Here is a 57,671-nt window from a genome sequence, read left to right as displayed (position 1 = left end):
GAGCAACATGCGTCCACGCGACTACTACGATCTGCACACGCTCTGGACCGTGCGGCAAACCGAAGTGGAGCCCGACGTCCTCAGGGAGGCTCTTGGGGCAACCGCCGGAAAGCGCGGCACGATAGCCGATATGGGCAAGTATCATGAGGTCATGGAGCGCGTTTCGGGGGATGGTGAAATGCTCGCCCGATGGTCCGCATATGCGCGCAGGTACCCCTATGTTGGCGATCTGATGCTGCAGAAAACATGTGAGACGGTGACGGGCATCATGGCTTATATCGGCTGGAAATCCAATTCTCAATAATGCCTAAGTGTTGAATCTTCCGCATGGATGCGGCTGATGGCTGGCCTTATATCATCTTTAACTCTTTACTCACCTGCATCTAGCGGCGCAGTTAAGCAAGATCATTGCTTGATAGAATGTAAATAACGACTTGAAGCTTCCATGGTTAGGGCAACTAGCTGAATGACCAACAGAACACCGAAATACGCGCTGATTGACGGAAGGGAAGTCGCGCTCGTCGAGTCCATTTCCCATGCCTTCTCAAACGAAACGGTATGCGTCTTCGAAGATGGCGCCAGCAACCGCAGATACGTTTCCGAAGCGGAATGGATTACGGGTGCAGAGGAGTTTGCGCGCTATGCTGCGGAAAGACGGCTGGTCACATCCGAAAGCCCAGGGAGGGACAAGATCGCGCTCTTCAAGTCGCTGTTCAGGGGTCGAGAAGACGTATACGCTCACGGCTTCGCCAAGAAGGACGGCGGGATGGGCTACTCCCCGGCATGCGCCAACGAGAGGACGAGGCGCTGCCCGCGCTGGACGAGGGCGAGCCGCGGCATCAAGTGCGCCGATTGCCCGGCGAGGAAGTTCATCCCGGTCAACGACCGGGCGATTATCGAGCATATCAGGGGCGAGCAGGACGGCTTCCGCGACGTGATGGGCCTTTACGTGCTCCTGCCAGACTGCACGACATGGGTGCTCGTCGCCGATTTCGACAAAGAGGGCTGGCAGCGCGAGACGGCGCTGTACCGCGACGCGTGCAGGAACTTCGGCCTATGCCCAGCCGTGGAGCGGTCCCGCTCCGGGAACGGGGCGCACGTCTGGCTTTTCTTCGAGGAGCCAGTCGAAGCAGAGCTCGCGAGAAACCTCGGGTGCGCGCTCATCACGCACGCGATGTCCCGGGCATCGGGGATGGGCTTCGAGGCGTACGACCGCCTCTTCCCGACGCAGTCGACCATCCCCGAGGGCGGCTTCGGCAACCTGATCGCGCTACCGTTTCAGGGGCGGGCGCAGAGGCAGTCGAGCTCCGTGTTCGTTGATGACGGCTTCGCGGAGCATCTCGACCAATGGCGCTTCCTGTCGACCGTCTCCAGGGTTTCGGCACAGCAGGCCCGGGAGATAGTTGACTCCGCTGTCGGCGGCCCGCTGGGACAGCTCGCCTTCTCGGGGTATTCCGCCCATAGGACGACCGATCCAGCAAGCCTCTTTCCCGCAGCCTTTCCTGGCCAGACGGCAGGCGACACTCCAGACGGCTTCCCGGAGACTATCAGCGTGACCAAGGCGAATATGCTCTACGTGAGCAAGCAGGGCATCCCTCAGAAGGCGCAGAACCAGATCAGGCGCTTGGCCGCGTTCGGTAACCCGGAGTTCTACCGCGCGCAGGCGATGCATCAGTCGGTCTACGGAAAAAGCAGGATCGTCTGGTGCGGCGAGGAGGATGAGCGGTACATCATGCTCCCAAGGGGATGCGAGCAGAAGCTCGTGAGCCTCGCTGGCGAGCATGGCTGCACATGCCTCTTCGACGATCGGCGCAACCAGGGCGAACCGCTCAGGGTCGAGTTCAAGGGCGAGTTGCGCGAGAGGCAGCGGAAAGCGGCAGATGCGCTGCTTCGCCACGAGAACGGCGTTCTGTCGGCACCGACAGGCTTCGGCAAGACCGTCATCGGCGCGTACCTGATCGGGAAACTGAAAACGCGCACGCTCGTCATCGTCCCGAAGACAAACCTCGTCGACCAGTGGAAGGCGAGGCTCGCGCATTTCCTCGACATCGAGGATGACCGACCTCCACTGCTCACGAAATCGGGAAAACCGAGCAAGCGGAAGCGCACAGTCATCGGCCAGATCGGGGGCGGCAAGAACTCGCCGAGCGGAATCGTCGACATCGCCACATTCCAATCCCTCACGGCCAAGGACGACCTTGGCATCCCGCGCGCCAAGCCTGTCGTTTCAGATTACGATCTCGTCATCTGCGACGAGTGCCATTACGGCGCGGCGCCGAACCTCGAGCTCGTCATGAAGAGCGCGAACGCCAGGCGCGTCTACGGACTTTCCGCCACTCCCAAGCGCTCCGACGGACTCGAGGGCGTCATCTACATGCAGTGCGGCCCGATTCGCCACAAGGTCGACCCGAAGGAGCAGGCCGCTGAGCAGGGATTCAGGAGGATCCTGCAGCCACGCTTCACGCGGATAAGGCTGGCGGACTTGGAGCAAGGGGCATCGTACAACCAGGTAGTCGACCGGCTCTGCGAGCACGGCGCCCGAAACGCCCTCATCGTCGAGGATGCTTCAAATGCGGTGAAGTCGGGAAGGACGCCGCTCGTGATCACGAAGCGCAAGGAGCACGCAGCCGAGCTCGCGAAGCGCCTGCAGGAAGCGAGCGTCGAGACTTTCATGCTCACGGGTGAGGGCACGGCGCGCGAGAAGCGCGAGAGGGTCGAGCGGGTGCGCGGCGCGACCGGCGTCCGCTACGCGATCGTCGCAACTGGCAGCTACATCGGCGAGGGATTCGACCTGCCGCAGCTCGACACGCTGCTTCTCGCCTCGCCGTATTCCTGGGAAGGCGTCATCACGCAGTACTCGGGACGCCTACACCGCGAGATCGAGGGCAAGGACGACGTGATCGTCTATGATTACGTGGACATAAGCGTGCCCATGCTCGAGCGCATGTACAAGAGGCGCCTGAAGACGTACGCGAAGCTCGGATACGAAATCGCCGAGGCGTCCGACGCCCAGGGACCGGGCGCTTGCGTAGTCGCTGCCGACGCATGGCGCGCCGAGCTCGCAGCGGACCTCTCCCGTGCGGGCAAGCGCGTCACCGTGTCTGCGCCGTACGCCAGCCCGAAGCTTGTCGAGTCGCTGATGCTCGACATTGCTGCTGTCATCGCCCGGGGAATAGTGGTTCAAATCGTCCTGAGGAAGCCTAAGGGCGAGAAGTCGCTCACGTTGCAATCCAGCATCGCGGAGATGCTCTCAAGTGTGGGCTGTGAGGTCATGATTAGCGACACCCCGCTGACCGGGATAGCCGTCTTCGACGGCAAGGTCGCCTGGTACGGAACTCTGCCGCTGCTCGCGTTCGCCAAAGCCGATGACTGCAGCCTGAGGGTCGAGGGCGCTGAGATTGCCGCTGACCTGGAGAAGGCGCTGGAGGCGTCCCTGTAAAACTGCAGAGTTTATCACATAGGAACACGTGCATCTCTGCCGCCCCGGTGGGGCTATTCCCCAACAATTTGCACGTAGAAGCGACGATGGCGCGGGCCATCGAATTCGCAGAAGTAGATGCCCTGCCAGGTGCCGAGCGTAAGCTTTCCGTTCGAGATGGGGATGGTCTCCGAAGCCCCGATGACGCTCGATTTCAGATGCGCGTGGCTATTGCCTTCGGCGTGGAAGAACTCGGCTCGATCGCGTCGGCCGAAAATGTCCCCGAGCGCGAGCTTCAAATCATGCTGAACGTCGGGATCAGCGTTCTCGTTTATCGTGATAGCCGCGGTCGTGTGAGGGCAGTACACCGTGCAGAGCCCTTCGCGCACGTTGCTATTGCGGACGTCCTGTTGTACCTGCGCCGTGATGTCGTGAAATCCAAATTCGCAAGTGCTCAAGTCATGCGTCTTCATGAATCCTCTTTCCGCGTTGCTTTCATTGCCCGTTATGCTGCCTTGTGGTTCTTAGCGGTGTAGCGACGTGCGCACGAGGGCGGTCACGCTATTTCGTTGGTCTCATGTGGTCGTTTTTCACGGGAACGATGCGATCAACCATGTTCTTGCCTTCGCATTTGAGCACGCCTACGGTATCGCCATCGCTGGTGGACTCAACGAGTACGAAGGTGGCCGTGTTCTCGGGGTCGTTGCCATTCGAGTCGACCCATGTTCCGCTGTTGGCGAAAATCTTGGGTCGATCGTAGCCCGGGAATTCCTTGTATCCCGCCACGTGCGTATGGCCAAGCACGACTACGTCCGCGCTGGGGTCAACGTCGAAGAATTCGAGCGCTGGAAGAACCTCGATGTCCTCTTCGTCGCTGGTGGGGTGCTCGATGGAGTGCTGGGCTGAAATGGGCGTGGGTACGAGATTGCGACGTTGCATCTCGTCCCAGGTTGGTATCAGTTCCTGGAAGAGTGGGCTAGCGGAGTCTTCCCCAGGTAGTGTAACCGGCAGCAAATCCCTCAGCGAAAACGTTTCTGCCAGGCCATCGACGGCTACCTCGATGAACTTGTCGTCGAGCTCCTCTTCAACGGGGAACCAATTGCTCACGATATCGGCCCAGAGCTTCCAGTACGCGTATTCCGCGCAAGCTTGCTTGTCTTTGGGGTTGGGTTCGGGAAGTGCGGGCGGAACCTTCCTGCGTGCCGCATTGCGCGCAGGGTTCGCATAGAGCCCCTCGGCGATGGAGCGTTCCCTGAGGCGAATGAAGAAGTAGCCAGGTGGGAGTAGGGGATGGCCGTATTCCATGATGTTGGCGTTCGCGATGGTGTTGGGGGCGCACAGTATTTCGTAGCGATGCCCATGTTCGATGACTACTTCGCCGCGCACGCCCGTGCGATAGCGCCCCAAGCCAGGCATGTCGCGCGCTTGGATGATGCCGGGAATGATTTCCTCTAGCGCTTCAGAAGTGAGCGTCATATCGTGATTGCCAGGTACGTAGACTACGGGCATACCCGAACGCACCAGGTCTTTGATGGCCTCAATTACCTCTGCGTTGTTTGTGGCGCACGCTTTGTAGAACTCACGGGACGTGCGCGGCGCGTTTGCGGTTGCGGGGTAGAGCCAGTGATCTAGGAAGTCGCCATTGATAACCAGTTCGTCAGCTAAATGCTCTCGCCCGATCATCTCGATGAAAGCCGCGAGCTTTGGGCGGTTTTTCACGGTTTCCGACAGGCTGTCGTCTAGGCCTAGATGCAAGTCGCTGATGACGATGGTCTTCACGAGGCATCCTCTCTGCGCGTGTCCATGGGCCCGAATTGCGCCCGTGCTTTAGTGTACTCGCTGATGGGGGCAAACGCGTTCTTGCGGCGAAACTGATACGCGGCCGAGTCGATTTTCGTATGGTTGCTTTGCAGCGCTAGGAAAGCGTCGTCATGCGCACACTCATATCGAGAGGCCTGGCGGTGTAGAGGCATGTTGTTGCCAGGCCGTCGACGCCCGTTGATGCGTAGTCGGCGGCGTTGGCCGGATTGATGCCGCCTGCGGCAATAAGGGTGAGGCGCGGGTCGATTGCGCGAAGCTCCGGAACGAGTGTTTTCAGGGTGCTTGCCGGTACCTTGTCGAGCTGGATGCCGTCTACGCCGGCGTGTGCCAGGGTAAGCGCCTGTTCGGGCGTAGCTTCCACGAAGAGCTTCTTTTCGACGCAGCGGCTGCGGAAGTCGGGAAGGTGTTCCACGAAGGCCTCGAAGCCACCAAGGAAGGTCATGTGGTGTTCGAATACCAGAACAGTCTCGGATAGTCCTAGGCGGTGGGGGAAGGCTCCGCCCGCCATGATGGCCTCGATGAGTAGGTCCTTGCATCCGGGCATGCTCTTGCGCGTGGTAAGGACCTCGCAAAGGGGGTTGGCCTTATGTACGGAATCTACCATGGCACGCGTTTTGGTGGCTACGGCGGAAAGGTGGTCGAGTACGTTCAAACCCGCCTTCCAGACCTGGTGCAATGCCCCAACGTTGCCCTTTACGGTTACGATGGTCTCGTCGGGTTGGGCGGTAGACCCCGTGGGGTGCATTACGCTTGCCTGGCAACCTGCGTTTTCTGCCATGCGTGCTACGATTTCGGCGCCGGCAACCGTGCATGCCTCGCGGGTGAAGTACTGCATTTCGCCCTGTTTCTCGGAAATGCCCAGTACCGTGCTCGTGAGATCGATATAGGGGACGTCCTCTTCCATCAGGTAATCGATGCGGCTTTGCGATAGGCGGACCATGGGCTCTTCTTCCGATTGGTGTGATGATTGCGTTGCCGCACATCATACCGCTTTTATTCCCGTTTGAGTCCAATTAGTTCGCCAGAGGACCCCCTTTTCAATGGGATGTTGGCTAGAGCTGGCTGATGAGATTGTCGGTCTCGCGTGCGATGCGCATCTCTTCGTCGGTGGTGACGACGCAGATCTTGATGGGGCTGTCGTCGATGCTAATCACGCGGTTCATTCCAATCTGCCCCGTGACGTCGTTGCGTTCCTTGTCCAAGATCATGCCCATGTGCGCGAGTCCTGCGAAAATGCGTTCGCGCAGGTCGGCAGAGTTTTCTCCGATGCCAGCCGTCATGACCACCGCGTCGGTGCGAGTCATGGCGGCGTAGTACGAGCCGATAGCCTTCTGCACGCGGTAGACGTACATATCGATGGCCAGGTTTGCTCGCTCGTCGCCTTTCGAGGCGGCGTCGAGCACGTCGCGCATGTCGGATGACATTCCGCTGATGCCCAGTACGCCGCTCTTTCGGTTCAGGATGGCGTCCATCTCGTCGAACGTTTTACCCTCTTCGCGCATGATGTAGGTGATGATGGCGGGGTCGATGGAGCCCGAACGCGTGCCCATCATGAGTCCTTCCAGGGGAGTGAAGCCCATGGTGGTGTCGATGGAGCGACCATGGTTGACGGCCGTGATGGAGCCTCCGTTGCCCAGATGGCAGGTTATGAGGCCCAGGTCGCGCAGCGGCCGCCCCAGCAGGTTTGCTGCTTGTTGGGCGGCGTAACGATGGCTCGTGCCGTGTGCTCCGTACCGGCGAATATGGTACTTCTCGTAGTACTCCATGGGCAGCGGGTACATGTATGCCTTCTTGGGCATGGTGGCGTGAAAGGCCGTATCGAATACGGCAACCTGCGGAGTGTTGGGAAGCAGTTCGCGCAGCATGTCGATGCAGGTGTCTGCGGGAGGGTTGTGCAGCGGTGCGAGCTCCTCGCATTTCGTGAGATTCTCGCGCGCCTCTGCGTCGATGAGCGTGGCCTTCGTGAAGTATTCGCCGCCAGCTACGATGCGGTTCCCGATGGCGTCTATCTGGTCGAGTCCGGAAATGGGGGAGTCGGGTTCTTCCTCCATGATGTCCAGTAGCTTGCGCAGGCACTGCGACACGCTTAGGTTGGCTACGGAATAGACCGCCTTCTTGAAGTCGGGGGCGAAGGAGATGGCCATGCTCGCATTGGCGGAGCCTAGCTTTTCGGCCAGGCACTTCATGCGCGTGATCTTGCCTTCAGTTTCGATGAGCTGGCTTTTCAGCGACGAGCTGCCGGCGTTTACGACGAGTACGAGCATGGCTTTCCTTTCGCTTGGGCGTGCGCCCGGAATTGGTTGCGATGCTGCTATGCGATGACTGCTTCGGGGTTGTCCTTCGTGATGATTTCTTTGGCGACGACTTCTGCGTTGAGGTACTTGGTCATGAGCTCGGCGAGTTCGTCCATAGCGGCGCGCAGGTCGTCGATTCGTTCGGGTTCGATGCATTCCATGGCGACGAATTCTTCGGTCGTTGCATCGTTTACTTCGGTGCGCTGGCCGTCGCGCCAGTTCCAGCAGCGGCAGATGGCGCCCACGGTGTCGTAGTAGGCGATTTCGCCGGGCAGGGGCGGCTCTTGCTTGTCCGAGCCGATGGGCAGGAAATCCTCGCCGCCCTGCATGGCGCCCAGACGCAGGTCGCCTTCGACGGCGCCCAGGTTCTCAACGCCAATGGGGAAGGCGTATTTCAGCGAGATGGCATTGGTGATATCGACCGAAGGGGCGATGGTTCCCACGGGGTTGCCCTTCAGAACGCGCTTGAGCAGGTTCTCAATGGAGCAGCGCGCACCCTTTTTGGTGGGGAACTTCTGGTATGCCGCGCGCCATGCTGCGGGTACGGCATTTTGGGAAATCGTGTTGCTCGTGAGGTACTTATTAGCCTCTTCGTTTGCCGCGGCAAGGAGCTGGCGCACTTCAATGGCCTCTTGCTCGGAGAGCTCCTTCGTTTCCTGCACTCCCTTGAAGGAGAGGACGGCAATGGCTGCGTCGGGGAAGAGCTCCCACAGCGATTCGTCGGCAATGAATTTCTGCATATGCGCCTCCTAGATATTACTGTTTTGGTATATCGAGTATACCAGATGCCGCACGCTCTCTTTTTGGCCTCTCGTTGGAAGTTGCAGGTAGATGGAGGGTTTTGAAGGTGTGAGAGCATCGAAAAGATGCTCGCGGCTATTCTTTCTCGCTGCTAACCCATGTGACTGCGTTAGAATAGCCCCAAAACAGGATGTCGGGCGCGTATGAGCGTCCGGGAATGCTAGGAGCCTATATGATCGAATCAAATGATATGCAGGGCATTATCGAAGGCATTTCGGCGAACTACGAAAATGAGGAAGTGTGCCTCAGTTGCGTAGACCGTCATTTTCCCAGTCGTGGGGCCATTATCGAAATTATCAAGGAAGTGCGTCGCGTTCTCTTCCCGCGCTACTTTAGCGACGACGTAGCCACGCTCCATCGTTCCGATTACTTCATTGGCGAAGCGCTCAGCCGTATCGAGCATCAGCTTTCCGCGCAGGTGCGCGAAGCGTTCCTATTCGAGGATCCCGATATCAACCCCGATGAGCTCGAAGAGCGCGTCGATGGCGTCGTTCAGGCGTTTCTGCGTCGCCTGCCCGAGGTGCAGCGTATCCTGCTTACCGATGTGCAGGCCGCGTTCGACGGCGACCCCGCTGCGGGCAGCAAGGAAGAGATCATCTTTAGCTATCCCGGCCTGTTCGCCATCTTCGTGCATCGCATTGCCCACGAGTTGTACGTGCAGAACGTGCCCCTCATCCCGCGTATCATGAGCGAATATGCGCATGATCATTCTGGTGTGGATATCAATGCGGGCGCCACCATCGACGAGTACTTCTTCATCGACCATGCAACGGGCGTCGTCATTGGCGAGACCACCATCATCGGCAAGCACGTGAAGATCTACCAGGGCGTTACGCTGGGCGCTCTCTCCACGCGCGCTGGTCAGGGTCTGAAGGGCGTGAAGCGTCATCCCACCATCGAGGACAACGTTACGATTTACTCGAACGCCAGCGTCCTGGGTGGCGAAACCATCGTGGGCGCGGGTTCGGTCATCGGCGGCAGCGCCTTCGTTACCAGCAGCGTTCCCAGGAATGCACGCGTGAGCCTGAAGGCCGAAGTCAATGTGCGTCAGAGCAAGCCGCGCGATCCTCAGGCGTTCGAAACCGTCTAGGTTGGAATAAGCCACATTCGAAAAGGGTCCGCAGCTCGTGGAGTTGCGGACCCTTTTTGCGTGCTTGCTAGTACAGGGGAAGGTGATAGAGGCGCTCGTAGAGCTCGCGTTGCCCTTCGCCCTCTATGCTGCTGCGGAAGACGACGCGGCCCTTCTGGTCGGCGGGCGCTTCGATGCCGTGCTCTTGCAGCTTGCGTTTCGTGTGGCGCGCCGTTCCCTCGCCGCCGTCGAAGAACGCGATTTCGCCCATAACGTATGCGATTTGGCGTTTGATGAAGGGGTAGTGTGTGCAGCCCAGCACAATGGCGTCCACTTTTCCGCGGTAGGGGCCGAGCTTTTCCTCCAGATAGGTGCGCATGGCCCTGGAGTCCAGGTCGCCCGTCTCGATGAGGTCGACAAGCCCCGGGCAGGGAAGCGTGTGGATTTCGGAATTGCTTCCCCAATGCACCGCTAGTTCGTGGAACTTTTCGAGCTTGAGCGTGGCGGCTGTTGCCATGACCAGAATGCGGCCGTGCACGAATGCGCGGGCAGCGGGCTTCAGTGCGGGCTCGATGCCGATGATGGGTGTGTTAGGCCAGGTGGTGCGCAGTTGTTCTGCCGCCGCGCTGGTGGCCGTGTTGCAAGCGATGACGATCGCCTTGCAACCCGAGTCGATCATATGGGTTGCGATATCGCTCGAAAGGCGCGCGATGGTCTGCGGGTCCTTGTCTCCGTAGGGCGCGTGGGCAGAATCGCCGTAGAACAGGAAATGCTCGTTCGGCATTGCCTGCACCAGCTCCTTCAGCACGCTGATGCCGCCTACGCCCGAGTCGAACACGCCAATGTAGTTATCGAATTCTTTCATGGTTCAGTATCCTACCGCACCTCCTGCGCAAGCGTTTGGGTTGCGTTGCTCTGACACGAAAATTGCGTCTTGCGCAGGGCGTACGGTTGCAGTTTGTTGTCGTTGGCCCTGATGTTTGGCCATTGCACTATAATACGTACCAGCTTGATGAAGCGTTTGTTCCCAAGAAAAAGGGGGTTTGCCATGGCAAATGTGAGTGAGGGTTTCAAGAACGTTTTTCTGGCTGGCATTGGCGCAATGGCCATTACGGGCGAAAAGGCCAAGGAAATGGTCGACGTCATGATCGCCAAGGGGGAAATTACCGTCGAACAGGGTAAGGACATCAATTCCGAACTGAAGCGCAAGGCCGTCAATGGTGCGGCTCAGGCACGTGATGCCGCGCTCGAAGCGCGCATGTCGTTCATGAGCGAAGAAGAGCGCGCTGCGTTCGTGGCCAAGGCCGCCGAGGTTGCCGAAAAGCTCAACGCCAAAGACGCTCAGGGTCAGGCGAATGAAGCCGTCGAGGTCGAAGTAGAGGCAAGCGAAGACAAGGCCGAAGGCGCCGAATAGCCTTTCTGCTGGTAAGGTACTCCGGTGCCCGACAATACGGTTCTCAAATACATCTTCAAATCGGGGTCCGAAATGGACCCCGAGCATAAGTTCGACCTTTCCCGCAAGGCGCGTACGAAGCGCCTTCGCGAGATATATAGCTTGGTGCGCAAGCATCGTTTCTTTTCGGGGATTACGCCCGAAGAATTTCGCGCCATGCTCGAGGACCTGGGTCCGAGCTTCGTGAAGATTGGCCAGACCCTCTCCACGCGCTCCGAGATCCTTCCCAAGGTCTATTGCGAAGAGCTGGAAAAGCTGCAGGCTGAATGCGACCCGCTATCGTATGAGCAAGTGCGCCAGGCGCTCGAAGACGAATTCGGTGCCGAGCGCATGAACGAGTTGTTCGATGCCATCGACCCCGAGCCCTTGGGGTCGGCTTCGCTTGCCCAGGTTCACAAGGCCCGCCTTGTCAGCGGGGAAGTGGTGGCGGTAAAGATCCAGCGTCCGGGCGTGCGCGTGAAGATGGCGCAGGATATCGCCATTATGCGTACGCTTGCCCGCAGGGCCACGCGCATGGTGAAGGGCGACCAGATGCTCGATCTGAACGATGTTGTCGAAGAGCTGTGGTCTACGTTTCTGGAGGAAACCGACTTTCTCATTGAAGCGGACAATCTGGAGGAATTCGCACGCTTGAACAAGGACGTGCGCTTCATTACGTGCCCGAAGGTCTATCGCGAGCTCTGCAGCGAATCGGTGCTGGTCATGGAATACATCGAGGGCATTTCCATAGCCAATGTGTCCGAGCTGGAAAAGCAGGGCTACGAGTTGCAGGAAATTGGCGAGAAGCTGCTCGACAACTATGCTACGCAGATTCTGGATCATGGGTTCTTCCATGCCGACCCGCATCCTGGCAACATTCTTGTTCGAGATGGGCAAATCGTCTACATCGACCTGGGCATCATGGGCCGTCTTTCGCCACGCGATCGAAAAGGCTTCGGCAATATCATCCATGCCGTAGGCGTGCAGAGCTCTTCCGAGCTGAAGGACGCATTGCTATCCTTTGCCGTCCAGCGCGACAATTCCGCGATAGACCATGCGCGTTTTCTAGCCGACCTCGACATCATGCTTTCCGATTACGGTTCCACGGAAGTGGCCGACTTGGATATTGGCTTGTTCTTGAGCGATGTCTTTGCGCTCACGCGCTCATCCAAGGTTACGTTGCCTGCGTCCATCACCAGCGTTTCCCGCGGCATCGTTACCATGGAGGGAACCATTTCCCCGTTCATTCAGAGCGGTAACATCATCGCCATCATCAACAATCACCTGAAGAACGCCCAGGATCCGCTTGCCACTGCCCGTGATGCGCTTGAGGATGCCGCGCTCGACATGCGTCGTGCGGCGAAGGGGCTTTCGGGTGCGGCCGCCTATTCGGGCGAAGCGCTGCGCATGCTCACGCGTGGGCAGCTGAAGGTGAACATGGAGGTGCTTGGCTCCGAAGCGCCCATGACGCACCTTTCGAAGATCATCAATCGTCTGAGCTTGGCAATTATCGTGGCGGGCCTGTTCATCGGCTCGAGCCTCATGGTGTTCGTCGGCACGTCCGTGACCATCATAGGTGTGCCTGCGCTGTCGTTTTTTGGCTATCTGGGAGCCTTCGTGCTGTCCGCGTTCGTAGTTGTTGATATCATCAGGCGCGGATAAAACACGTTCTTAGGGGCGCTCATGAAAATCGGTATTATCGGCGCGATGGAAATCGAAGTCGAAACGCTTATCGGCCAGCTTTCCTCGTGCACGCGTACGCAGCATGCGGGCATGGAATTTTGCGAGGGCGTGCTGGAAGGAGTGGCATGCGTCATCGTTCGCAGTGGCGTTGGCAAGGTGAATGCCGCATTGTGTGCGCAGCTGCTCGTCAGCGTTTATGGCGTTACGCACGTCATCAACACCGGTGCCGCCGGCTCTCTTGATGCGAGCATCAACATTGGCGACATCGTGGTTTCCACCGATTGCGTGCAGCACGACGTCGATGCGACGATATTCGGCTACGAGCTTGGCCAGGTGCCTGGCATGCCCGTATCGTACGAGTCGAGCGAGCCCATGGCCGAGCATATCGTTGCCTCGGCGCATCATGTCGCAACCGATATTGGCGTTCATCGCGGTCGCATTGCCTCGGGCGATCAGTTTGTGGGCAATTCGGATGCGAAGGAACGCATCATTCGCGATTTCGAGGCGCGGTGCTGCGACATGGAAGGCGCTTCCATTGCCCAGGCTTGCGCGCTCAACGGCGTTCCCTTCGTGGTTGTTCGCTCTATTTCCGACAAGGCCGATGGCAGCGATTTTGTGTCGTATGACCAGTTCGAACGTAAGGCGGCGCAGGATAGCGCGCATATCGTACGTGAGGCTCTTGCGGCCCTGTCTCGCGAGGCCTAGCGATTCTCTAACGGACTAACGCCCCTTCGCCTGTATGTAGCGAAGGGGCGCTTTGCGTTGCGCTATAGCGTTTTCCGTTGGTATAGTCCGTTGTCGGCGAATCCCCGCTTGCGATAATACTCGCGTGTTCCGATGGCGCTGATTACGTTAATGCGATCGTAGCCTTCGGCCGCTGCGATGCGGCATGCTTCCTCGATGAGCTTCTTTCCCAAGCCCAGGTGCTGCGCCGTGCCGTCGTGCCCGCTAATGTGCGCGGCGTTTCCGTATACGTGCACTTCCCTGATCATGGCTTCGTTGGGATGCGTGGGCAGGTCGTCGTTGCAGTACGTTTCGAACGCGCTCGCGCGGGGGAGCGAGAGGCGCAGAAAGCCGGCGATGCGCCCATCGGGGAGCGTCCATTGCAGGAAGCGCTCGCTCGTAGCGTTCGTTTCGTATCGGTATTCGCCCAGCTCGAGCCTCTTCGGGTCTATGTCGCTTCCCGCGATTTCCCGATAGCGGATTTCGCGGACTTTGGCGTGCCGGTCATTCAGCTCGTTTTCTACCATCTGCCGCAGGTTAGTCTTCTTGTTGCCCGCCATGATGTCGTTCGAAGAAAAATCGCGAATCATGCGCGATATGCGTACGAAGGGCGGCGTGCTCACCACGTCCTGCGCCAAGACGTTTACGAGCGTCTTTTCATCGTAGGGCTGCCAGGTGCCGTCTACATAGAGTTGCTCTAACCTGGCTCCGGCAATGAGAGCGGTGGGGTAGAGCTTCACTTCGTCGGGTTGGTAAGCCGTGTCCGAAACGAACGATCGATAGTCGTCGATGTCGCCTTCGGGCGTGGCCCCTACGAGGTTCACCATGAAGTGAGCGTGGATCTTGAAGCCAAAGAGGCGTAGCAGGTCGAACGCGCGCGCAATCGCTTCGGGCGTGAGGTTGCGATTGTTCGTTTTGAGTATGCCGGGCTGCAGGCTCTGCACGCCAATCTGCACTTTGGTGCACCCGTATGCGCGGAGCTTGCGCAAAGAGTCTGCCGTAATGGCGTCGGGGCGCGTCTCTACTACCAGGCCCACCACGCGGTGCTTGGCGGTTTCGTTGCGCACGTGCTCGCGTTCGAGCTCCTGGTAGGTTGCCGTTTGCCAGCTTGCGACGCTTTGCCAGTTGGCGCCTTTCTTGTATAGCTGCGTGGCGGCTTCGTTGAAGCTCGTCTGCCGTGCGTTGATGCTGGCTTGCGTCTCTTGCGTCTGGGCGGCAAGCTCGTCGTCGTCCCGGGCGATTCCCGCGTTTTGGTAGGCGCTACGACGGCTTTCCCATGCCTCGATTTCGATAGCGTGCTCGTTGAGCGCCCTAAACGCTTCCTTGATGAACCAGGTTTGGTATTCGCTTGGGTAGTCGGTAAACGTGCCTCCCAACACGATGAGCTCTACCTTATCGGTGGCGTGGCCCATTTGCACGAGGGCCCGCAGGCGTGCACCTACCTGCAGATATGGGTCGAAATAGGCGCGTTCGGCGCGTTGGCATGCGGGTTCGGCATGCAGGTAACTCTTCGGCATTCGAATGTCGTTTGGACAGTAGATGCAATCGGAGCCGCACGTCCAGGGCTTTGTGATTACCGTGATGGTTGCCACGCCCGAAGCGCTTCGGCGCGGCTTCATGCGCAGCGCGGCGAAGAGCGCCGTTTCCTCCTGCGGAGTAACATGCCAGGACTCCCAGAGCGCGGGCTGCGTGTTCTTTACGCCAAGGTAGTACGGGAGGATTTTCTTCTTTGCATAGGTGCGTGATTGTTCGTGCGTACGTGCGTTGAAGCTGCGTAGGAGGGTATCGAGCTGTTTTTGCTCCAGGCTTCCCGTTGTGCGCAGCAGGGCGAGTATTTCCGTAAAGAGTTCTTCCATGCGTCGAGTATATGCGCTAATGATGTTGGGGCGTCATGACATGCCGTCAAACCAAAGAATGTATTGACTTGGGCATGCACTCATTCTATTCTGATGTCATAACGTATGAACAGATGTGCATATGTAGTAAGGATGAACATGGAAAACGATACCGTAAACGAATGCCCTCTGGCCGAAGGTGAAGTTCCCAGCGAGGAAATGCTCTACGACCTTGCGGACCTTTTCAAGGTTTTCGCCGACACCACGCGCATTCGCATTCTCTACGTCCTCATGGAGCGTGAGCGTTGCGTTGCCGACATCGCCGAAGCGGTTGGCGTGTCGCAAAGCGCCGTTTCTCATCAGCTGCGCATTCTGAAGCAATCCCATCTGGTGCGTTTCCGCAAGGAAGGGAAGCAGATCATCTACGCGCTTTCCGATGACCATGTGTACACCATGCTGTCTCAGGGTATGTCTCATATTTGCGAATAGCGAAAGGAATAAGCATGCGTAAGGTAATCAAGCTCGACGGGGAACTTTGCTCGCATTGCGCGGGGAAGATCCAGAACCGCATCGAAAAGATCGACGGGGTGTCGAAGGCTAGCGTGAACGCCATGACCCTGAAGTTCACCCTCGATGCAGACGACGCCAAGTTCCAGGAGATTCTTGGTCAATCTGTCAAGATTTTCAATGATATTGAGCCCGATTGCGAAGTGCTAGTCTAGGCTCGGGATACTGTACATGGCAAAGAATCTGACCAAGAAACAATCGAAGCTTCTAAAGCGTATCATTGTTGCATTTTCCCTTTTCGTGGTGCTCGAGGTGCTATCCGTTGGGTTCCACGTGTTCGACGCTCTGCCATATGGACTGTGGATCCAGTTTGCGTTGTTCCTCGTGCCGTATCTCATTGCCGGTTACGACGTGCTTGCGGGGGCGTGGCATGGTATCACCCATGGTCAGCCGCTCGACGAGAACCTGCTCATGGTCATTGCCACTATAGGCGCCTTTGCGCTCGTGTTCTTCCCCGATGCGGAGCCCCATATGGCCGAAGGCGCGGCCGTCATGCTGTTCTTCCAGGTAGGCGAGCTGTTCGAAAGCTATGCCGTGGGCAAGACGCGTCGTTCCATTGCCGACATGATGGATATCGCGCCCGAATCTGCCAATCTAAAGAAAGATGGTCAGATCGTTGAGGTTGACCCCGATACTGTCGAGGTTGGATCCCTTATCGTGGTTAAACCGGGCGAGCGCGTACCCTTGGATGGCGTTGTGGAAGAGGGTTCCTCGCAACTGGATACCAGTGCGCTTACCGGTGAGAGCGTGCCGCGCGTAGTCCAGGCGGGATCTGCCGTCATTAGTGGCTGCGTGAATATGACGGGGCTCATCACCGTGCGCACCACCAGCGTGTATGGCGAAAGCACCGTGCAGCGCATCCTGGAGCTCGTCGAGAATGCCAGCGAGAAGAAGGCACGCACCGAGAACTTCATCACTCGATTCGCCCGTTACTACACCCCCATCGTCGTTGGCCTTGCAGTCGTGATTGCGTTCGCCGGCCCGCTCCTCTTCGGCGAAAGCTGGAGCGCGAGCGTGCGGAGCGCGTTGGTCTTTCTGGTCGTAAGCTGCCCGTGCGCTCTCGTTATCAGCGTCCCGCTCTCGTTCTTCGGGGGCATTGGCGCAGCGTCGCGTAACGGCGTGCTCGTGAAGGGCTCTAGCTACCTCGAGGCGCTTGGAAATGTGGGCACCGTCGCATTCGACAAGACGGGCACGCTTACCAACGGCACGTTTGGCGTGGTTGCCGTGCATACGCCCGAGGGTATCGACCCGGAATATGTTCTTTCGTATGCCGCGCATGCCGAGGCCAACTCGAATCATCCCATTGCCATTTCGCTGCGCGAGAGCTATGCGGGCGTGGTGGACGAGAGCTGCATCGAGCATGTGGAAGAGCATGGCGGCAAGGGCGTCTATGCGCTCGTTTCCGCTCATAAGGTGCTCGTGGGCAACGACCGCCTTATGGACGAGGCGCGCATCGAGTACCCGAATTGCGAGCTCGTTGGCACGATTCTCCACGTGGCCATCGACGGCGAATACGTGGGTCACATCGTTATCGCCGATGTGGTGAAGGAAGATGCGAAGGAGGCCATCGCGGCGCTGCATGCCTCGGGCGCGAAGCGCACCGTTATGCTCACGGGCGATCGCGAGGAGGTTGCGGCCGCCGTTGCCGATGAGCTGGGCGTTGCCGAATATCGTGCGCAGCTGCTTCCGCAAGACAAGGTTGCCATTATCGAAGAGCTCCTTGCACAGGTGGATGGCAAGGACAAGGTCGCCTTCGTGGGCGATGGCGTAAACGATGCTCCCGTCCTCATGCGCGCCGACATCGGCATTGCCATGGGCGCCATGGGCAGCGATGCCGCCATCGAGGCGGCCGACATCGTGCTCATGGACGACCGTCCCACGAAGATCTCCTACGCCATACGCGTTGCGCGTAAGACGATGGGCATCGTGCGCCAGAACATCGTGTTCGCCATTGGCGTGAAGGTCCTCATCATGATTCTTGCACTGCCGTTCATTGGCATTGCGAATATGTGGCTTGCCGTGTTTGGCGATGTGGGCGTAAGCGTGCTCGCCATCCTCAACGCCATGAGGACGCTGCGCATGAAGCAGTAGCGCAGCTGCTTTTCGCACGTGAAACGCGGGGTGTGCCTTTGCATGCCCCGCGTTTTTGTTTTTCGGTCTGCATAAGGTCACATATTGGTGTCAATCAGCGGCCATGCCGCGCGTGTGTCTTCTTGCCCTCTAGTATCTTCATGCTAATTAGTCTCAACGAAAGCGTTTGTGTGCGTTCCCTTAAGTATTTAAAACCCTATCTTGGCATTGCCGTCCTCATCGTCGTCCTTCTGGGCGTCCAGGCGGCGTGCGACCTTGCCATTCCAAACTTCACGTCGCTCATCGTCGACGTGGGCATTCAGCAATCGGGCATCGAGGCGTCGTCTCCCCAAGAGGCGGCCGAGCTGCTTGCGGAATACCAGGCGCAGGGCGTCGATACGCTCGCAATGCAACAGGGCTACATTATTCGCATTGGCCTCCAGATGCTCGGCGTTACCCTCTTGGGCATTGCCGCTGCCGTGGGCATCTCCTTTTTGGCCGGCAGGGCTTCCGCCTCGGTGGGGCGCGATTTGCGCGAGCGTCTCTTTGCCAAGGTCGTTGGCTTTTCCAATGCCGAGGTTCAGTCGTTTTCCGTGGCGTCGCTCATCACGCGTGCCACGAATGACATTCAGCGCATTCAAATGGTCAGCTACATGCTGCTTCGTATCGTTATTTACGCGCCCATCCTGGCCGTGGGCGGCATCGTCATGGTGCTGCAGACGAATGCTTCCATGACGTGGATCATCGGGCTGGGCGTGCTTGTGGTCGTCGTGGTTATCGGCGTGCTCATGGTGGCTACGATGCCGCGTTTCCGTCTCATGCAGAAACTCATCGACAAGGTGAACCTCATTTCCCGGGAAATGCTCACGGGCATTCCCGTCATTCGTGCCTTCAATCGCCAGGGCCGTGAGGAGGAGCGCTTTTCCCAGGCAAGCGGAGACTTGCGCGATACGCAGCTGTTCGTCAATCGCGCCATGTCGTTCATGCGCCCGGGAATGATGCTCGTCATGAATGCAATGTCCGTACTCATCGTGTGGGTTGGCGCGGGCGCCATCGACGTGGGCAACATGCAAACAGGTGACGTCATGGCGTTCGTCACGTATTCCATGGCCATTGTCTCGAGCTTCATGATGCTTTCGATGCTCGCCATTCTCCTGCCACGTGCCGAGGTGTCTGCCAAGCGCATCGACGAGGTGCTCGAAGCGGATATTGCCATTTCGGACCCTGCTCGACCGCGCGATGACGAGCGCTCTTTGCGGCCAGGCGCTGAAATCGAGTTCCGCGACGTGACGTTCGCCTACGAGGGGAGCGACGAGCCCGTGCTCTCCCATGTGAGCTTTACCGTTTCCGCGGGCGGCTACGTGGCGCTCGTTGGCCCGACGGGTTCGGGCAAATCGACGGTCTTCAAGCTCCTCATGCGGGATTGCGATCCCCAATCGGGGTCCATTCTCGTGGATGGGGTAGAGGCGCGCTTGCTTTCGCTTGCCGCCCTGCGCGGTACGTTTGGCTATGTTCCGCAAACGTCGTTCCTGTTCAGCGGCTCTATCGGCTCCAATATCTCGTATGGCTTGGAAGAGGCGGACGAAGCGGCGAATCTGTGGGCTGCTTCTATCGCTCAGGCCGATTCGTTCGTTCGGTCGCTGCCCGAGGGGTACGATTCCAGCGTATCCCAAGGCGGAACGAACCTTTCGGGTGGCCAGCGCCAGCGCTTGGCCATTGCGCGCGCCCTTGCGATCAAGCCGCGCTGCTTCCTTTTCGATGACAGCATGAGCGCTCTCGATTACGCCACCGAGCTTGAGCTTCGAAGGTCCCTTCAGCGCGAGATGGGCTCGGCCACGCGTATCGTGGTTTCTTCCCGTGTTGCCACCGTTTCCGATGCCGATTGCATCGTCGTGTTTGACGAGGGCAGGGTTGTGGGAACGGGAACGCACGATGAGCTTCTTGCCTCCTGCGCTACGTATGCCGACATCGCCCGTTCCCAGCTTGCGCCGCAGAGCGAGGCATCCTCTGCGCCTGCTTCCTCTTCCCTGGAAGGGGGTGAGTAGCATGGCCTCTCGCGGTGAAGACCTGAAGCGTAGCGCCGAGCGTCGGCGCATGCCGCGCGGCCCGCGTGGCATGAACGTCGAGAAGCCTCGCAATGCTCGCGTTGCGTTCTCCCACGTCTTAGGGCTGCTTGCTCCCTATAAGCTGCGCCTGGCGTTCGTGTTCGTTGCCGCCATCGCCTCGACGGCGTTTGCCGTGGCGGGTCCCAAGGTGCTTTCCCAGGCCACCACATTGCTCTACGAGGGTTCGGTTGCGCGCGTTGCCGGAACGGGTTCGATCGACTTCGCGGGCATAGCCGCAGTGCTCTTGGCGGCCCTCGCGCTCTACCTCTTTTCGGCGTTCGCCTCGTTCCTGCAGGGCTGGATCATGTCCTACGTAACGCAGGATGCGTGCTTCCGTCTGCGTGAGCGCATCAGCGAAAAGATCAATCGCATTCCCATGGGGTATTTCGAAAGCGCTTCCACGGGCGATGTGCTCTCGCGCATTACCAACGACGTCGATACGCTTGCCCAGAGCCTCAACTCCAGCCTTACCACGCTCGTTACGTCGGTGGTCACCATCGTGGGCGTGGTTGGCGTCATGCTCTGGATCTCGCCCCTCATGGCCCTGGCGGTCTTTCTTACCCTGCCCGTATCGGCCCTGCTCCTTAGCGTGGTCATGAAGCGTGGGCAAAAGTACTTCCGCCAGCAGCAGAACGCTCTTGGCGAGATAAACGGCCTGGTAGAAGAAACGTTTTCGGGGCATGAGGTCGTGAAGGCCTTCGGGCGTGAGCGCATGGTCGGGGCTTCGTTTGCCGCTGCGAATGAGCGGCTGTACGAGGCGGGCTGGAAGTCGCGCTTCGTGAGCGGTCTCATGATGCCCGTGATGAGCGTCGTTACCAACCTGGGGTATATCGTCGTTGCCGTTCTGGGCGCCTATCTGGTTGTCGCCTCCGCCATTGCCGTGGGCGATATCCAGGCATTTATTGTGTACGTGAAGGACTTCACGCAGCCCGTTCAGCAGATTACCCAGGTTGCCAACGAATTGCAGTCCATGGCAGCGGCTGCGGAGCGCATTTTCGAGTTTCTGGACGCAGACGAGGAAGTCGAAACGGGTTCCGTGGAGTTGTCGCAGGTTGCGGGCGACGTCGTCTTTGACCACGTGCGTTTTGGCTACGACGAAAACGTGCCCGTGATTCGCGATTTCTCCGCGCACGTACGAGCGGGGCAGACCGTTGCCTTGGTTGGCGCCACGGGGGCGGGGAAGACCACGCTCGTGAAGTTGCTGATGCGCTTCTATGACGTGAATGAGGGGTCCATCTCCATCGATGGCACGCCCATCACCTCTATCGATCGGGGTAGCCTTCGCGCGCACATTGCCATGGTGCTGCAGGAGACGTGGCTGTTCAATGGCACGATTTGCGAGAATATCCGCTACGGAAACCTTGCGGCCACCGACGAAGAGGTCGAGCAGGCGGCGAAAGCGGCCTATGCTCATCATTTCATCATGTCCCAGCCTGGAGGCTATGACATGGTAATCACCGAAGACGCTTCTAATATCAGTGCGGGGCAGCGCCAGCTCATCACCATCGCGCGAGCCATACTCGCAAATCGCTCGATGCTCATTCTGGACGAAGCGACCAGTTCGGTGGATACGCGCACGGAAGGACAGATTCAGCTGGCAATGGAAAACCTCATGCACGGGCGCACGAGTTTCGTCATCGCGCATAGGCTTTCCACCATTCGCAATGCCGACCTCATTCTGTGCATCGACAAGGGCGACATTGTGGAACAGGGTACTCACGAGGAGCTTTTGCGTCTCGATGGCTACTATGCACGGCTTTACAACGCTCAGTTCGCGAATATGGAGTAGGTCTGCCTTGCACCGTATTCCGCGAACGCTATAATACTTCATTCGAGTATTAAACGACTATCGTGGAAGTTGGAGCATGGAAGACACGGCAACGGTTTCGCCTACGCCAGTTGAGCTGGTGCTTTATGATTTCGACGGAACCTGCATCCGCGGTAATTCCCCGGTGCTCCTGGTGCGCTACTTGCTGTTGCATCGCAAGCTCAACTTCTTCAGGGCGTTGGGCATCGGTCTGTGGGCCGTTGCGTACAAGCTGCGCCTGCCACAGAACGAGAGCTGGGTGCGCTCTCAGGTCTTCACGGCGTTCGTGGGGCAAAAGGCCAGTGAGGTCGATGACTACCTCATGAGCTTTTACGACGAAGTGATTGCCGAGCGCGTACGCGAAAGCGCTATCGCCAGCATGGAGGAGCACCGTGCGGCAGGTCGCGTCGTCGTCATCGTTTCCGCGACGTGGGAGGCCATTGTGCGCCGGGCCATGGATTTCCTGCCCATCGATCACGCGGTGTGCACCTGCATGGAAATCGACGATGCCCAGTGCTACACCCGTATTGTGAAGGGTTTGCCTGTTGAAGGTGCCGAAAAGGTGTCAGCCTTGCGGCGATATGCCGATGATGCTTTTGGAAAGGGTACTTGGATGGTATCGTATGCCTATGGCGATCATCATTCCGATGTTCCTATGCTCGAAATGGCGCAGCATCCTGTAGCGGTGACACCAGATTCCACGCTCACCCGGGAGGCTCGCCGCAACGAGTGGCAGATTGCCCACTGGCAAGACTAAGGAGATGGTGGTGTGTTTGGTAGAACCCCCAGCTCGGGAAATACATCAGGTCAAGATAACGAAACGAGCAGTGCGCAGGATCTTCTGCGCATGGCTGGTCGCGCCTACGACGACGACCGCCTTTCGCAGGCTGCTCATCTGTACATAGCTGCGTTCGATTCGGCAAACCAGGTTTCCGGCGATGTCGAGCCTCAGTATGTTGAGGGCTTGCGCCGTGCGTGGAACGTTGCGTGCAAGCTGAAGGAACGCGCTCTCGCCGAGTACGTCTTCGAGAAGCTCGAGCCCTATGCCACGGGCGAGGAAACGGCGCGCAATGCCGAGGCCTTGCAGAGCATGGCGCTCGAAAAGCTCGAGGAGTTCGGCTTTTCGCACGATGAGGTGCAGGATATGTCGGAGCTGCTGGGCGTCGAGCCCTCGTCCGACGATGATTCCCATGCTTCCGAAGCCGAATCGTTCACGTACGCCGATCTTATTGGCTACGACAAGACAATCAAGAAGATGCGCGAGCGTGGAATTGGCATGGGCGAGGACGGTGAGTTCGCCGAGTTCATGGAAATGCTGCACAAGCGCCATGGCCTCGAGTCCATTCCGTCGGTTGAGACGATCCTCTTCCGCTCCAAGGCACGCGAAGACGCCAATCGCTTCATGGTTGCCACGGCTGGCGAGCTTGGCTTGCCCGTGGTGCGCATGTTCATGGACGAAAGCCCCCAGGGCTATCCGGTTCTCTGCATCATGACGTCGCGCGAATTCCGTGGCAAGGCGCGCTTTTCGCGCCTTGGGTTCCAGGGTCCCGCCGTGCTCATGCTCGAGAACATCGATTTGTGGGGCGCGCCAGTTTCCGTGGACTCCGAAGACGGCGAAGCATCGTTCACTCAGCAGCTTACGCGCGGTGCTCGCGAGGCCGTGAACTTCATCCGCGCTTCGGTGGAACACCCCGATGTGTGGGTTCTTGCTTCATGTAGCGAAGAAAAGGACCTAGAAGCCTTTTTCTATGATATTCTCGACCCCGTTGATATCGTTCAGATCGATACTCCGGGAAAGCGCGAGCGTGCCGCGATATGGCAACATGCATGTGCGCTGTTCCCCTCGCTCCGTTTCCTGGATCGAGATGAGCTCATATCTTATTCGAAGCACATGACGCGGTTCGATATGTATACGGCCGCGCGCCATGCCGTCGAGCAGGCGTACAACGAGAGCATTCGCAAGCGCGTGTACGTTCCGGTTACGCGCGAGAACCTGTACGAGAAGATTGCGTCGTATCAGCCGCTCGATTCCAAGGAATATCGTGCCTTGGAAGACACGCTGGTCGATGCGCTTCGGGTAGAACTAGACAAGAATGAATCCGACTTTTTGGGTAAGGGTGGAAAATAATGGAGTTAACACGTCGTTGCGATTATGCGTGCCGGATTCTTCGCGCTGCGTATAACCACAGAGACCAGTATGTTTCCATTGCCGAGATTGCTGAAGAGGAAGACATTCCCTACGCTTTCGCACGTACCATTCAGCATGATTTGGCAAAGGCTGGCTATGTGCATACGACGCGCGGCTCGCGTGGCGGCTTGAAGCTCGCCCTCGACCCGAACAAGGTCACCATTCTCGATGTCCTCTGTGCTCTGCAGGGCCCGGTAACCATTTCCAATTGCGCTGCCGACCCCGAAACGTGCACTCGTAGCGGTCGCTGTGCCTTCAATAAGGTGTGGCAGGCAGCCGACGAGGTGCTGAACGCCCTGTTCGCTTCTATCACGCTGCAGCAGGTGTTCGATGGTGGCACGAAGGACGATTTCCTTCGTTACGTGCATGCGAACGTCGCCAATGCCGTTGGCCTCGACTTGAAGGCCCTTTCGGATGCTGGCGTCAAACAGCCCGAGGATTTCATGGGCGTTCGCAGCCTTGCCGAAGGCCAGTTGGCCCATCCCGGCAAGTACAGCAGCAACTAGCATTCCTCATTTCGTTGCTCTCTATAGCCGAATTCCAGGATCGCGTATACGAAGCGGGTCGTCTCTACGAACGCGAGGGCTTGCCGTGGCGTTACATAGACGATCCCTATGCGGTGTATCTTTCCGAGGTCATGCTCCAGCAAACGCAGGTCAAGCGCGTGCTGGAGTATTGGCCTCGCTTTTTGGACGCGTTTCCCACGTTGGATGCCCTTGCCGCGGCCGAACCTTCCGCCGTTTTGGGGCTCTGGCAGGGGCTTGGATACAACCGCCGAGCGCTTTCGCTTCTGAAATGCGCAAAGGAGTGCGTCGAGCGCTTCGATGGCATGTTGCCCACGCAGGAGCGCGATTTGATTTCCCTTCCGGGCATTGGCCCGTCCACGGCTGCGGGCATTATCTCGTTTGCTCACAATAGGTCCTCCGTCTACATAGAGACGAATGTGCGCACGGTATTCATCGACCAGTTTTTCCCCGAAGAAGACGAGGTGCACGACAAGCAGATCGAGCCCCTGGTGCGCGAATCGTGTCCGCAAGACGATGCTCGCAGGTGGTATTATGCGCTGCTCGACTGGGGTGCGCATATCAAGCAGACGAAGGGCAACGCTTCCCGTCGTTCCAAGTCGTATACGCGCCAGAGCAAGTTCGAGGGCTCCCGAAGGCAGAAGCGCGCCTTCGTGGTGCGTGAGCTCCTATCTCATCAGGGCATTCCCGTCGAGCATATGAAGCGCTCCCTTGATGCCTTCGAAGTTTCCGCAGGTAGGGAAGCTACGACGCAGGAGCTCTTCGATGGCATCGTTGGCGACTTGCAGCGCGAGGGTTTCCTGCGCGTGGAGGATGGAAGGCTCTTTTCCTAGGCTACGGGGTAGCAGCCGAGCACCTTCACCTCGCGTAGCTTCAGGCGCAGGCAAGAAAGGGCCGTTTGCACGTCGGGCTCATAGATCGAGCCATCGATGTTCACGAAGAACATGTAGTCGCCCAGGCCCTGCTTGGTGGGGCGTGACTGAATCATGGAAAGGTCGATGCCCGCGTAGGCGAACTCCGAGAGGATCATATGCAGCGTGCCTGCCTTGTTCGCATTGAGGAACAGGGCGAGCGACGTCTTGAACTTCGTTCCCTGGAATACCGGTTGCGTTCCGCGTCGGCCGATGAGCGCGAAGCACGTCTGATTGCCATAATGGTCTTCGATTTCCCGTTCCAGAATCTCGGCGCCATGCAGCTCGGCTGCGAATTCGTTTCCAATGCCAGCTACGCCCTCCGTGCTTGCCGCCACCCTGGCGCTTTCGGCGGTGGATGACGTCGCGATGGTCTGGCAGTTGGGGAGATGCGCATTCAGGTAGCGGCGGCATTGTGCGAGCCCCTGGGGATGCGAGTAGACCGTTTTGATGTCGGCCATGGTGGTGCCGGGCGCTGCGAGCAGGCAGTGGTGGATCGAGAGCACTTCCTCGCCTAGGATGACACAGTCGCTGTTGAAGGCGAAGTTGTCGAGCGTGCTGGTGACCGAGCCCTCGAGCGAGTTTTCGGTGGGCACTACGCCGTAATCGCATTTACCCTGGTCAACGTACTCGAAAACCGTATTGAAGGAGGGGAGTGCCACGAATTCCGCTTCGACTCCCAGTCGCTTTGCAAATGCATGGGCCGCCTCGTCGGAATAGGTTCCGGCGGGTCCGAGAAACGCGATGGTTACAGATTGGGACATCGGTGACGCTCCTTGTTCGCTTGCACTATGCTGCATATTACTATAAGGGCAGGTGGGTGCACGTAAGAGAAGGGAATGCACATGGAATTGAAGGGGTCTCAGACCGAAAAGAACCTCATGACCGCCTTTGCCGGCGAATCGCAGGCTCACACCAAGTATCAGTATTACGCCAGCCAGGCGAAGAAGGACGGCTACGTCCAGATTCAGAACATCTTCCTCGAGACGTCCAAGAACGAGAAGGAGCACGCCAAGCTCTGGTTTAAGGCGCTTCACGATGGCGGCGTGCCCGATACGCTCACCAACCTGGCTGACGCTGCCGATGGCGAAAACTACGAGTGGACCGACATGTACGCCGAATTCGCCGAGACGGCCCGAGCCGAGGGCTTCGATTCCCTGGCCGAGCTTTTCGACGGCGTGGGCGCTATCGAAAAGGAACACGAAGAGCGCTATCGCAAGCTCATCGAGCGCATCAACGCCGGCGAGGTCTTCGAGCGTGATGGCCTCTATGCGTGGAAGTGCAACAACTGTGGACATATCCACATTGGCAAGAATCCGCCCGATGTTTGCCCCGTTTGCAATCACCCGAAGGCGTACTTCGAGCTTCGTTCCATGAACTACTAGAATCCTGCTTTAGCGATTCGGGGCCAGCCCAGTAGGGCTGGCCCTTTTGCCGTCTATCTGTTTTCTCCTTCGCAGGTTCTTCGCGCGTCGTAGAATACCCCTCGTGCGCTTATTCGAATGTGCGTGCGGTGTTCTGCGCCCGCATGCTTCGGTAGCTTCGAATATTCTGCTGTTTCAGATGCAATCCCTCCATATCCGTAGCAATTGTTACGGCGAATTCATTTGTTAACATATTTGTGCCTTTTATTCCTTATTAAGCGCATTTGGTATATCAATATGAGAGATATCCGTTATTTGGTGACAAAATATGCACGGTTTGTGCAGACGAATAGTTATTGCAAGGAGGTGTGCACATGGAGAAAGAGGCCACATACTCGGAGTTGGAGAAGATGCTAGAGGCGCGTGGGGTTACGCGTCGTAGCTTTATGAAACTCTGCGGTGCAGTGGCGGCCGCCGCGGGCGTATCTTCGCTTACGGTAGCGCAAGTCGCTTCGGCTCTCGAACAGTCCGTGATTGGCGCAAAGGAAGGTAACCTCTATCCGGTTATCTGGATCGAAGGCGCTTCGTGCACGGGTTGTACCGAGGCTTTCGCTCAGATTGACGAGCCCGATCCCGCTACGGTAGTGCTCGAGCTCATTTCGCTGAACTACAGCGAAACGCTTTCGGCTGCTGCTGGTTACTCCATGGAAGAAGCCAAGGAACAGACCATCGAGGCCGGCAACTACATTCTCGTTTACGAGGGTGCCGTGCTCGAAGGCTGGGACGGCCAGGCCCTGCGCGTGGCTGACAAGCCTGGTACCGAGCATCTGGTCGAGGCAGCCAAGAACGCCAATGCCGTTGTCGCCCTGGGTTCCTGCGCCACGAATGGTGGCTGGATGGCGGCTCATTCCGCGGTGAGCGCCGAGGTTGGCGCCACGGGCGTCCAGAAGTACCTGAAGGAAGTTGGCATCGACACGCCCGTCATCAACGTGCCCGGTTGCCCGCCGAATCCCGAATGGCTCGTCGCCATCCTGGTCGACGTTGTCCTTCTGAAGGTTCTTCCCGAGCTGAATGCGGAAAACAAGCCTGCGGTTATCTTCAACCAGACCATTCATGACAATTGCCAGCGTCGTGGCCACTTCGAGAACGGTGAATTCGTTTACCAGTTCGGCAGCGAAGAGGAGAAGAAGGGCTACTGCCTGTACGCCGTGGGTTGCCGCGGTCCCCAGACGAAGTCCAATTGCGGCGTTGTTCGCTACAATCATCGTCGTAGCTGGTGCGTGGAAGCAGGCGCTCCCTGCATCGGTTGCTGCGAGGCGAACCCGAACGATCCGGGCGATAACTGGGTCGAGGTCAACACGCCGTTTTTCAAGCGTCATCGCGATCTGCGCATTGGCGACTGGATGGTGCAGCCTGAAACCATTGCGGTTGGCCTTACCGCCATCGTTGCCGCCGGCATTGCCGTCCATGGCTTCGGCATCAAGGCTTCCGGCCGCATGAAGGGCAAGGTCAAGTTCGAGGCCAAGCGCGCTGTCGACGCAAAGCGTCCCGGCACGTCGGGCGCCGACTACGACCAGGACAAGACCATCCTCAACGCCGATGGCACCACCACCACGCTTTCCGCCGAGGAATTCCAGCAGAAGATGGAATCCGATTACCAGGCGAAAGTTGAAGAGCTCAAGAATAGGAAAGGGGGCAACTAAAACATGGCACGTACAGTAATCGACCCGATTACCCGTATCGAGGGTCACCTGCGTGTGGAAATGGAAGTCGAAGACGGCGTCGTTACCGACGCATGGGTCTCCGGCGGCTGCTTCCGCGGCATGGAGCTGGTTGTGCGCGACCGCGCTCCCGAAGATGCTGCAATGATCGTGCAGCGCATCTGCGGCGTTTGCCCTGTCTCTCATGCGCATGCTTCCACGCTTGCCGCCGAGAAGGCATATGGCATCACCATTTCGAATAACGCCCGCATCATCCGCAACCTCGTCGAAGGTGCCCAGTTCCTGCATAGCCACATCCTGTGGTTCTACAACCTGGCTGCCCTCGACTACGTGAACCCGCTGCACGCTCTGGAAGCCAACCCGGCCGACGCCTGGGATCTGGCCACTGCTGCCGGCACTTCCACGAACACCGACTTCAAGGCCCTGCAAGAGCGCCTTACCACGTTCGCGGAAAACAAGCAGCTGTCCATCTTCAGCGGCAACTGGTTCGATTCCGAGAACTCGCAGGGCTACAAGCTGCCCGCCGAGCTCGACCTCATTTGCACCGCGCATTACCTCGAAGCCCTCACCATGCAGTCGAAGGCTTCCGAGATTGCCGCGCTGCTGGGCGGCAAGATGCCGCACATCATGACGAGCACGCCTGGTGGCACGATGTTCTATCCCACCGAGGAAAAGCTCGACGACCTGTGGTCGCTCGTTAACGAGGTGTACGACTGGGTCAAGGCAACCATGATCCCCGACACGCTGGCCATCGCTCCCTATTACGCCGACGCATTCAACTTCGGCAAGGGCTGCGGTCGCTACGTGGCATGGGGCGTTTTCGAAGACGCAAGCTTCGAAATGAACAAGCGCTACCTGCCTGCTGGCGTTCTGGGCGACGGTCTGAAGCTTTCCGACGTCGATGAGTCCAAGATCAAGGAATATGTTGGCCATTCCTGGTACAAGGGCGATTCCGACCTCAACCCGCTTGAGGGCGTTACCGAACCCGAGTTCACGGAATACAACACCGATGATCGTTACACCTGGTGCAAGGCTCCTTCGTACGATGGTCAGTGCATGGAAGCCGGTTCGTTCTCCCGTCTGCTCGTTGCCTACAAGCGCAATGTCAGCTTCATCGTCGACCAGATCGACGGCCTGCTGGAAACGCTGGGCGTTCCGGGCCAGCTCGAGATCCTGCAGTCCACGCTTGGCCGTACGGCTGCTCGCCAGATTGAGACGCTCTACATCGCTGGTCTCATGAAGGAATGGGTCCAGGAGCTCATCGAGGCCGTGAAGGGTGGCGACTCGGAGTACTTCCGCAAGCCTTCCACCACGACGGGCCAGGGCACGGGCTTCTGGGAGGCTCCGCGTGGCGCTCTCTACCACACGGAAAAGGTCTCCAACGGCAAGATCACCGATTACCAGATCATCATTCCCACTACGTGGAACATCGCTCCGCACAATGCCGACGGCGTTCCCGGCCCCATGGAGCAGGCCTGCATCGGCGTTCCCGTGGGCGACATGGAAAAGCCCATCAACGTGCTGCGTACCGTTCACAGCTTCGACCCCTGCACCGCTTGCGCAGTGCACATCACGGAGCCCAAGACGGGCAAGACCTTCAAGACGGTTACGAGCCCTTGGGGGGTGAAGTAAGATGGCCGAACTCGCACACTACAAGGACGCGCATCCGCTGCCGTTCGTCATCACGCACTACGTGAATCTCATTTCGATGATTCTGCTCATCCTCAGCGGCTTCATCATCCACTTCCCGTATCTGCCCGCCATCATGGGCATTTGCCGCGGCGTGCATATCTTCTGTGGCATTGTGCTGGTCGTGAACTGCATCGTGCGCGTTATCCTGGCATTCGTGCTGGATTCCGCACCCGTTGGCGGTACGCGTCAGAAGGTTAAGGACATCAAGTCCTTCCTGCCGCAGGCCGACAACAAGGGTCAGCTCATCCCGTGGATCAAGTTCTACCTGTTCATTCAGAAGGACCATCCGTTCTCGGGCAAGTTTAACCCGCTGCAGAAGATGGCCTACGACCTCATTCCGCTGCTCATCCTGTTCATGGGCTACACGGGCTTCTGCCTGTGGTCGGTTACGGCCGACATGCCCATCTTCGCTGCTGGCACTGCAGCCATGGGTGGCCTTATGAGCGTTCGCATCGTTCACTACTTCATGATGTTCGTCTTCATCATCTTCATGATCATCCATGTGTACATGGCCGTCATCGAAGGTGGCAAGCCCCTCATGAAGCTCATGTTCGCTCGCAAGGAGCATGGTGGCCTTACCTACGATATCAACGTTCACGATATCTCGGGCGAGGATCACACCGTCTAGGATTTTCTCCTGGATGCTTTCTTGAAGGGAGCCTTCGGGCTCCCTTCTTTTTCCTGGCGGCTGATATGCTGCCTGCCGAGAAATAGCGCGTAGATAGGGGGTTTGTCATGAGCGAATACGAGGGCCTTACCGACGAGCAAGTGGAGCGCGAACGCGCTCTGCTCAAGGGCGTGCCCGTTTTGAATCTGGGGGCGTTGTTCCTGCCGCCCATTTGGGGTCCGGCCCATGGCATGTGGTGGACGATCGTGTTCTATCCCATCTGGGCGCTTGCCGACTCGTTGTTCTATTACGCCTACGCATCCGTTTCGGGCGTGGGGGAGAGCAGCCCGCTTGCCGTTGTGGCGGCGGTTATCGTGCTTTTGCTGTTGACTGCTTTCACGTTCGCGTTTGCGCGCTTGGCTCAGCCTGCGGCCCTGCATCGTGCGCTGGAACATAAGGGCATGCGCAAGAGCGAGTACCTCCGTCGCGAACGCATCTGGGCCGTTGCCTCGGTGATTGCGGGGTGCGTTTTGCTTGCGCTGGCTACGTACTATAACGTCGTTGTGAAAGTTTCCCTGTAAGGTCTACGCTATGAAGATTGCCGTATTTTGCGTTGGTAACAAGCTCATGCTTGATGATGGCATTGGGCCTGCCGTGTACGACGAATTGTCCGCGTACGAGTTCTCTTCCGATGTGGAGTTGTTTGACGTTGGCTGCATGAGCATGGACTATCTGAATGCCGTGCAGGCGTTCGACCTGATCATTACCGTTGACGCCCTTGATGGAACAGGCGGCGAACCGGGTACCATCTTCCGCTTCGAGCCCGATGATATGGCTCCGCGTCCGTTTGGGGCGCAGTCTCTTCACGACCTGAAGCTATCCGATCTGTTCGAGACGGCCAAGCTGTTGGGCTACCAGGCCCAGGGCGTGTGCCTGGGCATGCAGGTCGATAACGCCGAACCTGCCGAGCTAACCGTCGGCCTTACTCCGCGCGTGTCGGAAAAGCTCGATGACCTGGTTGATTGCGTCCTCGCCGAACTCGTTCGCGCGGGGCAAGTCGTTCGCTTCGGCGAAACGGGCCAGCAGGTTACCCCTGGTTGGCATCACGCGAGCGTTTCCGCGTAGCGCTTACGCCTCGCAGCTGGGGCAGAGGTCCCGCACGGGGCAATCCTCGCAGAGCGGGTTGCGCGCACGGCAGTACTCCCTGCCAAAATGCACCCACTGATGGTTGATGAACAGCCAATCGGGTTGGTCGTACACGCGCATGAGCGCGCGTTCGGTCTTTTCGGGCGTATCGGCCGAAGGTCCTGCCAGCTTCAATCGGTGAGCGATTCTGTAGACGTGCGTGTCAACGGCTATGCCCTGGGGGTTGCGAAACGCCTCGCACATGACCACGTTGGCCGTTTTTCGTCCGACGCCGGGGAGCTTCTGCAGCTGGTCCATGTCGTTGGGCACGGTGCTATCGAATTCGGAGGCTAGAATTCTCCCCAATTGCACGAGGTGCTTGGCTTTGGAACGGAAGAACCCCAGCGAGTGAATGATTTCCTCGACGTTTTCGATGGAAGCGGCTCCAAGGGCCGCAGGTGTGGGGTATTTCTCGAAGAGGGCGGGCGTTACTCTGTTTACGGCCGCATCGGTGCATTGGGCGGAAAGCACCACGGCGACAACTAGTTGAAATGGGGTTTCGTAATCGAGTGAGCATTCTCCGTCACCGTAGCGCTCATGCATGCGCTCCTCGATGAGCTTTGCGCGTTCGCGTTTCGCTGCCATTGTCTCGCGTGGCATGGCCATCCTTTCCGCCGTTTCATAGGTTTATTGTACGACGGCTCTATGGGCTTTGCGGGGTATCGGGCATTATTCTCCGTCCACGATATAATGGGCTTGCCGCATATGCGGCTTTTTCAGGTTAGTCGAAAGGTGCATTCATGCTCATTGACGCACTCGTACATCCGCTTTCCCGTTGCGAAGATATGCAGCAGTTCTGGGGCAAGCTCGATTCGGGCGAAGATGCGGCTTTGGGCATAGCCTCTTCTGCCAGGCCCTTCATGGTGGCTTCCCGCTTCGCGCGCACGCCACAGCCAACGCTCGTCATCATTGCCGGGGAAGAGGCTGCCGACGATTTCGCTCGCAACCTTGGCGCCTACGTCGGGGAAGAGCGCGTGCTTCGCTTTCGCGAGCGCGACGATTATCCCTTCGGCGAAAAGGAAGCGGATGCGCGCAAAGTGGCCCAGCGCATGGAATCGCTCTGGTCGCTTGCTCATGGACGAGAATGCATCGTCGTCGCCTCCGCGCGTTCGCTTCTTCGAAAGATGCCTCCGGCGGGAAATCCCTTTTACGAGCCCATCGAGCTTTCGGTGGGTGCCGAGGCTTCGACATTTCTGCATGACGAGTCTGCGACGTTCGAGAGCTTGCCGCTTGCGTTGGAAACGGCTGGCTATGTCAATACGGGCGATTTGGAAGGGCCCGGCACGTATGCCGTGCATGGTGGCACCATTGACGTGTATCCGGGCAATCTCTCCTTTCCCGTGCGCATAGACTTCTTTGGCGACGAGATCGACGAGATTCGCCGCATCGTTCCCTCTACGGGGCAGACGATTGCCGCGCTCGAGGATGTTCGTGTGTTCCCCATTCGCGAATATGCGCCCAGCAATCGTGCTATTGCTCGAGCCCGGAAGGCGCTTCTGAATCCCGCGAAGACCAACCCGGTGCTGCGCGAATTGCTCGACAAACTCGAGGGTGGTGTTACCGACGCCCAATCGGCGGCGTTGCTTCCGTACCTCTATGATCGAACCGATACGCTCGGTGCGTTTCTCGATGCGACGTGCCTGACGGTGCTCATTGAGCCACGTTCCCTTATCGATGACGCTTTGCATGCCTATGACGATATTCTCGCCCGTGCGCAAGGTTCGTCTATTTCCCCTGATGGGTTGTATTGCCCTGCAGCAAAGCTCGATTTCGGCTCAAACCAGCGATGCACGTATCAGTCAATCATGCGCATTGGCCAAGAGCTTGATGCGCAGCTTCCCGTGAAGCGAACCGATGTGGCGGGGAATTCGGAAAAGCTCTTTGGCAAGCTCATGAGTTTGTCGAATGCCGATTTCACGGTCGTTTTTAGCGTGCCCAATTTCCGAGCCAGGCAGGATATGAAACTTGCCCTGGTGGATAGGGGCATTCCCATTGTGGAGACGCTCGATGCCGATGAAGCCAACGTCGAGCGTCTGAAGCGTGGCGTGGTGAACGTGGTGGACGTGGACATCCCGCTGGGGCTGATTATCCCCAAGGCGAAGCTTGCCCTGGTGAGCATTGCCGATACCCAGGGTGCTGGCTCGTTGCGTACGCATAGGCGCATCGACATCACCGAAGTCACGTTTCCCTTTAAGCCAGGCGATTACGTCGTGCATTCGGCGCATGGCGTCGCCTTGTTCAAGGAGCTCGTGCGTCAGGAGGTCGGTGGCGTCCTGCGCGACTATCTGCTGTTGGAATATGCCGAAGACGACAAGCTTTACGTTCCCGTGGAGCAGCTCGACCGCGTTACCCGCTACGTGGGTCCCGAGGGTAGCAGCCCGCGTTTGACGCGCCTGAACACGAGCGATTGGTCGCGGGCGCTCAATCGTGCGCGCAAGGCGAGCAAGAAGCTTGCCTTCGACCTGGTGGATGTCTATACGCGTCGTGCGGCTACGCAGGGATATCGCTATTCTGCCGATACTCCTTGGATGCGCGAGATGGAAAGCGATTTCCCGTATCAGGAAACGCCTGATCAGCTTGCAGCTATCGCCGACGTGAAGGCGGATATGCAGTCGGCGCGCCCCATGGATAGGCTCGTGTGTGGCGACGTGGGCTTTGGCAAGACGGAAGTCGCCCTGCGCGCCGCATTCAAGGCAACGCAGGACAAGAAGCAGGTCATGGTGCTTTGCCCCACAACCATTTTGGCACAGCAGCACTACACCACGTTCAAGGACCGCTTCGACGCATATGGCGTTACGGTGGAAGTGCTTTCCCGATTCCGCACGCCCGCGCAGCAGAAGGCGGCTCTGGCGGGGTTCGCCAATGGGTCGGTGCAGGTGCTCGTGGGCACGCATCGCCTGCTCTCGCGCGACGTGAACCCCTACGAATTGGGCTTGGTCATCATCGACGAGGAACAGCGCTTTGGCGTGGGGCACAAGGAGCAGCTGAAGAACCTTCGCGAGAGCATCGACGTGCTCACGCTCTCAGCTACGCCCATTCCGCGCACCATGCAGATGTCGCTTTCCGGCGTGCGCGACATGAGCCTCATCCTTACGCCTCCCGACGACCGTCGTCCTGTTGAGGTGCATGTGGGCGAGTGGGACCCCGACGTGGTCAGCGATGCCATTCGGCGCGAAATGGCCCGCGGTGGCCAGGTGTATTACGTGAGCAACCGCGTGCGCGGCCTCGATGATGCTGTGGCACGCGTGGCTCAGGCCGCTCCCGAGGCGCGAGTGGGCGTTGCCCACGGCAAGCTCACTAAGGAGCAGCTCGAAAGCGTCATGGAGGATTTCGCGGCCGCGGAAATCGATGTTCTCGTGGCTACGACTATCATCGAGAGTGGCATTGACAACCCTCATACGAACACCCTCGTCATCGAAGACTCGCAGCGTCTTGGCTTGGCCCAGATGTACCAGCTCAAGGGCAGGGTTGGGCGTAGCAACCTGCAAGCCTACGCCTACTTTATGTTCCCCGAGCATATGACGCTTACCGAAGAGGCCACGGCGCGCCTCGAGGCGATCAACGAGCATCAGGAGCTTGGCAGTGGCATGCGCGTCGCCATGCGCGACCTTGAGATTCGCGGTGCGGGTAGTTTGCTTGGTGCCGAACAGAGCGGCAATATGAGCGCCGTCGGCTTCGACTTGTTTGCCCAGATGCTTGCCGAGGCAGTGAACGCCACGCGTGAGGGCAGGGTGGAGAAGAGCGATCTTCTGCCGGCAGCCCTTTCCGACATTACCGTCAACGTGCCTGCTCATACGTATATTCCCGAGGAATACATCCCCGATGCCGACGAGCGCGTGCTGCTGTACCGCAAGGCGGCGTTTGCCGAGGAGGTGGAGGTCGTAGACGAGCTCGAGGAGCAGACGCGCAAGCGTCATCCCGACATGCCGCAAGCGACCATCAACTTCTTCATGAAGGCGCGCGTGAAGGCGCTAGCGAACGATATGCACGTGAAGACCGTATCGGTCGTGGGCGGCAAGCTCAACGTGGAACCGGTCCCCAAGCCCGAAGGCGATTTGTGGCTTTCGCTTCGTCGTGCGAAGGCGCGCTACGTTACGCAGACGAGCAAGCTCCAGGTTCCCATGAAGTACTTCGCGCTTTCCGACGACGTTGCCTTGCTCGATGCCGTGTATGCGCTTTTGCGTGATTTGAGGGGTCAGCGTCGCGCTTAGTACACCCGCTGGTTTATTGCGTCGGCTCCCGCTGGGCTTTTCCATTTCGGGTCGGTTACGAACAAGCCTGTTGCCTGGGGAAATGCTACAATGACCCCACGCATACAAGCGCCCCTTAATCTATCGAAAGGATTATCATGGCCATCTTCCAGCGCATCGCCGACATCTTGAAGGCAAACATCAACGATATGCTCGACAAGGCCGAGGACCCAGAGAAGATGGTCAAGCAGATCATCATCGAAATGAGCGAGCAAGTCGACTCCGCCACTGAGGCACTTGGCCAGGCCATGGGCTCCCAGAAGCTTGCCGCTCGCCAGCTTGAGGAAGCCAAGCGCGCTTCCGCCGATTGGCAGCAGAAGGCCGAGCTTGCTCTGAAGAGCGGCAACGAGGAACTTGCTCGTCGCGCCCTTGATTCCAAGGTTGGCGTCGATCGCCAGATTGCCGAGATGCAGCAGCAGTACGATGCGCTCTCTACTCAGGTTGACAAGCTGAAGGATCAGGTGAAGGTCCTCAAGCAGAAGCTCGACGAGGCCCGTGCCCGCCAGGATATTCTCATCGCCCGCTCTCGCATGGCCGATGCCCAGCAGGGCGTTGCCACGGCCGTAGGCGCGGCTTCTTCCACTTCCGCCTTCTCCAAGCTCGACAAGCTCGAGCAGAAGGTCGCGCAGAAGGAAGCTACCGCCGAGGCCTTTACCGAGCTCAACGGCATGAACGTCGATCCTACGGAAGATGAGTTTGCCAAGCTGCAGCATGCTGCCGATGTCGATGCCGAAATGGCCGCGCTCAAGGCCAAGCTGGGCATGTAGCATGAGCCTATCTACGATCGCCATCGCCCTCATCTTCCTTATCGTTGCCGGTTTCGTCGTTTCGTTCGGCTACATCCGGCAATCCACGGTGGGGAAGAAGGAAGCGCCCAGCGTTTCGCCCACCAGCGTGCACCAAACCCATAGCACCATGTCGCAGGACATGAAGAGCATGCAGACGTCACGCGTCGTCGATGCCGTTTCCGTGCTCGACGAGCTGCGCATCGCTTCGCCTTCGTATCGTCATTACTGCGAGCTCGTTGGTTCGTCTCAGTCGGAAGGCGGGGTCATTGCCCCGTACAGCAAGCGCAAGGTCGCCTATTACGACGTTCGTTGCTATCGACTCGAGAATCGCGCTGGTCAGCACTACGAAACGCTCGTTGCGCACGAACGATCCATCGACCCCGTCTGGTTTTCCGATGGCAGCAGCGACGATCGGGTCTACATCGACGTCGCTTCTTTTGGCGAGAACGTCCTCCTGGTGAATTCGAAGGACCACGTGGAGCGCCCCGACTCGGAATTCTCCCGCACGTTTGGCCAGGCAGACCACGGTGGCTCCGTTGCGCCTTCGTCGGCTGTCTTCGGGCTTACCCCTCCGGGCTTCGATTTCGATCTGGGCGATATCGATCTCGATTCGTCATTCAGCGATTTGTCTAGCGGCTTCAATGACTTTCTGGGCGGCGCGCCCATGCCGCACGGCCATCACGATTACGGCTCTGGCATTGGCACGCTTATCGGGGGCATTGCCCTGGGTACCGTCTTGTCGCAGATGGGGCAAGACAATCAGCCGCAGTACTCCCAGCCTCAGCAACAACAGGGTTCCATTTCCGGATATCGCCTGGTGGAGGATGTTATCCCACTCAACTCGCCGGTCTATTGCATTGGCGAGCTGTATCGCACGGGTGACCGCTTGAGCATCGCCAAGTCGGTTTCGACTGATCATCCCACATCGTTCTTCGCGACGAAGCCCGAAGCCGAGGTCATATCGCATTTAGCTGGTCGGTAGTTACGTTCTATAGCAAAGGACTCCCAGCCAAACGGCATGGGAGTCCTTTTTGCGTATGCGTTGATGAGCGCTTTAATTGGCAGGCAGCGGACGATGCATGAGCGAGTACGACCCGTGTGCCACCAGGCGTCCTTCGCTGTCGCAAATATCGATATCGTAGAAGCCCATCGTGCGACCGCGGCGCTTCGCCGAGCACGTGGCAATGAGCTCGTTTCCCCTTGGCATATCAGTGAATTGCATCGAACTCGACACGGTCATGTTGATCTCGTTCTCGTCCCAATCGGCAATGGCACTCGCGAAATCGGCCATCGTGAGGTAAAGACCGCCCATTACGCCGCCCTTGGCGTTGTGATGTCGCTCGTCTACTGTTACCGCTACAACCGAGCTTCCCGGCTCTGCATCTACGATGCGTATCCCCGACGTTTTCATCGCGAACAGGTCGTCTGCGAAGTAGGAGCGGACGGTTTCCAGATACGCATCGTGTTCCATTGCTACTCCTTGTGTCCTAGGTGTAGGCCGTGCTTGTGCTTTTCCTTCTTCGCTTTCGCTTCAGCGGATTCTTCGGATGCCTTCTCGAGCTCGTCGAGGTAGATTTCCGCCGTGGCTTCGTCGATGAACACCGCGCTTTGCTCGCATGCGTTCATGCATGCGCCGCACCCTACGCAGTACATGGGGTCAACTTCGGGCTTGCCCGTTTCCTGGTCGAGCGACCGAGCGCCCGTGGGGCAGGCGGCAACGCATGCTCCGGCACCCGTGCAGTATTCGAAGTCGGTCTTCGATATGCCCACGGGAATCTCGGCGGCGATATCATGCCGACGCTCCACGGCTTCCAGCAGCATCTTCTGGCGTGGGAAGAGCGTATGCTTCTGGCGTCCTTCGGGCGTGAAATCCGCAAAGGGGCTATTTTCGGAGAGGTTCAGGCGCGCTACGGCGCGGGCGCGTTCCTTCTTTGCGTAATAGTCTTGCAGCACCTCGGAGTTTCGCAGGCGACGTTTGCCGCTGGCGATTTCCCCTACATCGGAAAGCAGGCCGGTGAACGCGGCGCGGCGGTCTGTGGGGTCTTCCTCGTCGGTGTACTTCTCGATAAGCTTCTGGCTTTCGGGAATCCTATAGCTGAACAGGACGTTTTCTCCCGTGCGCTGTTCGGCAATCTCGATGGCGCGGGGGAAGAGCTCGCCGCCTATTTCGCCTGCGCGATCGCAGTCTTCGCAGTACTTCAGGTCGCAGGCGATGGTGAGCCTGATCTTTTCGGCCATGAGTAGCGTCCATAGCTCGGGTGGAACCATGGAAAGGCAGGGGAGCACCACGACGTTCGTGTCGATGTGCAGGTCGGGAAAGATATTCTCCTTGCACGTAAGGTATGCCCTGCGCCCGCTTGTGGCGATGCGGCGAATGCGTGCGTGCAAGTCGTTCATGGTGAGATGCGTGCTGGCGAACGCGTCGCATACGCCAAAGCAAATGCCGCATCCATTGCAGACGTCGTGGTCTACGACGGGCGCGGCGTTGCCTTCGGGCAGGCTGATTGCTCCATGCGGGCATGCGTGCTCGCAGCGTGCGCAATCTGAGCCTGCCTGGCGCGTGCAGTATTCGTTTACGACAACGAGTTTATGCACCGAAGACTTCTTTCAGGGTTGTGTCGATACGGGCGACCACGTCGGCGCGGTCCATGAGCTCCACGCTTTCGAAGAGCGGGGGCGAAACCATGTTGCCGCAGATGGCAACGCGGATTGGCTGGAAGACGAACTTCGCCTTCATGTCGAGCTTTTCGCATAGGCCGCGAACGGTATCCTGCAGCGGGTCACATTCCCAGGCGATGGACTCGTCGGCGATGATGTCGCGAGCGGCGCGCAGCGCTTCCTCGGCGCGAGCGCCTTCCTTCAGCAGCACCTTCTTCACGCTCTTTTCGTCGAGCGTGACTTCGGGCCCCCAGAACAGGTACGCAAGCTTTTCGGGCAGTTCGTCGAAGCGCTGCAGGCGCTCGGCGACAAGCGCGTACATCTTCATGAAGCGCTCGGGGTCGGCGTCGATATCGGCTTCGGTGGCACCGGCCTGCACCAGCCAGGAGCGCGCGGCCTTCAGCCATTCGCTTGCGCCCATATGCTGAATGTACTGGCCGTTCATCCAGTTCAGCTTCGTCTCGTCGAATACGGCATCCTTCTTCGTGATGCGCTCGAGCGAGAACTCGCGGCAGAGAACGTCGCGCGGAATGATGGTGGTTTCGCCGTCGAGGCTCCAGCCCAGAAGCGCCAGGAAGTTCACCATGGTGTCGGGCAGGTAGCCGCGGTCGCGGTACTCTTCCACGCTCGTTGCGCCATGGCGCTTCGAGAGCTTCTTTCCGTCTCCGCCCAGGATCATCGACAGATGTGCGAAGGTGGGCGTAGGATAGCCCAGGGCTTCGTAAATGAGGATCTGGCGCGGGGTGTTGGACAGGTGATCGTCGCCACGGATGACGTGCGTGATGCGCATGTTGGCATCGTCGCAGACGACGGCGAAGTTGTACGTGGGGCTACCGTCGGAGCGCACCAGGATGAGGTCGTCCATGACATCGGCGGGGAACTCCATGGGGCCGTACACGGCATCCTCGAAGGTGATGGGGCCGTGGTCGGCGGGGACCTTTAGGCGCCATACGTGCTCTTCGCCTGCGTCGATGCGGCGTTGAGCCTCTTCGGGGTCGATGTCGCGGCAGGTGCGGTCATAGCCGCAGTACGCCTGGCCGTTCTGCTCGGCGGCGGCGCGCTTGGCGTCGAGCTCTTCCTTCGAGCAGAAGCAGGGGTAGACCTTGCCTTCCGCCTTCAGCTTCTCGAGGGCTTCGCGGTACGTGTCCAGGCGCTCCGTTTGCGTGTAGGGGCCATATTCGCCGCCCGCTTCGGGGCCTTCGTCCCAATCCAGGCCCAGCCAGCGCATGGCGCGCAGGATAATCTGGGTGTTTTCCTCGGTGGAGCGCGTGGGGTCGGTGTCTTCGATGCGAAGCACGAACGTTCCGCCCATCGCACGCGCAAAGGCCCAGTTGTAGATGGCCGTGCGGGCGCCACCGATGTGGAGCTTGCCGGTGGGGCTTGGTGCGAAACGTACGCGTACTTCTGATGCTGTCATAGTGCCTTCCTTCATATGCTATGCCGCGAATGGCGCGGCGATATAACGGAGTTATGCGGCATGCCTCTTCATGCGGCCGCCGAGAACAATCGAAATGATACATGCGGTTGCCGTGACAGCCAACCACAGGGCGCCCATGCCCATCCAAAATCCCTCGGGGAGCATGCTAATGAGCAAGCTGCTTTCCGAGAACGTCCAATTCCCCTGGGGGAAGAGCACTTCGTGGAAGAAGGCGAAGAAGGCGTCGAAATTGTAGATGGACCAGATGCCGCAGAAGAACAGAGGCGTGAGCACGAGGGTTCCGCCCCAGCTGAGCGCACGTCCTAGCAGTTTCTTGTTGTTGCGCAGCATGACGGCAAGGATGAGCGCAACGATGGCTATGCCCATGAATACGGGTACCGCCTTGGTGATGAGCGCGTTGCAGTCTTCCAGATGGCTCATGGCGTCTTCGTCGAGCCCGTAGGCATCGGATATGCTTGCCATGGCGTACATGGTTTGCAGGCTATCGTCTTCGCTGCTCAGGTTTACGGAGTTCGTCACCCGCGTCCATGTGGACGCCTTCTGCGACCCCTCGCTGCTTGCTTCTTGCGCGGCGCTCACCACGCGCGAGGCGAGCAGCTCCTTGGCGTCGGAAAGCAGACCGTCGTGGCCTTCGACCGTGTAGTCGCGCGTGGCGACGGCAAGCTGCACGAGCTGGTCGTAGGTGTAGGGCGAAGCGTCTGCGCTGCACGTGTTTTGGGCTAGCAGGCGCGTCGTGGGCTGCGCTGCGCAGGCCACATAGCCTGCGAACAGGTATGTTGCCGCAAGACAAACGCAGCACACGATGGATGCCACGTTTGCGACGAACGTGGATAGCGGGGAAGACTCGTTCGATTTGCTCATGTTCTTGAATTGCTCGTTTCGGTTATAGGTCGCAGTCGACCCAGATGGTTGCGCTCGTAAGGTCGCCCATGGGATTGCTGATGATGGCATTTGGCCCCAGGCGGCTGAACACGCCCGCGAAGGTTCCGTTGAACACGTAGAGGCCATTCAGGTTCTTGTAGGGCCTCAGCTGACGCGGAATGTCGGCGGCATCGCGCTCCAGCATGTCGGGAACGATGGGCAGCACGTCGGTCTCGTAGGGCGTGAGATACGTCTGCACCAGGAAGGGTGCGCCAGCGGCGCCATTCGCGAATTTGCTCACGATGGCTTCCCATTCCTCTTGGGTATGCATCTGGCCTGCGTAGACGTCGGCGGCGCCATACTGATCGGTGGGCTTGATGATCCAGCTGTCCTTGTTCGCGCGCACTTCGTCCAAATTGATGTGAGCGTCGTCGAGGAACTTCGTCTGCGGAACGTGGGCGTCAACGAAATCGCATTCCTCCTGCGTAAGGAACGCGCGCGTCTTCGGATGAAAGAGCGCGTCGAAGATCTGCTTGTCATGAACGATGTGGCCCGCGAAGCTTCCGATGAGCGCCACGGCTCCCGCACGGGTGGCTTCGATGAGCGGCTGGCTTTCGTCCCAGTGGTTCAGGATGTCGTTGGTGACGCTGCGACGCCAGATGGCATCGACGCGGCGACCAGACTTCGTGCGGAGCACGCCGTCTTCGAAGACCAGGTCGCGCACATCGGCAACGATGCAAGGGTATCCGCGCTGCGCGAAGTAGGTGCAGTACACCTTGAATTCGTCGACCACTGCGTTCTCCATGAAGTCCACGATTGCGAACGTAGGATGTTCGACGCGGTTCTCGAACGTGTTGTAGATGCGGATGAACTCGTCGACCCAAGGGTAGAACAGATCGCTTGTCTGCATGGTATGGTTCTTCTTGAATTCCCGCATGGTCTTGCTGTTCGCGAGCGAGATGTTTAGCTCGCGGTCTTCGTTCATTCCCGAGGATCCGTCGGCATTTAGCTCGCAAAATCCACTGGTCAGGTCGTCTTCGTTCAGGAAAATGTCGAAGCGGGCGAAGGGGAGCAGTGCATCATAGCGCTGGGGAATCATAATGAGATCCGCCAGGCGCTCGTCGTATTTGAAGATCTGGCGATAGTCTGCGTCGTCCAGATAATGGCGCATGACCTTTTCGCAGATGGTGTGCGTTGTTTCCGCTACGTGCTTCATCTCGTCATAGGTGGCGCGGTCGAACAGGCGCGGCACGAACGAGGATTCGGCGAGTTCGTAGTGCACGATGGCCGTGGAATTCTCCATGTATGCGAATGCAGCGCGACGGCTGTCTATATCGCCATCGAGCTGCTCGATTATCCTCGTAAACTCATTGGTGTACTGTTTGTTCAGCGTCATGGGTTCTCTCCGAAAAGTTCGAATGGTTTTTTCCGTAAAAGTGTATCATTGCACGCAAGAAAAAATACGGGCGTAGAGCCCATCCGCCGCTACTTACGAAGGAGATAGTTCCATGGCGAATGAAACCCAGGGTCGTTCCTACCTGTTTACGAGCGAATCGGTCACGGAGGGACATCCCGACAAGATTTGCGACCAGGTCTCCGATGCCATCCTCGATGCCATCCTCGAGCGCGAAGCCGCCCTTCAGGAAGCTGGTTACGTTTCGCCCAACAGTGGTACCGCTGCCGACATCAACGAGGTGCGCACCGCCATCGAGACGTTCACCACCACGGGCATCATTACCGTTATGGGCGAGGTTCGCACCCAGGCGTACGTCGACGTGGACTCCATCGTGCGTGATGTCGTGCGCGAAATTGGTTACACGGGTTCCGACATGGGCTTCGACGCTGAAACGTGCGCTGTTGCCAACTACATGCACGCGCAGTCTGCCGATATCGCTGCTGGCGTCGACGAAAGCTACGAGGCGCAGCATGGCGAAGCCGCCGAAAACGATCCGTACGACACCATTGGCGCTGGCGACCAGGGCGTGATGTTTGGCTACGCGTGCAACGAAACCAGCACGCTTATGCCCATGCCCATCTTCCTGGCGCATCGTCTTTCCGAGCGTCTTACCGAGGTACGCAAGAACGGCGAGCTGCCGTATCTGCGTCCCGACGGAAAGACGCAGGTCACCGTTCGCTATGTCGACGACAAGCCGGTGGGCGTCGAAAAGGTGCTCATCTCTACGCAGCATGCCCCCGAAGTGGAAACGCCGCAGATCAAGGCCGACCTTATTGAGCATGTTATTGCTCCCGTATTCGAGCGCGAGGGCGTCGCTTGGGAAGGAGCCGAGGTTTTCGTGAACCCCACGGGTAGGTTCGTCGTGGGTGGCCCCATGGGTGATACGGGCCTCACCGGCCGCAAGATTATCGTCGACACCTACGGCGGCATGGGTCGCCACGGCGGCGGCGCGTTCAGCGGCAAGGATGCCACCAAGGTCGACCGTTCCGCTGCATATGCTGCTCGTTGGGTTGCCAAGAACATCGTGGCTGCGGGCTTGGCAAGTAAGTGCGAAATCGAGCTCGCTTACGCCATTGGCGTGGCGCGTCCCCTTTCCATCCTGGTGGAAACGTTTGGTACCAACACGGTGAAAATCGAAAAGATCGAAGCTGCCGTCAGCCAGGTCTTCGACCTGCGTCCGGCTGCCATCATCGATGCCCTCGATCTGCGCCGCCCCATCTTCCGCAAGACGTCCGCATATGGCCATTTTGGCCGCGAGCTTCCCGAGTTTACGTGGGAAGCCACGAACAAGGTCGACGAATTGCGTGCTGCTTGCGGGCTGTAGTCCATGCGCACTGCGCAGGTAGTCCTCGACATACCAACTCAGGCGCTCGATAGCGCTTACACCTACATTGCACCCGATCATCTGGATGATTTCCAGGTCGGGTGCTCTGTTCTGGTGCCGTTTGGCGGCCGGCAGGCCGTTGGCTTCGTTATGCGCGTGAGCGAATATGCGGAAGACGACCTTGCTTCGCTCGAGGCCGACGCTGGTTGCAAGGCGTCAAAGCTTAAGCCCATTGCATCCGTCCTCAGCAAGCCCTTCTTCGATGAGAACGGCGCCGCATGTGCGGAATTCCTTGCCAATCGCTATGTCGCACCGCTTTCCAGCTGCGTTCGTCTGTTCACGCCGCCCGGTGGCGTTCCTCGCATGGTGCGAGGTGCTCATGGCTGGCGCTTGGAGCAGCCTACGGTTGGGGAAGTCGATGATCGTTGGGTGCGGCTTCTGCCGGCAGCGGCTGAATTTACCCCACGCAAGGGAGCGGTCAAGCAAGAGGCCATTCTTCAAGCGCTTTCCGCGGGCGAGCTGCGCGTTGCCGAGCTCACTGCGGAATACGGATCGGTTTCGAGCGTGCTTAAGTCCCTTGAGAAACGGGGCGTGCTTGCGGTGGAATCGCGTCGTCGCATGCGTGGCATGGAGCGCGTTGATGGCGCGGCCGCGCAGATGGACTATCGTTCTGTTGCCTTCGAACCCACTGCCAAACCGAAGCTTACCGAGGGGCAAGAGCGCGCGCTTGCCGAAATCGAGCGGGCTTACAATGCCCATTGCGGGCGCGTTGTGCTCGTGGATGGCGTTACGGGCTCGGGAAAGACGGAAGTCTACCTGCAGGCCATTGAACGGGTTATCAAGGCGGGGCAGACGGCTATCGTCCTCGTGCCCGAGATCTCCCTTACGCCACAGACGGTTGCTCGCTTCAGGGGCAGGTTCGGCGATATGGTCGCTGTGCTTCATTCGCGCATGAGCGTGGGGGAACGCTACGACCAGTGGGATTTCATTCGCTCGGGCAATGCGCGCGTCGTTGTGGGCGCCCGTAGTGCGCTCTTCTCTCCGCTTGCGAATCTTGGCCTCATCGTCATCGACGAGGAGCACGAAGGTTCGTATAAGCAAGACCAGGCCCCGCGCTACGTCTCGCGTGACGTAGCTGCGTGGATGGCCCAGCATGTGGGCGGTGCGCTCGTTTTGGGTAGTGCCACGCCTTCCATCGAAACGCTCCATCGCGTCCATTTCGATGATGCGTGGTCTTGCGTCGAGCTTCCTGAACGCGCGAACGGCAAGCCCATGCCGCACGTCGATGTCGTGGACATGGCGAATGAATTTGGCAGCGGCAGTCGTTCCATGTTCTCTCGCAAGTTGCAGAACGCCCTGAAGGAGACCATAGACCAAGGTCGCAAGGCCGTTCTCATGCTCAACCAGCGTGGCTTCGCCTCGTTTCTGCTTTGTCGCGAATGCGGGTTCGTGCCCACGTGCCCCAGCTGCTCTACGTCGCTTACCTATCATGAGCGCGGCTCTTCCCTGGTGTGCCATCATTGCGGCTACACCATGGCGGCACCAGCGCTGTGCCCCGAATGCGGTAGCCCCTACTTGAAGAAGTTTGGCGCGGGCACGCAGCGCGTGGAAGCCGAGCTACGGGGAACAATCGAGGCGTTTGGATCCCGCTACCACGTCACGTGCTCTTCCGATGCGGAAGCGTCTTCGCCCATGCCTATTTCCGAAGACGGCATCGTCGTCGATCTCATTCGCATGGACGCCGACACGACGTCGCGCAAGGGTGCTCATCGTGCGTTGCTCGAGCGCTTTGCCTCAGCTGATGCCGCCGTTTTGCTGGGTACCCAGATGATTGCAAAGGGGCTCGACTTCGACGACGTGACGCTCGTGGGCGTCATCAATGCCGATACGCAGTTGCGCCTTCCCGATTTTCGTTCGGGGGAGCGTACGTTCGACTTGATTCAGCAGGTTGCGGGGCGTGCGGGCCGCGCCGATTTGCCGGGCCGCGTCATCGTGCAAACGTATAACGCGTCGTCTGCCGCCATACGCGCCGCTGCCCGTTACGATCGCGCAGCATTCCTGAAGGACGAGCTCCCCAAGCGAAAGGCCCTGCAATATCCTCCGTACGTGCGCTTGGCCGACGTACGCATTTGGGGCAAGAACGAAGGGGAAGTGCGCGATCACGCCATTCAACTGTACGAGCAGCTACGTGACCAGCTATCGAAGGTAGCCGTGGGCGATTGGCTCATGTTGCCTCCGGTGCCATGCGTGCTTTCGCGTTTGCGTGGCAACTATCGCTATCACATTAGCGTGAAGGCGCCGCTTGGGTCCGATATCGCCACGGTGCTGGCTCCCGTCTTTCGCGCTCGCAAGGCCCAGAGCACGGTGAGCGTCGCGATTGACGTGGACCCTCAGTCGCTGCTCTAGCTTACGTAGCTCGTTACGTCGGGGCAGGCGGCGATGAGCTTCTTCAGGTTCGCTATATACGAATGGAGCAGCCAGCCCGTATCGCGGCCCTGGTGGATTACGTAGCCTACCTTCATGGTCTCCTTCGTTTCCAGCGGGATGCTCGCAATGCCCGTGTACATTTCGCTGGAAAGCAGGCCCGTTGAAATGGTGTAGCCGTTGCAGCTTGCAAGTAGGTTCGCGAGCGTTCCGCGGTCGGTGATGCGCACGTTCTTCGCGTGGGGCAGGTAGGCGAACGGTTCCTCGGAATAGTAGAAGGAGTTTCGCTCGTCCTGCAAGAACGAATACCGCGGATATTCAGCCAGGTCGCCAGGCTGAATCGTCTTCCGTTTCGCTAACGGGTGATGCTCTCCCACGAACACGTGCACGGGTGTCTCAAAGAGTGGGTAGAACATGAGATGCGCGTCATCGAACGCCTTCCAGAGCACGCGCTGATTGTAGTTATCGGTGTATAGGATACCGATTTCGCTGCGGAACTCCTTCACGTCCTCGATGATCTGCAAGGTGCCCGTCTCGCGGAGAACGAACTCGTATTCGTCGCCACCGCATTCTTCCAGCGTGCGTACGAATGCTTCCACGGAAAACGAGTAATGCTGCGTGGATACCGCCAAACGGGCCTGGTCGGAATCGTCGTGACTATAGCGTGCTTCCAGCAGGTCTGCTTGTGTGATTACCTGTCGTGCGTAGCCTAAAAGCTCGGTGCCCTCGTTGGTGAGCGTAACCCCGCGATTGCTGCGACGAAAGATGGAAATGCCCAGTTCGCTTTCAAGGTCCTTGATGGCAGTGGATAGGTTGCTCTGCGATGAATAGAGCCGCGTGGCCGCGGCGTTGATGGAGCCGTATTCTGCTACGGCCAGTATGTAACGCAGTTGCTGCAGCGTCATCTTCGCACTCCTTTTGGCGTGAATCGCTTTGTTAGAAGTGTAACCGCTCAAAGGTGATTTTGCTATCTATAATAGCGATAGCGAGAACTCGCTTATACCCAATACGCTATCTATTGCATCGGCATTTAACTCATGAAATCATACATATACGTCAGACAAAACGCTTTGGCGTGTTATGCAATATCGATAAGGAGCTAGGCATGGCGAAAAAGAACATCCCGTACGATCAGAAATACTACGATCCCGAAATCGAGTGCATGCCGCGCCCCGAGCTTGAGAAGCTTCAGCTCGAGCGTCTTCAGGAAATGGTGAAGTACGCCTACGACAATACCGTGTACTACCATCGTAGCTTCGACGAGGCCGGCGTTGCCCCCGAGGACATCAAGACGCTTAGCGACATTCAGAAGCTTCCCTTCATCAACAAGCAGACGGAGCGCGATACCCAGCATGTTGGCACCTTCTTCGGCGAGATGTGCTCCGTTCCCGAAGACGACGTCGTCTTCATGGCGACTTCCTCTGGCTCCACGGGCGTTCCCACGGTAAGCCCCTTCACGCAGGAGGACTTCGATTTGTGGCAGGACACCGAGGCGCGTCTGTTCTGGCAGGCTGGTATGCGTCCGAACGACCGTTACGTTCATGGTCTGAACTTTGCCCTGTACGTTGGCGGCCCCGACGTAATCGGCGCTCAGCGCCTGGGCGCTACGGCCATCTGGGTTGGTGCCGTCCCCAGCGATCGTCTCATGTTCGTGCTTCAGCACTATCAGCCCACCGTCATCTGGACGAGCCCCTCGTACGCATGGGCCCTGGGCGAGAAGGCCAAGGCCAAGGGCCTCGACCCCAAGAAGGACTTCAGCATCCACACCATCATCGTTGCGGGCGAGCCCGGCGGCTCTATCAAGAGCACGCGCGAGGCCATCGAGGAGATGTGGGGCGCGAAGGTCGTCGACTTCTTCGGCCTGTCCGACATCTACGGTGCGTGCGCTGCCATGTGCGAGGCCAAGGACGGCCTGCACATCGTGGAAGATCAGATTCTGGTCGAGACGGTGGATCCCGTTACGGGCGAAGTGCTTGCCCCGGGCAGCAAGGGCGAACTGGTGTACACCACGCTCATGAAGAAGGCTCGTCCCATGATTCGCTTCCGTACGGGTGACATTGGCTACGTGAGCACCGAAAAATGCGAATGCGGTCGTACCCATGCTCGCATTCACGTTACCGGTCGCAAGGACGAGATGTTTATCGTTGGTGCCGTGAATGTGTTCCCCTCCGACGTAGAGTATGTCGTACGTGCCGAGCGTGGTCTCACCGGCGAATACTCCATTCGCGTTTACAATGAGAACTACACCACGCGCTACGAGGTTTCCGTCGAGCGTGCGCAGGGCTCCGATGAGGCATACGATGCCGTTTCGAAGCGCGTCGAACAGGCGCTGAAGGCCCACACGGGCGTGCGTCCCGCAAAGGTCATCGTGTTCGACGCTGGCAAGCTGGGCGTTTCGAGCGAACATAAGGCTTCGCGCTTCATCGACGAACGTGAAAACAACTAATGGGTTGAACGAAGGATCAGGGAGTTATTATGGCTAAGAAATTCACTGTATCGGGTCAGCATTATCTATTCAGCGTTCAGGCGTTTGCCCATACCGTGCTCGCTGGCGGCGGTGTCGAATATTCGTATGCGTTCCGCAATGGCACCACGCGTAGCGTCATCGAGGATGTCTACAGCGGCCGTAGCCATTTGGGCGTCATCTTCGAGACCACTGAGAACGCCGATGAGCTGAATCATACGCTGGAGGAATCTGGCTTGGAGTTCACGCCCATCATCAGCAGCAAGCCTTATGTGGCGCTTCCGGCTAGCCATCCGCTTTCCAACGCGGCAAGCCTGCGCATCGAAGATCTGGAAGATTATCCCTACGTGTACTTCGAGCAGGAAAAAGGCGATTCCTACGCGTTCTACGAGGAGGCTTTGGCTAACGTGCCGCGAACCAAGCGCATCGCCACTACTGATCGTGCCAGCCTCACCGAGCTCATTTGCGCGGTGAATGGCTACACTATCACGAGTGGCATCCTGGTGGGCATTACCGACGGCAGCCTGCTGCAAACGTTGCCGCTCGAGACCGACGTTACGCTGAAGCTCGGCTACATTGCGCGCAGGGGCGAGCAGATCGAGGGCCTCAGCAAGGTGTTCGTCGATAGCCTTACGAAGAACCTCTCCCGTTACGTGCAGTTCTAAATTCGAACGTTTCCGCTAACGTATGCACCTGGGCGGCGCCGGTATTCATCGGCGTCGCCCCTTTGGCAATCTGGGGTTGGCGGTTTCTGGAAGGAATCATAGTGATTGAAGTCATATGGCATGGAAGGGGCGGACAGGGTGCCTTCACTGCTGCGCGCTTGCTTGCTGCGGGGTATAGCGCTCCCGATGGCAAACACGCGCTTGCCTTTCCCTCGTTCGGTCCCGAACGACGTGGCGCTCCCATGCGTGCGTTTACGAAACTTGACGATGCCCCCATTGGCGATAGGAGCGCATGCACTCGGGCCGACATCGTGGTCTACCTCGACGACACGCTTTTCGACGAGGGCTGGGATGAGGAATTGAAGCCTGGTGGTTTCGCCCTGGTCAATAGCGTGCGTTCATTTGATGATGCGCGCATCGTTACGGTTGATGCGGATGGGGTATCCCAGAGGATACTCGGCCGCGCCATTCCCAATACGGCGCTGCTGGCCAAGCTCACCTGCCTGGTCGATGGGTTCGGCCGCGATGCACTTGCCTGGTCGATTGAGCATTACATGCCCGCGAAGTTGCATGCGAAGAACCTTGCGGTTGTCGATGCCGTTCTGGCCGCGGGCGAAGATGGAGGTAACGCATAATGGGCATTTCTTCAAAACAGAGCGGAATCGTCATTCCCACGCTTCGCCAATGGGAATGCGTACCTGCGCAATTCGACCGTTCGACATGCTTCGAGGCCGGTCATCTGGTGGAACGCAATGCCGGATGGCGTCAACAGCGTCCGGTGATCAATGCCAATTCGTGCACGTCGTGCCTGCAATGCTATATGTACTGCCCCGATGGGGCGATTCGCAAGACCCATGCAGAAGAGGGGAGTGCCCAGCCTTCTCTCTTTGTTGACTTGGATTTCTGCAAAGGCTGCGGTATTTGCGTTACCGTGTGTCGTTTCGAGGCTCTTGCGATGGTTCCCGAGAAAGGATGCGACGATGAGCGATAAGCGTTTCCTTTCAGGTGATGAGGCCTTCGCCGAGGGCGTGCGCCTTGCTCGGCCCCAGGTCATTTCCGCGTATCCCATTACGCCGCAGACCGTCGTGGTCGAACGTCTTTCCGAAATGGTGGAGCGTGGCGACCTGGTGGCGGAATACCTGCATGTGGAAAGCGAGCATACGGCCCTTTCTGCGGCCATTGGCGCTGCTGCCACGGGTGCGCGTACGTTCACCGCAACGAGCAGCCAGGGCCTGCTCTACATGGCGGAATGTCTTACGTATGCCGCTGGTGGCCGGTTCCCTATTGTCATGATGAATGCGAACAGGGCAACGTGCCTGCCTTGGAACATCTATGGCGATCAGCGCGATTCTTTGAGCCTGCTCGACCATGGCTGGATCCAGGTGTACGCGCGCGATGCCCAAGAGGCGCTTGACCTGGCCCTTATGGCGTATCGCATAGCCGAAGACCCGCGTGTTGCCACGCCGGTTATGGTGAATCTCGACGGGTTTGCCCTTACGCATACATACGAGCAGGTGCATGTTCCCACGCAGGAAGCTGCTGATGCCTTCCTTCCGCCGTACGCTACTGCGAATCGCTTTGATTTCGACCATCCCGTGAACATCGGGTATTCGGCGGGGCCAGCGTACAACCGGTACTACAAGTATCGCGCGCATGAGGACATGTGCAGTGCGCTTTCCGTGATAGGGCAGGTGGAAGCTGAGTTTGCCGCTATATTCGGTCGTACGTATACGGGCGCCATCGAACCGTACGCATGCGAGGATGCCGATTTCGTATTGGTTACGCTGGGGACCATTTCCGGCCTCGCCGAAGAGGTGGTGCGCGAGCTAAGGGCTGAAGGCGTGAAGGCTGGCTCCGTGCGCATTCGCTATATGAGGCCCTTCCCGTACGAAGCGCTTTGCGAGGTTCTTTCGGGTGCTGCTTGCGTGGGCGTGCTTGAAAAGGATATTTCGTTTGGCGCCGAGGGCACAGTGTTCACGAACGTGAATTCCGCACTTCAGCGTGCAGGCGTTTCCGTTCCGACGCGCAACTTCGTGGGCGGCCTGGGTGGCGACGACATTTCGCGCGAGGATATGCATGGTATCTTCGCAGGTCTGCAGAAGGTCGCCGAGGGTGGAGATGTTCCCCCGGTTACCTTCCTGCGCGTGGAAGATGAAGGGGAGGTGCTCTAATGGCTATTACTGCCAAGACCATTACCGATGATGAGTTCTTCTTTGGGCACAAGGCCTGTGCTGGCTGTGGCGGTTCGCTGGTGCTGCGCCAGGCGCTCAAGGTCCTGGGTCCCCATGCCGTTGCGGCGCTTCCCGCTGGATGCATGAGTGCCGTTGGGTTCAACTTCCCCCAGCTGTGTTTCGCGAATAACGCCATGATCACCCCTTTTGCGGCAACCGCTGCCGTTCTTTCCGGTATCGAAGCGGGGCTTCGGGCTCAGGGAATTAAGCCCGATGACTGCACGGTCGTGGGCTTTGCGGGCGATGGCGGCACGGCCGATATCGGTCTGCAGGCGCTTTCGGGCGCCATCGATCGCAACGACGATATTCTGTATATCTGCTATGACAACGAAGCGTATATGAATACGGGCATTCAAAAGAGCTCGCTTACGCCCTTTGGCGCCAAGACCACTACCACGCCCGCTGGTCGCAATGCGCATGGTTGCCTTACGGAAAAGAAGAACCTGTTCGAGATCGTTGCCGCGCATGGCATTCCCTATGCGGCTACCGCGAGCATTGGCTATCTCAATGACTTTATTCGCAAGGTCGACGTGGCGAAGTCGGTGAAGGGCACGCGCTTCATCCACGTGATTGCCCCTTGCCCAACAGGTTGGGGCTGCGGCGTCGACGAGACCATCGACATAGCCAAGGAAGTGGTAGATTGCGGTCTCTGGTATCTGGCGGAATATCGCGGGCCTGCCGTGAGCGACGTTGCGGGCGGTTCCTTCAAGCTTTCGCGTAATCCGCGTGAGTTTGCCGAGGGCGATACATGGGGGAGCGTGGAACATTATCTACGCCGTCAGGCGCGCTTCCGCGCCCTGAGCGACGAGGAGATAGAATCCGTTATTCAGGGTCGTAATGCCACCTGGGAGCGCCTTCGCTCCATTGCCCGGTAGCGTACGCAGGAAACCCCGCAGCTTCCGTCGTTCGGGCTGTGGGGTTCCTTTACTGCATCGAATATGCCTTCGTTCCGTACTGCTTGAGCAGTGGGTCAATCGCGCGTGAGATCATGTTCGCTGCCACCGCATTGCTATAGGCATCGCGTTGGATGTCCACGGTGACGGTGCCCGAAAGCCCGCCTAGGGACATGCCATTCATGAGCACGCGAATGCCCAATGGGCCCAAGGTTTCGGTGAAGGTTTCGGATAGGGCTTCCTTTACCTTCTCGGTGAATTCGTCGAGGTTAGTCGTAGGGTCGAGAATGATCGGTACGTCGACCAGCCCGAATTCTCCCGCCTCTACGAGCTTGTTCTTGTACATGACGGAATTCGGAACGATGTAGGTGCTGCCCGTGGCGTCGACGAGAGTGGTGTGGCGCCACGATACGTCGGTTACACGCGCGACGGCGTTGTCTACGTAGAAGTAGTCGCCAGGATCGACGATGCGCCCAAGGGTGATCTGCAGGCCACCAAAGAGGTTTGCAATGGTGTCTTGCAGGCCCAGCGAAAGAGCGATGCCTCCAACGCCCAGGGCTGCGATGAATGCCGTAAGGTCATAGCCGAAGCAGACTTTTGCAACGATGATCAGGCCGAATAGCCACAGCGCCACACGTGCGATGTTCGCGAAGATGGATCCTGCGGGCAAATCGATGTTGTCGTTGCGGCCAATGTGCATGATGATGCGTCGCACGATTCGTTCGATGACCCAGGTGGCAAGCAAGATAGCCGCACCCGTGAGGATGGTATTGAGGAGGGGGAATTCGGTTTGGAAGTTCTGAAGCGCTTCGAGCACGCGTTATCTCCTTTGGCGGTCGCTTTCGCTTTGTCTCTTCCATAGTAGAGTCATGCGAGGTAGCAGGTGGGGTCGATTATCTTTTTTCAGTCATTTAACGGAATCTATGGCATAATACTGCTTGCTCTGAAGTGCCAGTGTGGCGCAATGGTAGCGCATCTGATTTGTAATCAGGCGGTTGCAGGTTCGAGTCCTGTCACTGGCTCCAGGGCATAATAAAAGGCCAGCGTTTGCTGGCCTTTCGTTTTTATTTCTCGGATTTCTTTCCGTAGCGTCGGTATGCTTCGATGACCGACATCTCGTAATCCTTGCGGTGATTGTTCACCGAGGTGTCGAGGATGAGGCCGCAGCTAAAGCTGAGCATGCCCGCGCCAACGAAGGCCACGGCCACGATGGCCGATGGGAGCCTGGGCACTTGGCCCGTGGAGTTGAATTCGCCGATAACCGGAATGCCCACGATTAGGCCGATGATTACCAGGATGAGGGCAAGCCAACCGAACAGGGCCAGCGGACGGTAGTCCTTGAACAGCTGGCCGATACACTTGAGTACCTTCCAGCCATCGCCAAACGTGGAAAGCTTGCTGTAGCTGCCTTCGGGGCGATCGCGGTAGTCGATGGGCACTTCTACGACACGCCAACGCTTGTCGACGGCGTGGATGGAGAGTTCGGTTTCGATTTCGAATGCGGGGCTGATAACCGGCATGGTCTTCGCGAACACGCGGTTGAATGCGCGGTAGCCCGTCATGACGTCGTGGAATTCGAAGCCGTAGATAACCTTGATGAGCCAACGGACCAGGTTGTTGCCCAGGCCATGGAACGCACGGTCGTTTTCCTCGCCGTAGCTGCCGTTGGAAAGACGGTCGCCAACGGTCATGTCGGCGCGTTCGTTCACCAGCGGCTCGATGAGCGAGGCAGCTGCCTCTGCGGGGTACGTATCATCGCCATCGACCATGATGTAGTAATCGGCGTCGATCTCGCGAATCATCTGACGAACGACATTGCCCTTGCCCTGTCGCGTTTCGGTGCGGACAATAGCCCCGTGCTCGCGGGCGATGTCGCCCGTGCCATCGGAGGAGTTGTTGTCGTAGACGTAGATATCGGCTTCGGGAAGCTCGCGTTTGAAATCGTCGATAACCTTAGCAATCGTTACCGCTTCATTGTAGCAAGGGATAAGGACGGCTACCGAGCCATCGATATCGCGTGCTGTAAATTCAGACACTGTTTCTCCTTCTAACAACATGCGTGTTTGCACATATATGTTTGAAACTATAGCAGTATCTTCGATGTGCGATGGCGCTATAGTTCAAAGTCCTTCTCAAATACGAGATTCAGCACACATATGCAGGTGATTTATCCTTCGAGCTTCTCGGAGAGCTCGAGCCATTCCAGCTCGAGGGCGTCCAGGTTGTCTTTCGCCTGCTGGATTTCCTGCTGAATCGCCCCGAGCGCGGCGTAGTCGAATGGGTCGCATTCCTGCAACTCGGCCTTCTTCTTGTCGACCTTTTCCTGCTGGGTGTTCATCTTGCGCTCCAGGCTGCGGAGCTGCTTCTTCATCTCGCGCAGCTCGGCATTGGAGAACCCTGCCGTGGCTTCCTTCTGCTGGCTGGGGGCAGCGGGCTTGCTTTCGGCCGTGGCGGCTGAAAGCTTTTCGCGTTCCAGGCGCTTCAGGTATTCGTCGACGCCGCCTGGTACGTGGAAGACCCGTCCGCCCAAGATGGCGTACTGGTCATCGGTGACGCGCTCGATGAAATAGCGGTCGTGGCTGACTACGATGAGCGTGCCCGGCCATGTGTCGAGCAGGTCTTCTGTGATGGCAAGCATATCGGTGTCCAAATCGTTGCCCGGCTCGTCGAGGACCAGGACGTTTGGCTCATCGAGCAGGATGAGCAGCAGCTGGAAGCGACGACGCTGCCCACCGGAAAGGTCCTTCACGCGTGCGTTGAGCTCATCGCGGGAAAAGCCCAGGCGCTCGAGCATGGCCGAGGGGCTGAGGTTTCTGCCGTCGACTTTGTAGTACGTTTTGTATCGCGACAGAACCACGCGAACGACGTCGTCTTCGATGGGTCGAAGCTCGTCGAGGTTCTGCGTGAGCGTGGCGAACTTTACCGTGCGGCCAATCTTGATGTGGCCGAGCGTGGGTCGCAGTCTTCCATTGAGCACGTTCAGCAGCGTGGACTTTCCGACGCCGTTTTCGCCCAGGATGCCAATGCGATCGCCTGGGCCAATGTTCCACGTGATTTCGTTCAGCACGCGTTTGCCCCCGCGGTCGACGCATACGTCGTTGAGTTCGAGCACTTGCTTGCCCAGGCGCGCCGTGGCCATTTGCTTCAGCTCGATGGGGTTGCGTACGGGCGGTTCGTCAGCGATGAGGGCCTGCGCGGCTTCAACGTGGAATTTAGGCTTGCTGCGTCGTGCCTGGGCGCCGCGCGAGAGAAACGCCAGCTCTTTGCGGAGCTGGTTAGCGCGCTTCTGCTTGGCGAGCGCTTCGAGCCTGTCGCGTTCCACGCGCTGCATGATGTATGCGGAGTAACCGCCTTCGAAGGGACTTACCATTCCGTCATGTACTTCCCACATGCTCTGGCAGACTTCATCGAGGAACCAGCGATCGTGCGTCACCACGAGAAGGGCGCCGTCACCTGCGGCCCAGCGTGTGGACAGGTGATTCGCCAGCCAGTGAATGGCGCCGATGTCCAGATGGTTCGTGGGCTCGTCAAGCATGAGCACGTTCCAGTCGCCGATGAGCAGGCGAGCGAGGTCCACGCGCCGGCGCTGTCCGCCCGATAGACTTCCCACGTTGCTGTCGAGGCTTATGTCACCGAGCAGCTCTTCTACGATTCCGCGCGTCGTACGGTCTGCCTCCCAGGTGTAGGCCCTGGTCTCGGTTGACGCCAGGATGTCGCGTACCACGTCTTCGTCGTTGAATTCGTCGTGCTGACGCAATACGCCTATGGTGGCGTTGCTCGTTGCGATGACTTGACCCGAATCGGGTGCAACGCTTCCGGACAGCACGTTGAGCAGGGTAGACTTCCCGTGGCCGTTCAAGCCAACGATGCCGATGCGGTCGCCTGTGTTCACGCCGAGCGTGACCCCTCGGAATATTTCCTTCGTGGGGTAGTCGAGATGGACGTCTTTGCAGGTGAGCAGAACGGACACGTATTTCTCCTTCGTTTTGGGCATCCATGGTAGCACACGCTGCCTCCGTGCTATCATCATTCAGTTAAACAACCGCGAACGATATGGATGTGTATGTACGGTTTGAAAACCGAGAGTTGCTTCGATAGCGCTCATTTTCTATCTGATTACTATGGCAAGTGCGAAAACCTTCATGGCCATCGCTGGAAGGTGGTTGCCTACCTGCGTCAGCCTAGCTTGCGCACTCAGGGAACCATGCGCGATATGGTTGTCGACTTTGGCGAGTTCAAGAAGGCCGTCCGCGAGCTTACCGAGGCGTTCGACCATACGTTTCTCGTGGAAGAGGGCACCCTGTCCGATGCCACCATCGAGGCGCTGCGTGGCGAAGGCTTTGCCCCTACCATCGTTCCGTTTCGCACTACTGCTGAAAACTTGGCACGTCATTTCTACGAT

General features: G+C 58.5%; 51 protein-coding genes and 1 tRNA gene (2 of these 52 cut by a window edge). 34 read left to right on the top strand and 18 right to left on the bottom strand.

What is annotated here, in order from left to right:
• Together E7002_RS00555 and E7002_RS00550 are read left to right on the top strand one after the other, a co-directional pair.
• Positions 1-304, top strand: the 3' end of a protein-coding gene (locus E7002_RS00555; RefSeq protein ID WP_303726985.1) for a nucleotidyl transferase AbiEii/AbiGii toxin family protein. Its footprint begins 557 nt before the window's first position; 304 of the gene's 861 nt are visible here — the last part of the coding sequence; its start codon lies beyond the left edge, outside the window; it ends in the stop codon at positions 302-304.
• A gap of 162 nt (positions 305-466) precedes the next feature.
• A complete protein-coding gene (locus tag E7002_RS00550; protein WP_303726984.1) occupies positions 467-3,439 on the top strand; it encodes a DEAD/DEAH box helicase family protein in 2,973 nt (990 codons plus the stop codon).
• Positions 3,440-3,492: 53 nt separating this feature from the next.
• On the opposite strand, the gene E7002_RS00545 is transcribed toward E7002_RS00550, so the two are convergent.
• The 5 genes from E7002_RS00545 to E7002_RS00525 form a co-directional block, all read right to left on the bottom strand.
• Positions 3,493-3,891, bottom strand: a complete 399-nt coding sequence (locus tag E7002_RS00545) for a secondary thiamine-phosphate synthase enzyme YjbQ (RefSeq protein WP_303726983.1) — start codon at positions 3,889-3,891, stop codon at positions 3,493-3,495.
• Positions 3,892-3,979: 88 nt separating this feature from the next.
• A complete protein-coding gene (locus E7002_RS00540) occupies positions 3,980-5,197 on the bottom strand; it encodes a metallophosphoesterase (RefSeq protein ID WP_303726982.1) in 1,218 nt (405 codons plus the stop codon).
• 136 nt (positions 5,198-5,333) lie between these two features.
• Complete coding sequence (modD, locus tag E7002_RS00535) at positions 5,334-6,179, bottom strand: ModD protein (protein ID WP_303726981.1); 846 nt, start codon at positions 6,177-6,179, stop codon at positions 5,334-5,336.
• Between the two features lie 112 nt (positions 6,180-6,291).
• Positions 6,292-7,503 carry an acetate/propionate family kinase gene (locus E7002_RS00530; RefSeq protein ID WP_303726980.1) on the bottom strand — a complete coding sequence of 404 codons (1,212 nt, stop codon included), beginning with the start codon at positions 7,501-7,503 and terminating at the stop codon, positions 6,292-6,294.
• Positions 7,504-7,550: 47 nt separating this feature from the next.
• Positions 7,551-8,273 (bottom strand): B3/4 domain-containing protein, encoded by a 723-nt coding sequence (locus tag E7002_RS00525; RefSeq protein WP_303726979.1) that lies wholly within the window; start codon positions 8,271-8,273, stop codon positions 7,551-7,553.
• A 236-nt stretch (positions 8,274-8,509) separates the two neighbouring features.
• On the opposite strand from E7002_RS00525, the gene E7002_RS00520 reads away from it, so the two are divergent.
• Positions 8,510-9,424 carry a serine O-acetyltransferase gene (locus E7002_RS00520; RefSeq protein WP_303727427.1) on the top strand — a complete coding sequence of 305 codons (915 nt, stop codon included), beginning with the start codon at positions 8,510-8,512 and terminating at the stop codon, positions 9,422-9,424.
• Between the two features lie 67 nt (positions 9,425-9,491).
• On the opposite strand, the gene murI is transcribed toward E7002_RS00520, so the two are convergent.
• Positions 9,492-10,268: a glutamate racemase gene (gene murI, locus E7002_RS00515; RefSeq protein ID WP_303726978.1), complete on the bottom strand. Its 777-nt coding sequence runs from the start codon at positions 10,266-10,268 to the stop codon at positions 9,492-9,494.
• A 183-nt stretch (positions 10,269-10,451) separates the two neighbouring features.
• Between murI and E7002_RS00510 the strand changes: the two genes are divergently transcribed.
• Genes E7002_RS00510 through E7002_RS00500 form a run of 3 tightly spaced genes read left to right on the top strand, consistent with a single transcriptional unit; the run spans position 10,452 to position 13,223 of the window.
• Positions 10,452-10,817 (top strand): hypothetical protein, encoded by a 366-nt coding sequence (locus E7002_RS00510; protein WP_303726976.1) that lies wholly within the window; start codon positions 10,452-10,454, stop codon positions 10,815-10,817.
• A gap of 24 nt (positions 10,818-10,841) precedes the next feature.
• A complete protein-coding gene (locus tag E7002_RS00505) occupies positions 10,842-12,497 on the top strand; it encodes an AarF/ABC1/UbiB kinase family protein (RefSeq protein ID WP_303726975.1) in 1,656 nt (551 codons plus the stop codon).
• 21 nt (positions 12,498-12,518) lie between these two features.
• Positions 12,519-13,223 (top strand): 5'-methylthioadenosine/adenosylhomocysteine nucleosidase, encoded by a 705-nt coding sequence (locus tag E7002_RS00500; RefSeq protein WP_303726974.1) that lies wholly within the window; start codon positions 12,519-12,521, stop codon positions 13,221-13,223.
• A 62-nt stretch (positions 13,224-13,285) separates the two neighbouring features.
• Here E7002_RS00500 and E7002_RS00495 read toward each other — a convergent pair whose 3' ends face one another.
• Entirely contained in the window at positions 13,286-15,097 is a 1,812-nt protein-coding gene (locus E7002_RS00495) for an elongator complex protein 3 (protein WP_303726973.1), read from the bottom strand.
• A gap of 138 nt (positions 15,098-15,235) precedes the next feature.
• On the opposite strand from E7002_RS00495, the gene E7002_RS00490 reads away from it, so the two are divergent.
• The 9 genes from E7002_RS00490 (at position 15,236) to E7002_RS00450 (ending at position 25,170) form a co-directional block, all read left to right on the top strand.
• Entirely contained in the window at positions 15,236-15,565 is a 330-nt protein-coding gene (locus E7002_RS00490; protein WP_066662043.1) for a metalloregulator ArsR/SmtB family transcription factor, read from the top strand.
• Positions 15,566-15,579: 14 nt separating this feature from the next.
• Positions 15,580-15,798 carry a heavy-metal-associated domain-containing protein gene (locus E7002_RS00485; protein ID WP_066662045.1) on the top strand — a complete coding sequence of 73 codons (219 nt, stop codon included), beginning with the start codon at positions 15,580-15,582 and terminating at the stop codon, positions 15,796-15,798.
• A gap of 16 nt (positions 15,799-15,814) precedes the next feature.
• Entirely contained in the window at positions 15,815-17,734 is a 1,920-nt protein-coding gene (locus E7002_RS00480) for a heavy metal translocating P-type ATPase (protein WP_303726971.1), read from the top strand.
• A gap of 170 nt (positions 17,735-17,904) precedes the next feature.
• Positions 17,905-19,758, top strand: a complete 1,854-nt coding sequence (locus tag E7002_RS00475) for an ABC transporter ATP-binding protein (protein ID WP_303726970.1) — start codon at positions 17,905-17,907, stop codon at positions 19,756-19,758.
• 1 nt (position 19,759) lies between these two features.
• Complete coding sequence (locus E7002_RS00470) at positions 19,760-21,607, top strand: ABC transporter ATP-binding protein (protein WP_303726969.1); 1,848 nt, start codon at positions 19,760-19,762, stop codon at positions 21,605-21,607.
• 76 nt (positions 21,608-21,683) lie between these two features.
• Complete coding sequence (locus tag E7002_RS00465; RefSeq protein ID WP_303726968.1) at positions 21,684-22,382, top strand: HAD family phosphatase; 699 nt, start codon at positions 21,684-21,686, stop codon at positions 22,380-22,382.
• Positions 22,383-22,394: 12 nt separating this feature from the next.
• Positions 22,395-23,753, top strand: a complete 1,359-nt coding sequence (locus E7002_RS00460) for a ribonucleotide reductase subunit alpha (protein ID WP_303726967.1) — start codon at positions 22,395-22,397, stop codon at positions 23,751-23,753.
• Positions 23,753-24,319, top strand: coding sequence for an Rrf2 family transcriptional regulator (locus E7002_RS00455; RefSeq protein ID WP_303726966.1), 567 nt, complete (start codon positions 23,753-23,755; stop codon positions 24,317-24,319). Before E7002_RS00460 ends, E7002_RS00455 begins: the two co-directional genes overlap by 1 nt.
• 14 nt (positions 24,320-24,333) lie before the next feature.
• The gene (locus E7002_RS00450) at positions 24,334-25,170 is read left to right on the top strand and encodes an adenine glycosylase (RefSeq protein WP_303726965.1); all 837 of its coding nucleotides are present in this window, start codon (positions 24,334-24,336) and stop codon (positions 25,168-25,170) included.
• On the opposite strand, the gene pheA is transcribed toward E7002_RS00450, so the two are convergent.
• Positions 25,167-26,012 carry a prephenate dehydratase gene (gene pheA / locus E7002_RS00445; protein ID WP_303726964.1) on the bottom strand — a complete coding sequence of 282 codons (846 nt, stop codon included), beginning with the start codon at positions 26,010-26,012 and terminating at the stop codon, positions 25,167-25,169. The genes E7002_RS00450 and pheA overlap by 4 nt on opposite strands.
• A gap of 81 nt (positions 26,013-26,093) precedes the next feature.
• Between pheA and rbr the strand changes: the two genes are divergently transcribed.
• The 6 genes from rbr to E7002_RS00415 all read left to right on the top strand — a co-directional run bounded on the left by rbr (position 26,094) and on the right by E7002_RS00415 (position 31,757).
• Entirely contained in the window at positions 26,094-26,633 is a 540-nt protein-coding gene (rbr, locus tag E7002_RS00440) for a rubrerythrin (RefSeq protein WP_066662195.1), read from the top strand.
• 353 nt (positions 26,634-26,986) lie between these two features.
• Entirely contained in the window at positions 26,987-28,315 is a 1,329-nt protein-coding gene (locus E7002_RS00435; RefSeq protein ID WP_303726963.1) for a hydrogenase small subunit, read from the top strand.
• Positions 28,316-28,318: 3 nt separating this feature from the next.
• Positions 28,319-29,965: a nickel-dependent hydrogenase large subunit gene (locus tag E7002_RS00430; RefSeq protein ID WP_303726962.1), complete on the top strand. Its 1,647-nt coding sequence runs from the start codon at positions 28,319-28,321 to the stop codon at positions 29,963-29,965.
• A 1-nt stretch (position 29,966) separates the two neighbouring features.
• Positions 29,967-30,653 (top strand): cytochrome b/b6 domain-containing protein, encoded by a 687-nt coding sequence (locus E7002_RS00425; RefSeq protein WP_303726961.1) that lies wholly within the window; start codon positions 29,967-29,969, stop codon positions 30,651-30,653.
• Positions 30,654-30,760: 107 nt separating this feature from the next.
• Entirely contained in the window at positions 30,761-31,213 is a 453-nt protein-coding gene (locus tag E7002_RS00420; protein ID WP_303726960.1) for a viscotoxin-A3, read from the top strand.
• A gap of 10 nt (positions 31,214-31,223) precedes the next feature.
• Positions 31,224-31,757, top strand: coding sequence for a hydrogenase maturation protease (locus E7002_RS00415; RefSeq protein WP_303726959.1), 534 nt, complete (start codon positions 31,224-31,226; stop codon positions 31,755-31,757).
• 3 nt (positions 31,758-31,760) lie between these two features.
• On the opposite strand, the gene nth is transcribed toward E7002_RS00415, so the two are convergent.
• A complete protein-coding gene (gene nth / locus E7002_RS00410; RefSeq protein WP_303726958.1) occupies positions 31,761-32,417 on the bottom strand; it encodes an endonuclease III in 657 nt (218 codons plus the stop codon).
• 140 nt (positions 32,418-32,557) lie between these two features.
• On the opposite strand from nth, the gene mfd reads away from it, so the two are divergent.
• The 3 genes from mfd to E7002_RS00395 all read left to right on the top strand — a co-directional run bounded on the left by mfd (position 32,558) and on the right by E7002_RS00395 (position 37,837).
• Positions 32,558-36,028: a transcription-repair coupling factor gene (gene mfd / locus E7002_RS00405; RefSeq protein WP_303726957.1), complete on the top strand. Its 3,471-nt coding sequence runs from the start codon at positions 32,558-32,560 to the stop codon at positions 36,026-36,028.
• 137 nt (positions 36,029-36,165) lie between these two features.
• Entirely contained in the window at positions 36,166-36,834 is a 669-nt protein-coding gene (locus E7002_RS00400) for a PspA/IM30 family protein (protein WP_303726956.1), read from the top strand.
• A gap of 1 nt (position 36,835) precedes the next feature.
• A complete protein-coding gene (locus E7002_RS00395) occupies positions 36,836-37,837 on the top strand; it encodes a hypothetical protein (RefSeq protein WP_303726955.1) in 1,002 nt (333 codons plus the stop codon).
• Between the two features lie 72 nt (positions 37,838-37,909).
• Here E7002_RS00395 and E7002_RS00390 read toward each other — a convergent pair whose 3' ends face one another.
• Genes E7002_RS00390 through E7002_RS00370 form a run of 5 tightly spaced genes read right to left on the bottom strand, consistent with a single transcriptional unit; the run spans position 37,910 to position 43,208 of the window.
• Positions 37,910-38,326, bottom strand: coding sequence for a PaaI family thioesterase (locus E7002_RS00390; RefSeq protein ID WP_066662216.1), 417 nt, complete (start codon positions 38,324-38,326; stop codon positions 37,910-37,912).
• A 2-nt stretch (positions 38,327-38,328) separates the two neighbouring features.
• Positions 38,329-39,450 carry an ATP-binding protein gene (locus E7002_RS00385; RefSeq protein WP_303726954.1) on the bottom strand — a complete coding sequence of 374 codons (1,122 nt, stop codon included), beginning with the start codon at positions 39,448-39,450 and terminating at the stop codon, positions 38,329-38,331.
• Positions 39,443-40,930 (bottom strand): glutamate--tRNA ligase, encoded by a 1,488-nt coding sequence (gltX, locus tag E7002_RS00380; protein WP_303726953.1) that lies wholly within the window; start codon positions 40,928-40,930, stop codon positions 39,443-39,445. The genes E7002_RS00385 and gltX overlap by 8 nt, the downstream gene beginning before the upstream one ends.
• Before the next feature lie 51 nt (positions 40,931-40,981).
• Entirely contained in the window at positions 40,982-41,812 is an 831-nt protein-coding gene (locus E7002_RS00375; protein ID WP_303726952.1) for a DUF1461 domain-containing protein, read from the bottom strand.
• Between the two features lie 22 nt (positions 41,813-41,834).
• Positions 41,835-43,208 (bottom strand): circularly permuted type 2 ATP-grasp protein, encoded by a 1,374-nt coding sequence (locus E7002_RS00370; RefSeq protein WP_303726951.1) that lies wholly within the window; start codon positions 43,206-43,208, stop codon positions 41,835-41,837.
• A 112-nt stretch (positions 43,209-43,320) separates the two neighbouring features.
• Between E7002_RS00370 and metK the strand changes: the two genes are divergently transcribed.
• Both metK and priA read left to right on the top strand, forming a co-directional pair.
• Positions 43,321-44,592, top strand: a complete 1,272-nt coding sequence (gene metK, locus E7002_RS00365) for a methionine adenosyltransferase (protein ID WP_303726950.1) — start codon at positions 43,321-43,323, stop codon at positions 44,590-44,592.
• A 3-nt stretch (positions 44,593-44,595) separates the two neighbouring features.
• Entirely contained in the window at positions 44,596-46,998 is a 2,403-nt protein-coding gene (priA, locus tag E7002_RS00360; RefSeq protein WP_303726948.1) for a primosomal protein N', read from the top strand.
• On the opposite strand, the gene E7002_RS00355 is transcribed toward priA, so the two are convergent.
• The gene (locus E7002_RS00355; RefSeq protein WP_303726947.1) at positions 46,995-47,921 is read right to left on the bottom strand and encodes a LysR family transcriptional regulator; all 927 of its coding nucleotides are present in this window, start codon (positions 47,919-47,921) and stop codon (positions 46,995-46,997) included. The two genes, priA and E7002_RS00355, sit on opposite strands and share 4 nt — an antisense overlap.
• A 200-nt stretch (positions 47,922-48,121) precedes the next feature.
• On the opposite strand from E7002_RS00355, the gene E7002_RS00350 reads away from it, so the two are divergent.
• The 6 genes from E7002_RS00350 to E7002_RS00325 all read left to right on the top strand — a co-directional run bounded on the left by E7002_RS00350 (position 48,122) and on the right by E7002_RS00325 (position 53,251).
• Positions 48,122-49,462 carry a phenylacetate--CoA ligase family protein gene (locus E7002_RS00350; protein ID WP_066662250.1) on the top strand — a complete coding sequence of 447 codons (1,341 nt, stop codon included), beginning with the start codon at positions 48,122-48,124 and terminating at the stop codon, positions 49,460-49,462.
• Between the two features lie 29 nt (positions 49,463-49,491).
• Positions 49,492-50,145: a LysR family transcriptional regulator substrate-binding protein gene (locus tag E7002_RS00345; RefSeq protein ID WP_066662252.1), complete on the top strand. Its 654-nt coding sequence runs from the start codon at positions 49,492-49,494 to the stop codon at positions 50,143-50,145.
• 101 nt (positions 50,146-50,246) lie between these two features.
• A complete protein-coding gene (locus tag E7002_RS00340) occupies positions 50,247-50,780 on the top strand; it encodes a 2-oxoacid:acceptor oxidoreductase family protein (RefSeq protein WP_303726946.1) in 534 nt (177 codons plus the stop codon).
• Entirely contained in the window at positions 50,780-51,136 is a 357-nt protein-coding gene (locus E7002_RS00335; protein ID WP_303726944.1) for a 4Fe-4S binding protein, read from the top strand. Before E7002_RS00340 ends, E7002_RS00335 begins: the two co-directional genes overlap by 1 nt.
• Positions 51,126-52,316, top strand: coding sequence for a pyruvate ferredoxin oxidoreductase (porA, locus tag E7002_RS00330; RefSeq protein ID WP_303726943.1), 1,191 nt, complete (start codon positions 51,126-51,128; stop codon positions 52,314-52,316). The genes E7002_RS00335 and porA overlap by 11 nt, the downstream gene beginning before the upstream one ends.
• Entirely contained in the window at positions 52,316-53,251 is a 936-nt protein-coding gene (locus tag E7002_RS00325) for a thiamine pyrophosphate-dependent enzyme (RefSeq protein ID WP_303726941.1), read from the top strand. Before porA ends, E7002_RS00325 begins: the two co-directional genes overlap by 1 nt.
• Positions 53,252-53,300: 49 nt before the next feature.
• Here the strand turns inward: E7002_RS00325 and E7002_RS00320 are convergent, their stop codons facing one another.
• Positions 53,301-54,086, bottom strand: a complete 786-nt coding sequence (locus E7002_RS00320) for a mechanosensitive ion channel family protein (RefSeq protein WP_303726940.1) — start codon at positions 54,084-54,086, stop codon at positions 53,301-53,303.
• A 133-nt stretch (positions 54,087-54,219) separates the two neighbouring features.
• Between E7002_RS00320 and E7002_RS00315 the strand changes: the two genes are divergently transcribed.
• Positions 54,220-54,294 (top strand) — tRNA-Thr (locus E7002_RS00315).
• A 39-nt stretch (positions 54,295-54,333) separates the two neighbouring features.
• On the opposite strand, the gene E7002_RS00310 is transcribed toward E7002_RS00315, so the two are convergent.
• Both E7002_RS00310 and E7002_RS00305 read right to left on the bottom strand, forming a co-directional pair.
• On the bottom strand, positions 54,334-55,305 hold the full coding sequence (locus E7002_RS00310; protein ID WP_240480551.1) for a glycosyltransferase family 2 protein: 972 nt from the start codon (positions 55,303-55,305) through the stop codon (positions 54,334-54,336).
• Positions 55,306-55,436: 131 nt separating this feature from the next.
• Positions 55,437-57,239, bottom strand: coding sequence for an ABC-F family ATP-binding cassette domain-containing protein (locus E7002_RS00305; protein ID WP_369692465.1), 1,803 nt, complete (start codon positions 57,237-57,239; stop codon positions 55,437-55,439).
• A gap of 93 nt (positions 57,240-57,332) precedes the next feature.
• Here E7002_RS00305 and E7002_RS00300 point away from each other — a divergent pair, with 93 nt between their 5' ends.
• Positions 57,333-57,671: the 5' portion of a 6-carboxytetrahydropterin synthase gene (locus tag E7002_RS00300; protein WP_066662269.1), read on the top strand. Its footprint extends 90 nt past the window's final position; only the first 339 of its 429 coding nucleotides appear in the window; it begins with the start codon at positions 57,333-57,335; the stop codon falls past the right edge of the window.

The sequence above is a fragment of the Denitrobacterium detoxificans genome, from assembly GCF_015062615.1.
Lineage (GTDB): Bacteria > Actinomycetota > Coriobacteriia > Coriobacteriales > Eggerthellaceae > Denitrobacterium > Denitrobacterium detoxificans_A.
The sequence above is the reverse complement of the archived record's forward strand: the minus strand, read 5'-3'. Positions and strand labels throughout refer to the sequence as shown.

What these genes read in the sequence shown, in the direction of transcription:
- E7002_RS00550 (WP_303726984.1), top strand. Translation starts at nt 467, where the DNA reads ATGACCAACAGAACACCGAAATACGCGCTGATTGACGGAAGGGAAGTC.
- E7002_RS00545 (WP_303726983.1), bottom strand. Translation starts at nt 3,891, where the DNA reads ATGAAGACGCATGACTTGAGCACTTGCGAATTTGGATTTCACGACATC.
- modD (WP_303726981.1), bottom strand. Translation starts at nt 6,179, where the DNA reads ATGGTCCGCCTATCGCAAAGCCGCATCGATTACCTGATGGAAGAGGAC.
- E7002_RS00530 (WP_303726980.1), bottom strand. Translation starts at nt 7,503, where the DNA reads ATGCTCGTACTCGTCGTAAACGCCGGCAGCTCGTCGCTGAAAAGCCAG.
- E7002_RS00525 (WP_303726979.1), bottom strand. Translation starts at nt 8,273, where the DNA reads ATGCAGAAATTCATTGCCGACGAATCGCTGTGGGAGCTCTTCCCCGAC.
- murI (WP_303726978.1), bottom strand. Translation starts at nt 10,268, where the DNA reads ATGAAAGAATTCGATAACTACATTGGCGTGTTCGACTCGGGCGTAGGC.
- E7002_RS00510 (WP_303726976.1), top strand. Translation starts at nt 10,452, where the DNA reads ATGGCAAATGTGAGTGAGGGTTTCAAGAACGTTTTTCTGGCTGGCATT.
- E7002_RS00500 (WP_303726974.1), top strand. Translation starts at nt 12,519, where the DNA reads ATGAAAATCGGTATTATCGGCGCGATGGAAATCGAAGTCGAAACGCTT.
- E7002_RS00495 (WP_303726973.1), bottom strand. Translation starts at nt 15,097, where the DNA reads ATGGAAGAACTCTTTACGGAAATACTCGCCCTGCTGCGCACAACGGGA.
- E7002_RS00490 (WP_066662043.1), top strand. Translation starts at nt 15,236, where the DNA reads ATGGAAAACGATACCGTAAACGAATGCCCTCTGGCCGAAGGTGAAGTT.
- E7002_RS00485 (WP_066662045.1), top strand. Translation starts at nt 15,580, where the DNA reads ATGCGTAAGGTAATCAAGCTCGACGGGGAACTTTGCTCGCATTGCGCG.
- E7002_RS00480 (WP_303726971.1), top strand. Translation starts at nt 15,815, where the DNA reads ATGGCAAAGAATCTGACCAAGAAACAATCGAAGCTTCTAAAGCGTATC.
- E7002_RS00470 (WP_303726969.1), top strand. Translation starts at nt 19,760, where the DNA reads ATGGCCTCTCGCGGTGAAGACCTGAAGCGTAGCGCCGAGCGTCGGCGC.
- E7002_RS00465 (WP_303726968.1), top strand. Translation starts at nt 21,684, where the DNA reads ATGGAAGACACGGCAACGGTTTCGCCTACGCCAGTTGAGCTGGTGCTT.
- E7002_RS00455 (WP_303726966.1), top strand. Translation starts at nt 23,753, where the DNA reads ATGGAGTTAACACGTCGTTGCGATTATGCGTGCCGGATTCTTCGCGCT.
- pheA (WP_303726964.1), bottom strand. Translation starts at nt 26,012, where the DNA reads ATGTCCCAATCTGTAACCATCGCGTTTCTCGGACCCGCCGGAACCTAT.
- rbr (WP_066662195.1), top strand. Translation starts at nt 26,094, where the DNA reads ATGGAATTGAAGGGGTCTCAGACCGAAAAGAACCTCATGACCGCCTTT.
- E7002_RS00435 (WP_303726963.1), top strand. Translation starts at nt 26,987, where the DNA reads ATGGAGAAAGAGGCCACATACTCGGAGTTGGAGAAGATGCTAGAGGCG.
- E7002_RS00430 (WP_303726962.1), top strand. Translation starts at nt 28,319, where the DNA reads ATGGCACGTACAGTAATCGACCCGATTACCCGTATCGAGGGTCACCTG.
- E7002_RS00425 (WP_303726961.1), top strand. Translation starts at nt 29,967, where the DNA reads ATGGCCGAACTCGCACACTACAAGGACGCGCATCCGCTGCCGTTCGTC.
- E7002_RS00420 (WP_303726960.1), top strand. Translation starts at nt 30,761, where the DNA reads ATGAGCGAATACGAGGGCCTTACCGACGAGCAAGTGGAGCGCGAACGC.
- E7002_RS00415 (WP_303726959.1), top strand. Translation starts at nt 31,224, where the DNA reads ATGAAGATTGCCGTATTTTGCGTTGGTAACAAGCTCATGCTTGATGAT.
- nth (WP_303726958.1), bottom strand. Translation starts at nt 32,417, where the DNA reads ATGCCACGCGAGACAATGGCAGCGAAACGCGAACGCGCAAAGCTCATC.
- mfd (WP_303726957.1), top strand. Translation starts at nt 32,558, where the DNA reads ATGCTCATTGACGCACTCGTACATCCGCTTTCCCGTTGCGAAGATATG.
- E7002_RS00400 (WP_303726956.1), top strand. Translation starts at nt 36,166, where the DNA reads ATGGCCATCTTCCAGCGCATCGCCGACATCTTGAAGGCAAACATCAAC.
- E7002_RS00395 (WP_303726955.1), top strand. Translation starts at nt 36,836, where the DNA reads ATGAGCCTATCTACGATCGCCATCGCCCTCATCTTCCTTATCGTTGCC.
- E7002_RS00390 (WP_066662216.1), bottom strand. Translation starts at nt 38,326, where the DNA reads ATGGAACACGATGCGTATCTGGAAACCGTCCGCTCCTACTTCGCAGAC.
- gltX (WP_303726953.1), bottom strand. Translation starts at nt 40,930, where the DNA reads ATGACAGCATCAGAAGTACGCGTACGTTTCGCACCAAGCCCCACCGGC.
- E7002_RS00375 (WP_303726952.1), bottom strand. Translation starts at nt 41,812, where the DNA reads ATGAGCAAATCGAACGAGTCTTCCCCGCTATCCACGTTCGTCGCAAAC.
- E7002_RS00370 (WP_303726951.1), bottom strand. Translation starts at nt 43,208, where the DNA reads ATGACGCTGAACAAACAGTACACCAATGAGTTTACGAGGATAATCGAG.
- metK (WP_303726950.1), top strand. Translation starts at nt 43,321, where the DNA reads ATGGCGAATGAAACCCAGGGTCGTTCCTACCTGTTTACGAGCGAATCG.
- priA (WP_303726948.1), top strand. Translation starts at nt 44,596, where the DNA reads ATGCGCACTGCGCAGGTAGTCCTCGACATACCAACTCAGGCGCTCGAT.
- E7002_RS00355 (WP_303726947.1), bottom strand. Translation starts at nt 47,921, where the DNA reads ATGACGCTGCAGCAACTGCGTTACATACTGGCCGTAGCAGAATACGGC.
- E7002_RS00350 (WP_066662250.1), top strand. Translation starts at nt 48,122, where the DNA reads ATGGCGAAAAAGAACATCCCGTACGATCAGAAATACTACGATCCCGAA.
- E7002_RS00345 (WP_066662252.1), top strand. Translation starts at nt 49,492, where the DNA reads ATGGCTAAGAAATTCACTGTATCGGGTCAGCATTATCTATTCAGCGTT.
- E7002_RS00335 (WP_303726944.1), top strand. Translation starts at nt 50,780, where the DNA reads ATGGGCATTTCTTCAAAACAGAGCGGAATCGTCATTCCCACGCTTCGC.
- porA (WP_303726943.1), top strand. Translation starts at nt 51,126, where the DNA reads ATGAGCGATAAGCGTTTCCTTTCAGGTGATGAGGCCTTCGCCGAGGGC.
- E7002_RS00325 (WP_303726941.1), top strand. Translation starts at nt 52,316, where the DNA reads ATGGCTATTACTGCCAAGACCATTACCGATGATGAGTTCTTCTTTGGG.